Annotated in this window: 59 protein-coding genes, 17 tRNA genes, 1 rRNA gene, 2 pseudogenes and 2 other annotated features (1 of these 81 only partly in view); of the genes and pseudogenes, 10 read left to right on the top strand and 69 right to left on the bottom strand. The window is 41.6% G+C overall.

The features are described 5' to 3' along the window. From ACXYSN_RS00395 to ACXYSN_RS00340, 12 genes are all read right to left on the bottom strand, one after another. Nucleotides 1-93: the 5' portion of a Txe/YoeB family addiction module toxin gene (locus ACXYSN_RS00395; RefSeq protein WP_458635768.1), read on the bottom strand. 162 nt of this gene lie to the left of the window's left edge; only the first 93 of its 255 coding nucleotides appear in the window; its start codon is at nt 91-93; its stop codon lies beyond the left edge, outside the window. Between the two features lie 3 nt (nt 94-96). Beyond that, entirely contained in the window at nt 97-351 is a 255-nt protein-coding gene (locus ACXYSN_RS00390; protein ID WP_458635767.1) for a type II toxin-antitoxin system Phd/YefM family antitoxin, read from the bottom strand. A 133-nt stretch (nt 352-484) separates the two neighbouring features. Then, nucleotides 485-1,582 carry a nucleotidyltransferase gene (locus ACXYSN_RS00385; RefSeq protein ID WP_458635766.1) on the bottom strand — a complete coding sequence of 366 codons (1,098 nt, stop codon included), beginning with the start codon at nt 1,580-1,582 and terminating at the stop codon, nt 485-487. 9 nt (nt 1,583-1,591) lie between these two features. Further along, complete coding sequence (locus ACXYSN_RS00380) at nt 1,592-2,332, bottom strand: class I SAM-dependent DNA methyltransferase (RefSeq protein ID WP_045615564.1); 741 nt, start codon at nt 2,330-2,332, stop codon at nt 1,592-1,594. A 207-nt stretch (nt 2,333-2,539) separates the two neighbouring features. After that, the gene (gene rsfS / locus ACXYSN_RS00375; RefSeq protein ID WP_458635765.1) at nt 2,540-2,893 is read right to left on the bottom strand and encodes a ribosome silencing factor; all 354 of its coding nucleotides are present in this window, start codon (nt 2,891-2,893) and stop codon (nt 2,540-2,542) included. After that, nucleotides 2,894-3,487 (bottom strand): bis(5'-nucleosyl)-tetraphosphatase (symmetrical) YqeK, encoded by a 594-nt coding sequence (gene yqeK, locus ACXYSN_RS00370; RefSeq protein ID WP_414330968.1) that lies wholly within the window; start codon nt 3,485-3,487, stop codon nt 2,894-2,896. Further along, on the bottom strand, nt 3,487-4,116 hold the full coding sequence (locus tag ACXYSN_RS00365; protein WP_458635764.1) for a nicotinate-nucleotide adenylyltransferase: 630 nt from the start codon (nt 4,114-4,116) through the stop codon (nt 3,487-3,489). Before ACXYSN_RS00365 ends, yqeK begins: the two co-directional genes overlap by 1 nt. 48 nt (nt 4,117-4,164) lie before the next feature. Beyond that, a complete protein-coding gene (gene yhbY / locus ACXYSN_RS00360) occupies nt 4,165-4,476 on the bottom strand; it encodes a ribosome assembly RNA-binding protein YhbY (RefSeq protein WP_000060171.1) in 312 nt (103 codons plus the stop codon). Between the two features lie 211 nt (nt 4,477-4,687). Further along, a complete protein-coding gene (gene yqeH / locus ACXYSN_RS00355) occupies nt 4,688-5,794 on the bottom strand; it encodes a ribosome biogenesis GTPase YqeH (protein ID WP_458635763.1) in 1,107 nt (368 codons plus the stop codon). A gap of 2 nt (nt 5,795-5,796) precedes the next feature. Beyond that, nucleotides 5,797-6,324, bottom strand: a complete 528-nt coding sequence (locus ACXYSN_RS00350; protein ID WP_414272052.1) for a YqeG family HAD IIIA-type phosphatase — start codon at nt 6,322-6,324, stop codon at nt 5,797-5,799. 14 nt (nt 6,325-6,338) lie between these two features. Beyond that, nucleotides 6,339-7,247, bottom strand: coding sequence for a magnesium transporter CorA family protein (locus ACXYSN_RS00345; RefSeq protein WP_458635762.1), 909 nt, complete (start codon nt 7,245-7,247; stop codon nt 6,339-6,341). A 51-nt stretch (nt 7,248-7,298) separates the two neighbouring features. Beyond that, nucleotides 7,299-7,865 carry a mechanosensitive ion channel family protein gene (locus tag ACXYSN_RS00340; RefSeq protein WP_458635761.1) on the bottom strand — a complete coding sequence of 189 codons (567 nt, stop codon included), beginning with the start codon at nt 7,863-7,865 and terminating at the stop codon, nt 7,299-7,301. Nucleotides 7,866-8,094: 229 nt separating this feature from the next. Between ACXYSN_RS00340 and ACXYSN_RS00335 the strand changes: the two genes are divergently transcribed. Continuing rightward, the gene (locus tag ACXYSN_RS00335) at nt 8,095-9,063 is read left to right on the top strand and encodes an aromatic acid exporter family protein (RefSeq protein WP_458635760.1); all 969 of its coding nucleotides are present in this window, start codon (nt 8,095-8,097) and stop codon (nt 9,061-9,063) included. 53 nt (nt 9,064-9,116) lie between these two features. Here ACXYSN_RS00335 and ACXYSN_RS00330 read toward each other — a convergent pair whose 3' ends face one another. Beyond that, nucleotides 9,117-9,371, bottom strand: coding sequence for a DUF3165 family protein (locus ACXYSN_RS00330; protein ID WP_004251425.1), 255 nt, complete (start codon nt 9,369-9,371; stop codon nt 9,117-9,119). A gap of 19 nt (nt 9,372-9,390) precedes the next feature. After that, complete coding sequence (gene typA, locus ACXYSN_RS00325; RefSeq protein ID WP_458635759.1) at nt 9,391-11,232, bottom strand: translational GTPase TypA; 1,842 nt, start codon at nt 11,230-11,232, stop codon at nt 9,391-9,393. A 159-nt stretch (nt 11,233-11,391) separates the two neighbouring features. Between typA and ACXYSN_RS00320 the strand changes: the two genes are divergently transcribed. Then, a complete protein-coding gene (locus ACXYSN_RS00320; protein WP_458635758.1) occupies nt 11,392-12,117 on the top strand; it encodes a 16S rRNA pseudouridine(516) synthase in 726 nt (241 codons plus the stop codon). A 185-nt stretch (nt 12,118-12,302) separates the two neighbouring features. Here the strand turns inward: ACXYSN_RS00320 and ACXYSN_RS00315 are convergent, their stop codons facing one another. From ACXYSN_RS00315 to ACXYSN_RS00280, 8 genes are all read right to left on the bottom strand, one after another. After that, a complete protein-coding gene (locus ACXYSN_RS00315; protein ID WP_458635757.1) occupies nt 12,303-12,554 on the bottom strand; it encodes a hypothetical protein in 252 nt (83 codons plus the stop codon). Nucleotides 12,555-12,745: 191 nt separating this feature from the next. Beyond that, nucleotides 12,746-12,973, bottom strand: coding sequence for a DUF4190 domain-containing protein (locus tag ACXYSN_RS00310; RefSeq protein WP_458635756.1), 228 nt, complete (start codon nt 12,971-12,973; stop codon nt 12,746-12,748). Between the two features lie 90 nt (nt 12,974-13,063). Continuing rightward, nucleotides 13,064-13,444: a rhodanese-like domain-containing protein gene (locus ACXYSN_RS00305; RefSeq protein ID WP_006149793.1), complete on the bottom strand. Its 381-nt coding sequence runs from the start codon at nt 13,442-13,444 to the stop codon at nt 13,064-13,066. Nucleotides 13,445-13,449: 5 nt separating this feature from the next. Then, on the bottom strand, nt 13,450-13,674 hold the full coding sequence (locus tag ACXYSN_RS00300; protein WP_458635755.1) for a YqgQ family protein: 225 nt from the start codon (nt 13,672-13,674) through the stop codon (nt 13,450-13,452). Nucleotides 13,675-13,732: 58 nt separating this feature from the next. Continuing rightward, nucleotides 13,733-14,194, bottom strand: a complete 462-nt coding sequence (locus tag ACXYSN_RS00295) for an ECF transporter S component (RefSeq protein WP_458635754.1) — start codon at nt 14,192-14,194, stop codon at nt 13,733-13,735. After that, entirely contained in the window at nt 14,172-14,945 is a 774-nt protein-coding gene (locus ACXYSN_RS00290) for a bifunctional hydroxymethylpyrimidine kinase/phosphomethylpyrimidine kinase (protein WP_458635753.1), read from the bottom strand. Before ACXYSN_RS00290 ends, ACXYSN_RS00295 begins: the two co-directional genes overlap by 23 nt. Then, entirely contained in the window at nt 14,935-15,684 is a 750-nt protein-coding gene (gene truA, locus ACXYSN_RS00285; RefSeq protein WP_458635752.1) for a tRNA pseudouridine(38-40) synthase TruA, read from the bottom strand. The genes ACXYSN_RS00290 and truA overlap by 11 nt, the downstream gene beginning before the upstream one ends. A gap of 86 nt (nt 15,685-15,770) precedes the next feature. Next, entirely contained in the window at nt 15,771-16,226 is a 456-nt protein-coding gene (locus ACXYSN_RS00280) for a GNAT family N-acetyltransferase (protein ID WP_458635751.1), read from the bottom strand. A gap of 70 nt (nt 16,227-16,296) precedes the next feature. Here ACXYSN_RS00280 and ACXYSN_RS00275 point away from each other — a divergent pair, with 70 nt between their 5' ends. After that, the gene (locus ACXYSN_RS00275; RefSeq protein ID WP_458635750.1) at nt 16,297-16,959 is read left to right on the top strand and encodes a prepilin peptidase; all 663 of its coding nucleotides are present in this window, start codon (nt 16,297-16,299) and stop codon (nt 16,957-16,959) included. Here the strand turns inward: ACXYSN_RS00275 and trpA are convergent. The 12 genes from trpA to ACXYSN_RS00215 form a co-directional block, all read right to left on the bottom strand. Further along, on the bottom strand, nt 16,928-17,710 hold the full coding sequence (gene trpA / locus ACXYSN_RS00270) for a tryptophan synthase subunit alpha (protein ID WP_458635749.1): 783 nt from the start codon (nt 17,708-17,710) through the stop codon (nt 16,928-16,930). The two genes, ACXYSN_RS00275 and trpA, sit on opposite strands and share 32 nt — an antisense overlap. Beyond that, nucleotides 17,703-18,926, bottom strand: a complete 1,224-nt coding sequence (gene trpB, locus ACXYSN_RS00265) for a tryptophan synthase subunit beta (RefSeq protein ID WP_458635748.1) — start codon at nt 18,924-18,926, stop codon at nt 17,703-17,705. The genes trpA and trpB (ACXYSN_RS00265) overlap by 8 nt, the downstream gene beginning before the upstream one ends. Then, nucleotides 18,904-19,503 carry a phosphoribosylanthranilate isomerase gene (locus ACXYSN_RS00260; protein WP_458635747.1) on the bottom strand — a complete coding sequence of 200 codons (600 nt, stop codon included), beginning with the start codon at nt 19,501-19,503 and terminating at the stop codon, nt 18,904-18,906. Before ACXYSN_RS00260 ends, trpB (ACXYSN_RS00265) begins: the two co-directional genes overlap by 23 nt. Then, on the bottom strand, nt 19,490-20,257 hold the full coding sequence (gene trpC / locus ACXYSN_RS00255) for an indole-3-glycerol phosphate synthase TrpC (protein ID WP_458635746.1): 768 nt from the start codon (nt 20,255-20,257) through the stop codon (nt 19,490-19,492). Before trpC ends, ACXYSN_RS00260 begins: the two co-directional genes overlap by 14 nt. After that, nucleotides 20,254-21,258 carry an anthranilate phosphoribosyltransferase gene (gene trpD, locus ACXYSN_RS00250; protein WP_458635745.1) on the bottom strand — a complete coding sequence of 335 codons (1,005 nt, stop codon included), beginning with the start codon at nt 21,256-21,258 and terminating at the stop codon, nt 20,254-20,256. Before trpD ends, trpC begins: the two co-directional genes overlap by 4 nt. Nucleotides 21,259-21,268: 10 nt before the next feature. Then, nucleotides 21,269-21,835: an aminodeoxychorismate/anthranilate synthase component II gene (locus tag ACXYSN_RS00245; RefSeq protein WP_458635744.1), complete on the bottom strand. Its 567-nt coding sequence runs from the start codon at nt 21,833-21,835 to the stop codon at nt 21,269-21,271. Continuing rightward, on the bottom strand, nt 21,832-23,193 hold the full coding sequence (gene trpE / locus ACXYSN_RS00240) for an anthranilate synthase component I (RefSeq protein WP_458635743.1): 1,362 nt from the start codon (nt 23,191-23,193) through the stop codon (nt 21,832-21,834). Before trpE ends, ACXYSN_RS00245 begins: the two co-directional genes overlap by 4 nt. Before the next feature lie 71 nt (nt 23,194-23,264). Further along, nucleotides 23,265-23,491: a binding site (T-box leader), on the bottom strand. Then, on the bottom strand, nt 23,488-24,666 hold the full coding sequence (trpB, locus tag ACXYSN_RS00235; RefSeq protein WP_458635742.1) for a tryptophan synthase subunit beta: 1,179 nt from the start codon (nt 24,664-24,666) through the stop codon (nt 23,488-23,490). It overlaps the preceding feature by 4 nt. A gap of 185 nt (nt 24,667-24,851) precedes the next feature. Next, nucleotides 24,852-25,083 (bottom strand) — a binding site (T-box leader). Nucleotides 25,084-25,143: 60 nt separating this feature from the next. Then, nucleotides 25,144-26,370 carry a DegT/DnrJ/EryC1/StrS family aminotransferase gene (locus tag ACXYSN_RS00230; protein ID WP_458635741.1) on the bottom strand — a complete coding sequence of 409 codons (1,227 nt, stop codon included), beginning with the start codon at nt 26,368-26,370 and terminating at the stop codon, nt 25,144-25,146. Between the two features lie 39 nt (nt 26,371-26,409). Then, on the bottom strand, nt 26,410-27,102 hold the full coding sequence (locus ACXYSN_RS00225) for a sugar transferase (protein WP_458635740.1): 693 nt from the start codon (nt 27,100-27,102) through the stop codon (nt 26,410-26,412). A gap of 105 nt (nt 27,103-27,207) precedes the next feature. Continuing rightward, entirely contained in the window at nt 27,208-28,950 is a 1,743-nt protein-coding gene (locus ACXYSN_RS00220; protein WP_458635739.1) for an ABC transporter ATP-binding protein, read from the bottom strand. Beyond that, nucleotides 28,940-30,685, bottom strand: a complete 1,746-nt coding sequence (locus tag ACXYSN_RS00215; RefSeq protein WP_458635738.1) for an ABC transporter ATP-binding protein — start codon at nt 30,683-30,685, stop codon at nt 28,940-28,942. Before ACXYSN_RS00215 ends, ACXYSN_RS00220 begins: the two co-directional genes overlap by 11 nt. 262 nt (nt 30,686-30,947) lie before the next feature. On the opposite strand from ACXYSN_RS00215, the gene ACXYSN_RS00210 reads away from it, so the two are divergent. Continuing rightward, a complete protein-coding gene (locus tag ACXYSN_RS00210) occupies nt 30,948-31,775 on the top strand; it encodes an exodeoxyribonuclease III (RefSeq protein WP_458635737.1) in 828 nt (275 codons plus the stop codon). An 11-nt stretch (nt 31,776-31,786) separates the two neighbouring features. After that, complete coding sequence (locus ACXYSN_RS00205) at nt 31,787-32,173, top strand: bleomycin resistance protein (RefSeq protein ID WP_458635736.1); 387 nt, start codon at nt 31,787-31,789, stop codon at nt 32,171-32,173. 84 nt (nt 32,174-32,257) lie between these two features. On the opposite strand, the gene ACXYSN_RS00200 is transcribed toward ACXYSN_RS00205, so the two are convergent. Further along, entirely contained in the window at nt 32,258-32,884 is a 627-nt protein-coding gene (locus ACXYSN_RS00200; RefSeq protein WP_458635735.1) for a hypothetical protein, read from the bottom strand. A gap of 103 nt (nt 32,885-32,987) precedes the next feature. Between ACXYSN_RS00200 and ACXYSN_RS00195 the strand changes: the two are divergent. Next, a pseudogene (locus ACXYSN_RS00195) lies at nt 32,988-33,080 on the top strand (bleomycin resistance protein); the annotation flags it as partial. 65 nt (nt 33,081-33,145) lie between these two features. Here the strand turns inward: ACXYSN_RS00195 and ACXYSN_RS00190 are convergent. The 4 genes from ACXYSN_RS00190 to ACXYSN_RS00175 all read right to left on the bottom strand — a co-directional run bounded on the left by ACXYSN_RS00190 (nt 33,146) and on the right by ACXYSN_RS00175 (nt 36,949). Next, on the bottom strand, nt 33,146-33,550 hold the full coding sequence (locus ACXYSN_RS00190) for a PaaI family thioesterase (RefSeq protein ID WP_006149914.1): 405 nt from the start codon (nt 33,548-33,550) through the stop codon (nt 33,146-33,148). A 71-nt stretch (nt 33,551-33,621) separates the two neighbouring features. Then, nucleotides 33,622-35,100, bottom strand: a complete 1,479-nt coding sequence (locus ACXYSN_RS00185; protein ID WP_458635734.1) for a UDP-glucose--hexose-1-phosphate uridylyltransferase — start codon at nt 35,098-35,100, stop codon at nt 33,622-33,624. After that, a complete protein-coding gene (locus ACXYSN_RS00180; protein ID WP_458635733.1) occupies nt 35,100-35,759 on the bottom strand; it encodes an HAD family hydrolase in 660 nt (219 codons plus the stop codon). The genes ACXYSN_RS00185 and ACXYSN_RS00180 overlap by 1 nt, the downstream gene beginning before the upstream one ends. Before the next feature lie 11 nt (nt 35,760-35,770). Then, complete coding sequence (locus tag ACXYSN_RS00175) at nt 35,771-36,949, bottom strand: galactokinase (protein ID WP_458635732.1); 1,179 nt, start codon at nt 36,947-36,949, stop codon at nt 35,771-35,773. A gap of 168 nt (nt 36,950-37,117) precedes the next feature. Here ACXYSN_RS00175 and ACXYSN_RS00170 point away from each other — a divergent pair, with 168 nt between their 5' ends. Beyond that, entirely contained in the window at nt 37,118-38,119 is a 1,002-nt protein-coding gene (locus tag ACXYSN_RS00170; protein WP_458635731.1) for a LacI family DNA-binding transcriptional regulator, read from the top strand. 63 nt (nt 38,120-38,182) lie between these two features. On the opposite strand, the gene ACXYSN_RS00165 is transcribed toward ACXYSN_RS00170, so the two are convergent. The 3 genes from ACXYSN_RS00165 to ACXYSN_RS00155 form a co-directional block, all read right to left on the bottom strand. Further along, nucleotides 38,183-39,223, bottom strand: a complete 1,041-nt coding sequence (locus ACXYSN_RS00165; RefSeq protein WP_458635730.1) for a zinc-binding dehydrogenase — start codon at nt 39,221-39,223, stop codon at nt 38,183-38,185. 125 nt (nt 39,224-39,348) lie between these two features. Next, nucleotides 39,349-40,191 carry an aldo/keto reductase gene (locus ACXYSN_RS00160; protein ID WP_458635729.1) on the bottom strand — a complete coding sequence of 281 codons (843 nt, stop codon included), beginning with the start codon at nt 40,189-40,191 and terminating at the stop codon, nt 39,349-39,351. A gap of 151 nt (nt 40,192-40,342) precedes the next feature. Continuing rightward, entirely contained in the window at nt 40,343-41,233 is an 891-nt protein-coding gene (locus ACXYSN_RS00155; RefSeq protein ID WP_458635728.1) for a cation diffusion facilitator family transporter, read from the bottom strand. Nucleotides 41,234-41,365: 132 nt separating this feature from the next. Between ACXYSN_RS00155 and ACXYSN_RS00150 the strand changes: the two genes are divergently transcribed. The 3 genes and pseudogenes from ACXYSN_RS00150 to ACXYSN_RS00140 all read left to right on the top strand — a co-directional run. Then, the gene (locus ACXYSN_RS00150; protein ID WP_458635727.1) at nt 41,366-41,905 is read left to right on the top strand and encodes a TetR/AcrR family transcriptional regulator; all 540 of its coding nucleotides are present in this window, start codon (nt 41,366-41,368) and stop codon (nt 41,903-41,905) included. A gap of 31 nt (nt 41,906-41,936) precedes the next feature. Further along, nucleotides 41,937-42,407: an HXXEE domain-containing protein gene (locus tag ACXYSN_RS00145; protein WP_458635726.1), complete on the top strand. Its 471-nt coding sequence runs from the start codon at nt 41,937-41,939 to the stop codon at nt 42,405-42,407. Between the two features lie 283 nt (nt 42,408-42,690). After that, nucleotides 42,691-43,937: pseudogene (locus ACXYSN_RS00140) on the top strand (ISL3 family transposase); the annotation flags it as partial. A 130-nt stretch (nt 43,938-44,067) separates the two neighbouring features. Here ACXYSN_RS00140 and ACXYSN_RS00135 read toward each other — a convergent pair. From ACXYSN_RS00135 to rrf, 27 genes are all read right to left on the bottom strand, one after another. After that, a complete protein-coding gene (locus ACXYSN_RS00135) occupies nt 44,068-44,868 on the bottom strand; it encodes an energy-coupling factor ABC transporter ATP-binding protein (RefSeq protein WP_006149808.1) in 801 nt (266 codons plus the stop codon). Continuing rightward, nucleotides 44,855-45,691, bottom strand: coding sequence for an ABC transporter ATP-binding protein (locus ACXYSN_RS00130; RefSeq protein ID WP_014633086.1), 837 nt, complete (start codon nt 45,689-45,691; stop codon nt 44,855-44,857). Before ACXYSN_RS00130 ends, ACXYSN_RS00135 begins: the two co-directional genes overlap by 14 nt. Then, nucleotides 45,667-46,458 carry an energy-coupling factor transporter transmembrane component T gene (locus ACXYSN_RS00125; RefSeq protein ID WP_004182467.1) on the bottom strand — a complete coding sequence of 264 codons (792 nt, stop codon included), beginning with the start codon at nt 46,456-46,458 and terminating at the stop codon, nt 45,667-45,669. The genes ACXYSN_RS00130 and ACXYSN_RS00125 overlap by 25 nt, the downstream gene beginning before the upstream one ends. Next, nucleotides 46,458-47,060 (bottom strand): ECF transporter S component, encoded by a 603-nt coding sequence (locus ACXYSN_RS00120; RefSeq protein ID WP_458635725.1) that lies wholly within the window; start codon nt 47,058-47,060, stop codon nt 46,458-46,460. The genes ACXYSN_RS00125 and ACXYSN_RS00120 overlap by 1 nt, the downstream gene beginning before the upstream one ends. Nucleotides 47,061-47,378: 318 nt before the next feature. After that, a complete protein-coding gene (locus ACXYSN_RS00115) occupies nt 47,379-48,899 on the bottom strand; it encodes an ABC transporter permease/substrate-binding protein (protein WP_458635724.1) in 1,521 nt (506 codons plus the stop codon). Beyond that, a complete protein-coding gene (locus ACXYSN_RS00110; protein ID WP_458635723.1) occupies nt 48,892-49,620 on the bottom strand; it encodes an ATP-binding cassette domain-containing protein in 729 nt (242 codons plus the stop codon). The genes ACXYSN_RS00115 and ACXYSN_RS00110 overlap by 8 nt, the downstream gene beginning before the upstream one ends. Next, complete coding sequence (locus ACXYSN_RS00105; protein ID WP_458635722.1) at nt 49,613-50,467, bottom strand: SDR family oxidoreductase; 855 nt, start codon at nt 50,465-50,467, stop codon at nt 49,613-49,615. Before ACXYSN_RS00105 ends, ACXYSN_RS00110 begins: the two co-directional genes overlap by 8 nt. 18 nt (nt 50,468-50,485) lie before the next feature. After that, on the bottom strand, nt 50,486-50,935 hold the full coding sequence (locus tag ACXYSN_RS00100) for a MarR family winged helix-turn-helix transcriptional regulator (protein WP_441347902.1): 450 nt from the start codon (nt 50,933-50,935) through the stop codon (nt 50,486-50,488). Nucleotides 50,936-51,071: 136 nt separating this feature from the next. Then, nucleotides 51,072-52,205 (bottom strand): DUF4767 domain-containing protein, encoded by a 1,134-nt coding sequence (locus ACXYSN_RS00095; RefSeq protein WP_458635721.1) that lies wholly within the window; start codon nt 52,203-52,205, stop codon nt 51,072-51,074. Between the two features lie 535 nt (nt 52,206-52,740). Then, nucleotides 52,741-52,828, bottom strand: a tRNA-Ser gene (locus tag ACXYSN_RS00090). A gap of 6 nt (nt 52,829-52,834) precedes the next feature. Beyond that, a tRNA-Ile gene (locus tag ACXYSN_RS00085) sits at nt 52,835-52,908 on the bottom strand. 33 nt (nt 52,909-52,941) lie between these two features. Then, nucleotides 52,942-53,012 (bottom strand) — tRNA-Gly (locus tag ACXYSN_RS00080). 18 nt (nt 53,013-53,030) lie between these two features. Then, nucleotides 53,031-53,103: transfer RNA gene (locus ACXYSN_RS00075), tRNA-Phe, on the bottom strand. Nucleotides 53,104-53,107: 4 nt separating this feature from the next. After that, nucleotides 53,108-53,181: transfer RNA gene (locus tag ACXYSN_RS00070), tRNA-Met, on the bottom strand. Nucleotides 53,182-53,191: 10 nt separating this feature from the next. Continuing rightward, nucleotides 53,192-53,281 (bottom strand) — tRNA-Ser (locus ACXYSN_RS00065). A 10-nt stretch (nt 53,282-53,291) separates the two neighbouring features. Next, a tRNA-Ile gene (locus ACXYSN_RS00060) sits at nt 53,292-53,365 on the bottom strand. A gap of 13 nt (nt 53,366-53,378) precedes the next feature. After that, nucleotides 53,379-53,452: transfer RNA gene (locus ACXYSN_RS00055), tRNA-Met, on the bottom strand. 5 nt (nt 53,453-53,457) lie between these two features. After that, nucleotides 53,458-53,531: transfer RNA gene (locus ACXYSN_RS00050), tRNA-Pro, on the bottom strand. A gap of 14 nt (nt 53,532-53,545) precedes the next feature. Next, nucleotides 53,546-53,619: transfer RNA gene (locus ACXYSN_RS00045), tRNA-Arg, on the bottom strand. Between the two features lie 11 nt (nt 53,620-53,630). Beyond that, a tRNA-Leu gene (locus tag ACXYSN_RS00040) sits at nt 53,631-53,716 on the bottom strand. Between the two features lie 7 nt (nt 53,717-53,723). Further along, nucleotides 53,724-53,795: transfer RNA gene (locus ACXYSN_RS00035), tRNA-Gly, on the bottom strand. 27 nt (nt 53,796-53,822) lie between these two features. Then, nucleotides 53,823-53,895: transfer RNA gene (locus ACXYSN_RS00030), tRNA-Thr, on the bottom strand. A gap of 12 nt (nt 53,896-53,907) precedes the next feature. Continuing rightward, nucleotides 53,908-53,989 (bottom strand) — tRNA-Leu (locus ACXYSN_RS00025). Between the two features lie 5 nt (nt 53,990-53,994). Continuing rightward, nucleotides 53,995-54,067 (bottom strand) — tRNA-Lys (locus ACXYSN_RS00020). An 18-nt stretch (nt 54,068-54,085) separates the two neighbouring features. Next, a tRNA-Asp gene (locus tag ACXYSN_RS00015) sits at nt 54,086-54,158 on the bottom strand. 2 nt (nt 54,159-54,160) lie between these two features. Then, a tRNA-Val gene (locus ACXYSN_RS00010) sits at nt 54,161-54,233 on the bottom strand. A 4-nt stretch (nt 54,234-54,237) separates the two neighbouring features. Next, a 5S ribosomal RNA gene (gene rrf / locus ACXYSN_RS00005) occupies nt 54,238-54,353 on the bottom strand. Nucleotides 54,354-54,363: the final 10 nt, after the last annotated feature.

The raw sequence follows: 54,363 nt of genomic DNA, 5'->3' as shown, positions 1-54,363 counted from the left end.
AATTAGTTTGTTGATTCTTTTTAACGTTTTCTTGTCCTGAGTTTGCCAGTAGCAATAATCCACCCAGGCATCTTCTGTAAACTTGAGTAGCATTCATCACTCCTCAATCGCATGCACCTGAGTTCGTCCTGCACGAACTTGGGACATCCCTCGCAAGACCTTGTCAGAAAGTTCCTTATTCTGAGCAATTCTCAAGGTTTCCTGAATACTATCCCACTCACTCTTTGAAAGGACGACAATGTCCTCGTCAGGATTTTTATTGACCACCGTCAAAGGTTCAAACTCATCGTTTACCTTCTTCATATAGTCCTTTAAATGATTTCGGAATGTTGAGTAAAGAACTGCTTCCATAACCATACCTCGTTTTACCTCTTTTCCACTATTATACACGAAAAGAAAAAAATTGTCAGGAACTTGTACAAGATTTTTTCTTTTCTATCTAGTTATTCGAAAAAAACTAAAAAAAGTCTACCTCTCAGTAGACTTAGTTTGTTTCGATTCTGATTGGCACTCGACCAAAATTTTGTTCTGCGATACTAGGGTGTCCCAGTTGATAAATTTGGTCTTCCTTTTGAGTCATAGCATCCCAGGGCTCTTTCCCAATTCGGCTAACTAGATGGACTTGGTCTTTCAGAGATTTGAGGTGTTGTCTTCCTTTTTCGGTAAATCCAAGGACATGAATGGCTTCTGGCGGGTCACTTTCTCTAGCCTGCACCAAGATATAGGTCAAGAGGCGTCTGACACGGGCCTTGGTGTACCGTTTGGTCGCCACTAACTCAACCAATTCATCGACAGACTGGGCTGTTTTGATGGCTTCCTTGATGCGTACTGCCATTTCTTGATTGACCTGATAAATAGTAGTTAGGTCAGGATTTGATAAGATTTGGTAGCGAAGCAAAGGATAATAATCTTCCCAGTTTACCTTGCTAGCATTTTCAAAAAGAGCAATCGAAGGCATAAAGCGTTCTAAAAAATTTTGATCATTTTGATGCTGGCGAAGAGCTGCCGCCGAGGCAAAGTCCACATCCTTGTCCACAGAATGGTATCCCGCTCCCTGACGTTGAATTGGATGAAGTTTGATCTTTCGCCCTGCTACCGCCTTGGCATAGGCAAGAGCAAGGACATGATTAGGCGTATCACCTGAAAAATCAAGGTCTGCAAATTCCTTCCACATGGCTTGGGTTTTCTGTGGGTAAGATAGAGAATTAGGTAAGTTTTCCATGAAAAGTTCCATCTCTTGACCACGCTCTGTATATAGGTTAGCAATTTGCTGGTAATTCAGAACTTCTTCTGTCCCAAAGGCTAGGGTATCCATCCCCAAACGAGCCAAGATAGCCACTGCACCTTGACCAAAAAAGTCCGCCGCTTGGACACTGACTAAAAAGGGCAATTCTACAACTAAATCCGCCCCATTCTCTAGTGCCATTTGAGCCCGTGTCCACTTGTCCACAATAGCAGGTTCGCCACGTTGAACAAAATTCCCAGACATGGCAACGATTTTCAGTCCTTCCGCCTGATCCAGCAGGTATTTGTGGCCATTATGAAAAGGATTGAACTCTGCGATAATACCTGTAATGGTCATGGTAATCTCCTACTTCTGTGCGACGAAAAACCAACGGGTACTAGTCTCTGTTGGCTCCTTGTCTTCAAAGTCCGCAAAGAGTTTAAAAGACTTGAAACCAGCCTGCTCAAGCAGAATATCATAGGTTAAGACCTCGTAAGTGCGCTCCTCATGCACTTCATCATGACGACTAAAGGAACCGTCTGCTTCCTTGACAAAGAAAGTCAACTCATGGACGATAGAATGTGGTGCTGCATCCTCATAGGTATCCCAAAGCATGGCAAAATCTTCCGCATTTTCATGATAAGAATAACCTGGGAAAACCTCATCAGTCTGGTAGGTCGAATGTACATCAAAGATAAAGACTCCGTCCTCATTGAGGGCATTATAGACTTCTTTAAAGACATCCCCTACTTCCACCTCGTCCTGCATATAGCAGATAGAGTCCGAATAGCAAGTCACAAAGTCGTATTTACCAGCCTTGGATAAATCCAGCATATTGCCTTCAATAAAATCAATCTTTTGTTTGGCTGAAGCCGCTCTCTTCTCAGCAATTTTCAGCATATCAGCACTCAGGTCTAATCCTGTCACATCAAAACCAGCTTGAGAAAAGCGCACAGACTGAATCCCTGTCCCACAAGCCAATTCCAAGAGTCTCTTTCTCTCCTTAGTCTTAGGCAGATGACGGAGGGAAAAGTCCGTCCATTTGTCATATAAACTATCATCCATGACTGCATCGTAAACAGCCGCAAAAGTTTCATAAGTAGCCATAATTAAGATACAAAGAGCGTTAAAAGCAAGGAGAAAATAGGAAACTTTCTGCTGTATTGTCAGATACAAAGGAAGTTTATCTTTTTCTCGCAGCTTTTAGCTAGTGTTCAATTAAGAGACCAACTAAACACAAGGCCCTATCCTTTCTTTCCATAGAATTTCAATTTAATCAACAAAACTCAGTTGCTGCCAACTGAGTTTACCTGCTTAAGCTAGGGCTGTTGAAAGATCGACAGCACTTGCCTCATGCCATAGTTTTTCTAGGTTATAGTGGGCACGCATTTCTTCTGAGAAGATATGCACAACGACACTGCCAAGGTCTAGCAAGACCCAGCCTCCAGCTGCATCACCTTCGACACGGCTGCCTTTAAAGCCTGCTTCCGCTACTTTTTCACGAATATTGTCAGCGATAGCATCCAACTGACGGCTATTCATTGAGCTAGTGATAACAAAATAGTCTGTCACACTGGTCAATTCTTGTACGTCAAGCGCGAGGATATCCTCCGCGCGTTTCTCATCAGCCGCTTTCACGACTAGTTCTAATAATTCTTTTTCGTCCATTTAGTCCTCTTTCAAATAGTGCACATAGGCGTTATAGGTTTCAAGGGTTTGGGGATAGATGGGAAATCCCTGGTGAGCTAAATGCTCTACTGTGTGAGCTGTCTCGTAGGCCACCGCCTTATTTAGCGATAGTTCAGCAATTTCACGCGCCTCATCCACTCCTGGAAAGGCACGATTGTGCTCGATGTAGTCTGCGACATAGATAACTTTGTCAAGGTCCGTCATCTGAATCGCTCCTACTGTATGGATTTCTATTGCACGCAGAATTTCAGAGTCTTGCAAGTTCAAATCTTCTCGAATCTTGTAAATTCCGACCATACCATGCCAAACATTATTGCCCCAGTTTTTGAGGTCAGGATCTAGCTGATAACGGTCAATCAAGTCTAGAAATTCCTGGTCTGACAACTTTTTAGCATAGTCATGAAGGAGCCCTGCTAGACCTGCTTTCTCGGCATCCACTCCGAATCGCTCTGCTAATTCAATAGCTGCGCGCTCTACACCCAAACAATGGGTCAAACGTTTCTCGGGTAGAAGCTCTGCCATTTTTTTCAATAATTCCTCACGGGAACAGTTGATATAGTCCTGGTATGCCATCAGTAAAGTCCTTCTTTCTCGATATAGTCTAGCACTGGTTTTGGCAAGAGAAAGTTAGGTGTTCGTCCTTGAGCAATAAAATCACGCACCATACTAGATGAAATGTCCATGAGAGGCACATCCACCCAGATGACTGGATAAGAAGTCCCTGTCTTATAGCGTGGGCGCTGAACTCCTACAAACTGAACGAGATCGACCAGTTCGTCAATTCTGTACCATTTAGGCAGATAATCCACCATATCGGCACCGATAATGAAATAGTAATCGGTATCTGGATTCTTCTCTGTCAAAATCTTCATGGTGTCGTAGGTGTAGGAAATCCCCTTACGCTCTAGCTCAATAGTCTCAATAGCTAAACCTTCGATTCCGTCAATTGCCAATTCAAGCATCTTGAGGCGGTGGTGTTCAGGAATGGTTTCTTTTTTGTCTACGTGAGGTGGTTGGTATTCAGGCATGAGCAGAACTTGATCCAATCCCAACTGCTGGCGCACTTGGTCTGCCACGATAAGATGAGCGTTATGAACGGGGTTAAAATTTCCCCCTAAGATTCCAACTTGCTTGCGTTTTTTATCCTTGATTTCTGGCTCTAACTCCACTTTTGTAAAGGGAGTTAATAATTCGATTGCCATAGGCTAATCTCCTTTAGTCATCTGTAAAAACAGTTTGGGAGTATATTTTTAGATTTCTTTAACTTTTTTAGAAATCTTACGATTTTCTTTCTTGCTTGATTGTTTATACAAAATCAAGATACGTCCAATTTTTTGTACTGTATCCACACCGATTTCTTCTTCTAAGATTTCAGCTACTTCGTGGATGTTTTCATCTGTGTTTTGCAAAAGTGTAACCTTGATCAATTCGCGGGCATCAAGTGCCTGACGAACGCTAGTTTTGATTTGGTCGTTGAGTCCATTTTTCCCAATTTGGATGATGGGTTTGAGGGTGTGTGCCTGGCTGTTGAGGAAGGCACGTTGTTTCGATGTTAATGACATATTCTTTCTTCCTTTTTTGATAGTTATTTTAGGTGGTGAGGGACGGTCGGAACTAATTTTCCAAAGATATCATCTTTGAAAAATGGATTTCCTGACCTCACAATTGAGCCTAAGTCTCAATTGTGCCCCTTGCCAATCTATGGATTGGCAATCACACCACGGCAATAACTATCTTTTTATGAGCTCACTTTGTTCGCTCGGTGATTTTATTTTATATAATGGCTTTTCGTGTGACGACGGCGACGCCTTCTGGTGCCCAGACGGCTACTTTGGCAGTTCCTGTTACACGGATCCAGCCTAGTCCTGAGATAACGAGGTCTGTCTTATTCTTGATAGTAAAGACATGTTGGACCAGTTTTGGAAAGTCTTCTTTTTCCTTGCTATTCGGTGGTGTAAGGAGGGTTCCAAGGTGCTTGTCGTAAAAGTCACTAGCTCCTTCAAGCTTGGTACGATGAAGTTTGAGTTCATTATCAAAGAAAGCTGTGAAACCTTGCTTTTCTCCTGTGATGAAGTCAAAGCGTCCTAAACCTCCCAAAAAGAGAGTTTGCTCAGGATTGAGCTGGTAGGTTTTAGGTTTGATTTCCTTTTTAGGACTGACATACTTGAGATTTTTAGCCGTCAAGTAGTGGGCCATCTGATGACGATGGATAATTCCTGGTGTATCATAGATATAAGAACCATCATCAAGTGGGATCTCAATCTTATCTAAGGTTGTCCCTGGGAAACGTGATGTTGTGATGACGTTCTGGTCACCCGTAATTTCCTGGATAATAGCATTGATAAGAGTTGATTTCCCAACATTGGTAACCCCAACTACATAGACGTCACGACCCTTACGATAGTGCTCAATCTTGTCGATTACTTCTCTAATAGCATGCTTATTTTGTGCTGAAGTTAGGACGACATCGACAGGACGAAGACCCTCCTCGTGGGCACGTTCCATAAGCCATTGGCTAATCTTTCCTGGTTTAACAGACTTAGGAAGTATGTCTTTTTTATTTCCAACCAAGAGAACATCATTGCCTGATACAAAACGAGGCAATCCTGGGATAACAGAGCCATTAAAGTCAAAGATATCAATAACATTGACCACCAAGGCATCACTGTCTCCCACCTCGTGCAAGAGTTTTAGGAAATCATCATCCGTCAACTGCACATCTGTGATTTCATTGTAATGACGAAGACGGAAACAACGTTGGCAATAAACTTCACCAGTTTCCAAACCTTTTTCGAGTGCTGACTGAGGAGTAAAGCCTAGACCGGGCTTATCTGTCGTCTGAATGGTTGCTCCACAGCCAATACAGAGAATTTCTTCCATAGTTAGATTCCTTTTTTATATGTGATAGGCCCGTACTTTTCAGTGATTTGTTTCATAACACGGCGCTCACGAGCTCTGTTAATCTGTGTTTTGATAGAGTCATGCTGAACTAAGGGCTTGACCAAAATCGAACGAATCCCAGCACGGTGAGCCGCTCGAATATCCGTCATGAGCTGATCCCCAACCATGACCACTTCGTTTTTCTCATAGTGGAATTCCTTCATGGCACGATCAATCCCGAAAGTAAAGGGCTTCAAAGCCCAATAAACATAGTCAATCCCAAATTTTTCAACCGCACGTTGAACTCGTTTTTTAGAGTTGTTGGACACTACGATAATGCGAATACCAGCATCACGAAGGTCATGTAACCATTGCTTCATCTCTGAAGTCCCATCAGGGTTATTCCAAGCAATCAGAGTGTTGTCCAAATCCACCAAAACAGCTTTGATCCCTTGGTTTTTCAGGCTTTGGACTGTCAAATCATAAACTGCTTCTACAGCAAAGTCTGGCATGTAGTTTTCAATAGCCATTTTGGCTCCTTTTCTTAACTTATTTTTGCAATTTTTTTGAGAAAATGGGATAGAACAAGCCACAAGACAGCACTAGCCAAAGTAATATAAATCCAAGCATGCTTGTCCTCCATAAATGGAAGAGGAACATTCATCCCGAAAAATCCTGTGATAACCGCAAGCACGGCCAATAAAACTGAAATGATGGTCAAGGTTGTCAAGTTATCATTCAGGTTATTGTTTAGGATGTTGTTGTAAGACCCTGACAGTTGTTGAAGAACTTGAGAAATCAAATCTGTCATAGATACCAACTGATGAGCCTCAATCATGGCATCATCAAACTGCTCTTTTTCAATTTCGTCCAAACGACGATAGAGGGCATGCCCTTGGATATGTTCCAATAAGATACGGTTTTGTTTGGCAGCTGCCGTTAGATAAACCATACCTGTCTCCAAGTCGGAAAGAGCAAAGAGATTTTTCTTGGTTGTTCTCTGACGAAGTAAGCTGTTGACTTCATCTTTACTCTTATCCATCTTTTCAATGATTGGATAATAGGCGTTACTAATGATTTCTAGACTAGCAAAAAGAAATTTGTAAATAGAAAGCGACTCATGGCTATCCAGATAATCTAACATCTGATCAATGACATAAGCATTCTTATGGTTGCTGATGGTAATCATTCGTTTATTTTCAACGATAAAGGTCATGGGAATCGCTTCATAGTAATCCTTGTCCTTTTCTAAGTCCAGAACATTGTAGATAAAGGTCACAGTCCCATTCTCACGGTTGTAATCCATATGGGCACGTTCATTTTTATCCAGCGCATATTCGATGGTTTCCTTATCTAATCCGTAGATTTCAGATAAATCTTCAAGATTTTTAATTTTTTCTACATCTAGATTGATCCAAACACAACCATTTCCTAATTGCTCATCTAAAAACATCGTTTCTCCTTTACCAAACTCTTTCTATTGTACCACAAATCAAGTAAAATTTCAGTGCTCTTCTTTCCTTGAAAAATTGCTGACAACCGTGATACTTCTATTGGGAACAAAGTGAAGGACTTCATCCTCACTGCGCAGTTGAGTCGTACGAATACCGACACTCACAACCTTACCAGAGATTGTAATCGGACCATTCGTAAACTCAACTTGATCTCCAACATCTAACTGGCGCTCAAAGAGGATGAAAAAGCCATTGACCACATCTGATAAGAAGCCTTGAGCACCCATCCCGATTGCCACCCCAGCAATCCCAGCACCTGCCAGAAGACTTGATACAGGTAAGCCTAGAGTAGATAAAACAAAGTAGAGTAAAAAGAAATAGAGGGTGTAGTTCAAAATATTTTCAATCAATCTAGAAATTGTCTTTTGGCGCGCCTCATCTTTCTGAGAAAATTTTAAGGATGGTTTAACAACTCTTTTCACAACTTGATGGAGAATTATTTTAACGATATAAAAGACAATAAAAAGAAGGACTAGAGAGACTGATTTTGAAAACAACTCTTCTAGAATACTGCTGATATTTAACTTATCGATATAATTTTGAATAAATGTTGGCATAGTAAGCTCCTTTCCTAACATTATACCATAAAACGATATTTGAACCAGTTTGGTAAATATTCATTCTGCCTATACTATTATTAGATTCACTTGATTTCAAAACATATTTATACTATAATCAAACCACTACATGGAGAACAAATTATTTTCTCAATAACTCTCTTGAAATAGACCTTTCTACCTCACCTACTACTAAAACTTTAAAGCATTTATCTCAAGGAAGTATTCTATGTCTATCACTCAACGTACTTTAAAACTAGTGCTGGCAACCTGCTTTGCCTGTTTTCTAGCCTACTTTTTTGAACTATCTTCAGCTGTTTCAGCTGGAATCATTGCTATTTTGAGTCTCTCTGATACTCGAAGAAGCACGATCAAACTAGCCCGCAATCGTCTTTTTTCAACTCTTTTAGCTCTCTTAGTTGGTGTTATTGCCTTTCAACTAACTGGTTATCATATCTGGAGCTTCGGACTTTATCTTGCTGTATATGTGCCTCTTGCCTATAAATTCGGCTGGGAAATCGGCATAACGCCTAGTAGCGTCCTAGTTAGTCACCTTTTAGTCCAACAATCCACTTCTCCTGAGCTGTTGTTGAACGAAATGCTACTTTTCCTAATCGGTACTGGCTTTGCACTTCTGGTCAATCTCTACATGCCTTCACGTGAAAAAGAAATTCAACATTATCATACTCTTGTTGAAGAAAAACTCAGAGATGTCCTTCTACGCTTAGCTTACTATTTAAAAAGAGGGGATGGTCGAAATCAAGCTCAACTAGTCAACGAACTTGACCAACTATTGGAGGAAGCCCTCAATCTAGTCTATCTGGACCACTCTGACCATCTCTTTCATCAAACAGACTACCATATCCACTACTTTGAGATGCGCCAAAGACAAACCCGCATTTTAAGAAATATGGCCCAGCAGATCAACACCTGCCAGCTAGCAGCAAGCGAAAGCTTGATTGTTGCTCAGCTCTTTTCAAAAACAGCTAACCAACTGAGTCAAACCAATCCAGCCTACAACTTATTGAATGATATTGAGAGCTACCTAGAGGTGTTTCGCAATCGCTCTCTCCCTAAAACTAGAGAAGAGTTTGAGACACGGGCTACGCTTCTACAACTCTTTCGTGAATTAGAACATTTTATCCAGATAAAAGTAGATTTCTACAACCGTTATTCTGACAAAAACAGTAACAAATAAAAACTTCTATCGGCAACTGAGTTGCTGATAGAAGTTTTTTGTTATGAATAGATTTAATTTTCGCGCTTCTTTCGAATTGACATGAGACTGATATCTCTCAAACTAAAGTAAGTAAGAGCCAGCATTCCCAATGTAATAAAGATTTCTGCTGGAAGTTGGAAAATCTGCAGGGCAGACAAGAGCAACAAGATTACGAGGGCAACAAGTCCAAAGACTAATATTACAACATTGACCGTCCCCTTGATACTTTGAGGTGTCGCAAATACATAGAGTAGTAATAAGAGTATCCCTATGATTAAATAGACCATCTTTATCTCTTTCTAGCTCTTATTCAGCTGATTTTTTCTTTTTGTTTGCTTTCTCACGCTCTGCCTTGTTGAGGATTTGCTTACGCAAACGAATCGATTCAGGCGTTACTTCCATGTACTCATCGTCGTTCAAGAACTCAAGTGATTCTTCAAGAGTCAAGATACGAGGAGTTTTGATAACCGCTGTTTGGTCCTTAGTAGCAGAACGAACGTTGGTCATTTGTTTAGCTTTCGTGATGTTTACGGTCAAGTCATTTTCACGAGAGTTTTCACCGATGATCATTCCTTCGTAAACCTCAGTACCTGGGTTGACAAAGATCGTACCGCGTTCTTCGATAGACATAATCGCGTATGTTGTTGCTTTACCAGCATCGATAGAAACAAGGGCCCCACGGTGACGTCCACCGATTTCACCTGGAATCACTGGCAAGTATTGATCGAAAGTGTGGTTCATGATTCCGTAACCACGAGTCATTGACAAGAACTCAGTTGAGTATCCAATCAAACCACGTGCAGGAACAAGGAAGACCAAACGAGTTTGCCCGTTTCCAGTTGAAATCATGTCCAACATTTCACCCTTACGCTCAGAAAGGCTTTGGATAACTGAACCTTGGTATTCTTCAGGTGTATCGATTTGCACGCGTTCAAATGGTTCACACTTAACTCCATCAATTTCTTTGATGATAACTTCTGGTCGAGATACTTGAAGCTCATAACCTTCACGGCGCATGGTTTCAATCAAGATAGACAAGTGCAATTCACCACGTCCTGAAACCGTCCATTTATCTGGTGAATCCGTTGGATCTACACGAAGTGAAACGTCTGTTTGCAACTCAGCTTGCAAACGTTCTTCAACCTTACGAGATGTCACCCATTTCCCTTCACGACCAGCAAAAGGTGAGTTGTTCACCAAGAAGGTCATTTGAAGGGTTGGCTCATCGATGTGAAGAACTGGAAGAGCTTCAACCGCGTCTGTAGGAGTGATGGTTTCACCAACGAAGATATCTTCCATACCTGATACGGCAATCAAATCACCAGCTTTAGCTTCTTGGATTTCACGACGTTCCAAACCAAAGAAACCAAAGAGTTTTGTAACACGGAAGTTTTTGGTTGTTCCGTCAAGTTTAGAAAGGGTAACTTGGTCCCCAACCTTGACACTACCACGGAAGATACGTCCGATACCGATACGTCCTACGAAGTCATTGTAGTCAAGAAGTGACACTTGGAATTGAAGAGGCTCATCAGAGTTATCAACCGGAGCTGGAATGTGGTCGATAATGGTGTCAAAGATTGGCGCCATAGTCTTTTCTTGGTCTGCTGGATCATCTGATAATGAAGATGTTCCGTTGATCGCTGAAGCATAGACTACTGGGAAGTCAAGCTGATCATCATCTGCACCAAGTTCGATGAAAAGTTCCAAAACTTCATCCACTACTTCTGCTGGACGAGCTGATGGCTTATCGATTTTGTTAACTACAACGATAGGTACAAGGTCTTGTTCCAAGGCTTTTTTCAATACGAAACGAGTCTGTGGCATGGTTCCTTCGTAAGCATCTACGACCAAAACAACACCGTCAACCATTTTCATGATACGTTCTACTTCTCCACCGAAGTCCGCGTGTCCTGGTGTATCCATGATGTTGATACGAGTTCCATTGTAGGCAACTGCTGTATTTTTCGCAAGGATAGTAATTCCACGCTCTTTTTCAATATCGTTTGAGTCCATTGCACGCTCAGCCAATTCTGTACGTGCGTCAAGAGTTTCAGATTGTTTCAACAATTCGTCAACGAGGGTTGTTTTCCCGTGGTCGACGTGGGCGATAATCGCGATATTACGGATATCTTCTCTTAATTTTGTCATGATTTCCTCTATTTATTTCAAATTTATTTTCTAACTGAACGATTATACCACAATTTTAAGCAAATGGCATAACTCAAGTAAGTGTAAATGTTTTCAAAGGAAAATTCATTTCTTCTCTTTTCTTTTCAAAAATATCGACTTGTGATAAGATAGGCTGGTATGCGTTTATATAAATTATTAGCCCAGGAAAAAATTAGTCGAAAAACCATGAAACAAGCTCTTCTCAAAAAAGAAATCTTAGTTGATGGACTCCCTGCTACTTCCCTTGCACAGAATGTTGATACAGGGTTGCAAGAGTTGATTTTCAAAGATAGAAAAATCCAAGGATATGAACATACTTACCTCATGCTTCACAAACCAAATGGAGTCGTGACTGCAAGCAAAGACAAAAAACTTCCAACAGTCATGGACTTACTTCCTCAAAATCTTCAGTCAAATCAGCTCTATGCTATTGGTCGGCTGGATCGAGATACGACAGGACTTCTCATCTTGACGGATAATGGACCTTTAGGTTTTCAACTCCTTCATCCTCAATACCATGTCGATAAAACCTATCAAGTCGAGGTGAATGGGTTGCTCACACCAGAACACATTCAGCAATTCAAGGATGGAATAGTCTTTCTTGATGGAACTGTCTGTAAACCAGCTCAGCTTGAAATTCTAGCCTCAAGTCCTAGCCACGGTAGTGCCACCATCACCATATCGGAAGGAAAATTTCACCAGGTCAAGAAAATGTTCCTCTCAGTCGGTGTCAAGGTCACTGCTCTAAAACGAGTTCAGTTTGGGAATTTCACATTAGATCCAGAGCTAGTAGAGGGGCAATACCGTCCCTTGAACCAAGAGGAATTGAAAATCATTAAAAACTACCTAGAGAAAAGTGGATAAAACAAAAAAGAGAGTGGGACAGAAATCGGTAATTCGTTAGAATTCGATTTCGTCGTCCCACCTCCGCACAGTTGAGTAGGGCTGTAAAAGCTGATGAAATCAGCGTAGTAGAGTCCACTCAACCACTGCGTCTTGCTCGACAATCCATAGACAATTGAGAGGCTAGAATTTTTGTCCCAAACTCTTTAATTAATTCTCGAAAGTTGAGTGATTAATACGATACAAAAAAGTGCAGAAATGACAAGCCCTAACACAAGCCCTAAAATAGAGAGAATTTTTTCTGTCTTATAGTCTAGTCCAGACTCTTTTTGATGCGAATGTGCCAAGACCAAACCAAAAATACCAAAAATAATACTTAACACTGGAAATCCAAAGGCAGCTATGATAGATATGATACCTAAAACAAATGAAGTTTTTTTCTTTTCTTCTGTATTCATATTATAAAAACTCCTTAAATTTATTACAGATTCATTATACCATATAAGTTGGCTATATCTATTAGGTAACAAGTATTTCCTCTCTGTAACCATCCCTAATCAAAAGAATTAGAAATGATTAAAAACTACGTGAAGAAAATGGGTAAAATAAAAAAGCTTTAAATATAAAGCTTTTTTTGTTAGAATCCTGATTAGTGCATCATCAAAACGATTCCTGCAATCCAGTTAAGGACTGAAATGACAATCCCTACGATATTGAGAATTTTTTCTGTTTTATAATTTAGTCCAGATTGATTTTGATGTGAATTACTCAAAACAAGACCAATAATACCCAAAATCAAACCAACGATTGGAGATAGCAAACCAAGGACGATAGATAGTATACCTAAAACAAGCGACGCTTTTTTCTTTTCTTGCATAATAAAAACTCCTTAAAATTTATATTACTATTATACCATAAAAAATCTGTTTTCTATATGAAACATATGTAACAAGTTGTTTTCACATTGTTAATTAGATTTCACCTTCCCAGTCCAAGAATCCAATCCATAAGAAAGGATATAGATTTCTGAGAAACCTTGTTTTTTCAAGAAAAGCGCTGCATTTGTGACACGCTGCGCACGTTGGTTCTCATAAAGAAGGACAGGTTTATCCTTGCGAAGAGCTGCAAGACTTGTCTTCAATTGGTTTGAAGGGATATTACGAGCTCCAAGGATATGTTTTCTGTGGAAGTCAGCTGGATCACGCAAGTCAATCAACTGACCTGTACGAATCAAAGACTCAAACTCTGCATTGTCTACGATTTTCGCTGCGCGACGAATGCGAAGATAGTTGTATCCCATCCATGCCAACATCGCCACTACAAGTCCCCATAATACCCAAGTTACCATAATACCTAATCTCCATTTTTCTCTAAATAGTCTAATTCTAGTTTGTGCTCTCGGCGCAGAACAGCTTCCGCTTCTAAATAATCTAGCTTGTCCATCAAGCCTGCATCATAGATTCGAGATAGTTCAATCTTCATCAGTTCAATATCATAGATACGTTTTCCCATATAAACAATAATGCCGAACTGTTTGAGAAATTGTTGCACATCGTAGAGTGTTTTCATAGCTTTCATTTTAGCAAATAATCAGAGTTTTTTCAATAGTTCCCGCAGAGGATTCCCTTTTTCACGATTATCTGAATTTCTTTACACTATGACAAAGAAGAAATCCTAAAGTCATTCCAACGATATTTTGCAAGAGATTTGGGATGATTTCTGGTATGGCTGCCCCCCAACCATTCATCCAAGCCGATGCTAGAGCATATCCAGCTACCATGAAAATAGTCGCCAAGACTAAGCCTAGCCATTGCCATTTCCCTTTAAAACCTGCGAAATAACCTTGCAATCCATGATTAAGTAAGCTAAAAAACATCCACTGAGGATAACCTGAAATGAGGTCAATTAAGAATCCTGCTAAACCTCCGACAATGGCTCCTTCACGACTGCCAAAGTAAAAAGCTGTAAAGAAGACACCGACGTCCAAAAGTGTAAAAATTCCAGTTGGTGTCGGAATTTTAATAAAATAACCTAATACAACCGAACTGGCTGCTAAGATAGATACTAGGGCGATTTTAGTTGTTTTGGTTTGCTTCATATTGTCTCACTCCATATTGATCTGCTTGTGCGATAGCTCGGTAAACAAAGGCTTTGGAACTTTCAATTGCTAGTAAGAGTTCCTCTCCCTTGACTAACTGGCTGGCAATACTTGATGCAAAGGTACATCCAGCACCAGCATTTTGTCCTTGGATGACTGGATTTTCAAGAATAGTGAAATTCTCTCCGTCATAAAAGACATCCACAGCCTTATCCTGACTGAGACGATTTCCACCTTTGATAATCACTGCCGGCGCACCCAAATCATGCAGTTTTTTGGCTGCAACTTTCATATCTTCTAAGGTTTCAATCTTTTGATCTGCAAGCAACTCTGCCTCAGGAAGATTCGGAGTAATCACTGATACATAAGGGAAAAAGCGAATCAACTCTTGACAGAGCTCGCTGACAGCAACGTCGTGCGTTTCCTTACAAACTAATACCGGGTCCAAGACGACAGGAACTCCTGATCGTTCCTTGATGAAATTCAAAGCTTTTTCAGCAACACCGACTGTCGGCAAGAGCCCAATCTTAATCCCTCCAAAGTCTACACTTTTGAGGCTATCCAATTGTTGTTGGAAAATAGTTTCATCAGTTGGAAAGACCTCAAAACCATTTTCTGTCAAAGCAGTCAAGCAGGTCATGGCTACAAATCCATGCAAACCATTCAAAGTATAGGTTGCAAGGTCGGCAGCCAGTCCGCCACCACTATAAATATCATTTCCTGAAAGTGCTAAAATACGATTATTCTTCATAACGAATCTCCTTCAAATACAAACCATTTGGCAATGCAGTTGGGCCTGCAAACTGTCTGTCTTTTTTCTCCAAGATGAGGTCAATCTGTTCAATTGGCATCCGATTGTTACCAATTTTAAGCAGGGTTCCTACCATATTTCGAATCTGCTTATAGAGGAAACCATTGCCAGAGAATGTAAAGGTCAAAAACTGCCCTGTTTCATCAACCCTAAGACTAGCTTCCGTGATAGTTCTTACCTTGTCTTCCACACTAGTCCCTGATGCCGTAAAACCAGTAAAGTCATGCGTTCCTTCCAGTTTTTTTACAGCTTCTTGCATCCGCTCTACATCTAGTGGATATGGATAGTGGGTGGCATAATGACGTCTCATAGGATTTTTAGGACGACCCCTATCCACAATAAACTCATAGGTCTTGCTATGCTTGGCATAACGACAATGAAAATCATCAGCCACTATCTCAATCGAAATGACATCTATATCTTCAGGACTTTGAGTATCGAGAGCGAAGCGAAGCTTTTCCTCATTCATCTGATAGGGGAGGTCAAAGTGGATGACTTGCCCTAGCGCATGAACTCCACTGTCCGTTCGCCCTGCACCATGAATGGTAATGGCTTGCCCTTTATTCAGTTTCGTTAAGGTTTTTTCAATTTCCTCCTGAACACTACGCGCATGAGGTTGCCGCTGAAAACCAGCAAAAGCATAGCCATCATAGGAAATTACAGCTTTATATCTAGTCATGTATCTATTTTATCAAGAAAATTTCTCTGCAACAAGTTTGAGAATTAAAAATTGTAAGGGGACAGTTCCTCGAAGTTATTTATGTTCTATCTGACCTTTTTCATGATGTATTTTCGTATAGGTACTTCAACCATTTGAACGATTTCAAATCCTTCCTTTTGGTAAAGATTGTAAGCTGTTTGATTTGCCTCGTAGACATTTAGAGAAATAGTATCTATGTCTTCATTTTCAAAGGCCAAACTAACAAATTTCCTTAAAGCCTGGCTACCTAACCCCTGCCCCTGTTTCTGAGGATTGATAAAAAATCTCCCGATATGAAGATTCCTGTCTTCTAACCTGATTTTCTGGATGACGCCTACAAACTCTTCTCCAACAAAAATGGAAAAAATCCCTTCCATCTTTTGCAAGGATTGGGTAATCAAGGGATAAGAAATCTTTGGCCCCATCCATTGCTTCTGAAAACTTTCTCCCAAAGCATTAGACCACTGACAAATGAGTTTGGCATTTTCTAACTGAAGTCCTTTTTCAAAGTGAATTTTCATATTTGCTCCTATAACTTCTCCTACATCCAACTATTATACTCTTTCTCTTATTTTTTCCGAATAAATAAGTATGATTCATCTTTACTTTTTTCTTGTTGGAACGATTCTTGCTTCCTTTCTAGGCTTGGTCATTGATCGCTTTCCTGAACAATCCATCGTATTTCCTGCAAGTCACTGTGATTCTTGTCAGACTCCTTTGAGACCTCTGGATTTGATTCCAATTGTTTCTCAAGTAATTGGGCGCTTTCGCTGTCGCTATTGTAAGGTACGATATCCTTTCTGGTATGCTTTCTTTGAGTTAGGCTCGGGACTGCTCTTTCTAGCTTTTTCTTGGAAAATTCTAACCTTGAGTCAAGTCATCCTAATCACTGCCGGTTTAACTTTGGGAATCTATGACTTTCGACATCAAGAATACCCCTTAATCGTCTGGCTAATATTTCACTTAATCCTCATGATTTGCTCTAGTTGGAATCTAATCATGGTTTTCTTCCTAGTTCTTGGAATCATTTCCCATGTTATTGATATTCGCATTGGGGCAGGTGATTTTCTATTTCTGTCTTCTTGTTCACTAGTTTTTACACTTACAGAAATACTGATTTTAATTCAATTCGCTTCCACTACCGGCATACTAGTCTTTCTCCTGCTAAAGAAAAAGGAAAGACTTCCCTTCGTGCCTTTCCTCTTGCTTGCTACTTGTGTGATTATTTTTGGTAAGCCACTGCTTCTCGGATAAAGTCAGCGATTTCTGCTACTTGTCCTTCATGCAGAGCCTTAACAATCTTGGAACCGACGATAACACCGTCTGATACAGCATTGAAGCGTTCTACATCAGCCTGGGTGGATACACCAAATCCTGTCAGTACTGGAATGTCGGCCACTTGATGAAGTTGAGACAAGTGCTTGTCCAAGTCATCTCGGTAATTTCCTGATTTTCCTGTTACCCCATTGATAGCAACGGCATAGACAAATCCTTCTGCCCCTTCAATGAGTTCCTTTTGACGCTCAATTCCTGTCGTCAAGCTGACAAGTGGAATTAAAGCAATGTCTGTATCCGCCAAATATGGCTCTACAAAATTGGCATGTTCATGAGGGAGGTCTGGGATAATCAAGCCCTTGACTGCTGTATCAGCAAGATTTTTAACCAATTTCTCCACACCGTACTGAAAGAGGGGGTTAAAGTAGGTCATGATGACAAGCGGAATTTCTGTTTCAATGGTTTTCAAGGTTTCAACCAAAGCCTGGGTAGAGGTTCCGCGAGCTAGACTGCGCAAGCCGGCTTCTTCGATAACAGGACCATCTGCAACCGGATCCGAGAAGGGAACTCCTACCTCAATGGCAGACACACCTAAATTTTCTAAAAAGTGAATTGTTTCACCGAGACCATCTAATCCTTTTTCGTGATCTCCAGCCATAATATAGGGGACAAAAATTCCCTTTCCGGTTGCCTTGATAGCGTTCAGTTTTTCTGTTAGTGTCTTAGGCATGAGCTTCTCCCTTCTTTGCTGCGTCTGCTTCCAAACGGTCTTTGACTTGAACTACATCCTTGTCCCCTCGACCTGATAGACAGACAATCATAGACTTATCTGGGCCAAGTTCTTTGGCTAATTTCACCGCAAAGGCGATAGCATGACTAGACTCCAAAGCTGGGATAATCCCTTCCACACGAGACAAGAGTTGGAATCCTTCCAAGGCTTCCTCATCTGTCACAGGAACATAGGTCGCGCGTTTGATATCGTGGTAATGAGAATGTTCTGGACCGATACCTGGGTAGTCCAAACCTGCTGAGATAGAGAAGGCTTCTAAGATTTGTCCATGGGCATCTTGGAGAACATCCATGAGAGAACCGTGAAGAACTCCTGGGCGACCCTTGGTCAAGGTAGCTGCGTGATGCTCTGTATCCACACCAAGTCCTGCCGCTTCAGCTCCATACATAGCTACAGATTCATCTTCCACAAATGGATGGAAGAGACCGATAGCATTAGAACCACCACCAACACAGGCTACTAGGGCATCTGGCAAATCTTGCCCTGTCAAGTCACGGTACTGTTGTTTTGCTTCTCGACCGATAACACTTTGGAAATCACGCACAATTTCTGGAAAAGGATGAGGCCCCAAGGCAGAACCAAGGATATAGTGGGTATCATCGATGTTGGCTACCCATGAACGAAGGGCTGCATTGACCGCGTCTTTGAGCACGCGCGAACCATCTATTACAGCTTCCACCTTGGCTCCTAAAAGTTCCATACGGAAGACATTGAGGGCTTGGCGTTTAACATCTTCCTCACCCATATAGATAGTACATTCCATGTTAAAGAGGGCCGCAGCAGTCGCAGTTGCCACACCATGTTGACCGGCACCTGTTTCAGCAATAATTTTCTTTTTGCCCATGCGTTTAGCGAGAAGAACTTGGCCCAAGGCATTGTTAATCTTGTGTGCACCTGTATGGTTGAGGTCTTCACGTTTGAGGTAAATCTTGGCTCCGCCGATATGCTGGGTTAAGTTTTTTGCGTAGTAGAGAGGTGTTTCACGACCTACATACTGGCGCAAAAGTTGGTTTAACTCTTCTTGGAAACTTGGATCTGCCTGACTTTCACGATAAGCCTCTTCCAACTCCAATACTGCTGTCATCAATGTTTCTGGGACAAAACGTCCACCGAATTTCCCGTAAAATCCTTCTTTATTTGGTTCTTGATATGCCATGCTTAACCCTCTCTATAAATCTTCTAATCTTTTCATGATCTTTTTGTCCGTCTGTTTCTACCCCACTTGATACATCTACTGCAAAGGGAGTAAAGTGTTGAATTGCTTCTTCTACATTATTATCATTGAGCCCACCTGCGATGAAGAAAGGCTGATATAGTTCTGTCGTATCCAGTTGCCCCCAATCAAAGGTTTGACCACTTCCAGCGACAGGTGCATCAAAGAGGAGATAATCTGCCTGAGAACTTGGCACGTGACCATTTCCATCGACTTGTACAGCTTGGATACTGGCACAAGGTAAATTCTCAAACAAATCATCCGCCACCTGACCATGAACCTGCACCAAGTCCAAGCCGACCTTGTCAATCGCTTCTAGTAATTCTTCCCGACTTGGTGAAACAAATACCCCAACTTTTTTTACATTTGTAGGAATAATCTTAGCCAGCTCTGCTGCTTGTTCCAAGGTCATCTGTCTTTTGCTAGGAGCAAAGACAAAACCGATGTAGTCGACCCCTGCTGACACAGCTACCTCTACTGCTCCTTTGGTCGATAGTCCACAAATCTTAACCTTTATCAATCTGCAACTCCTTGATTCTCTGTGCGACGTCTTCTGCTTGCATGAGGGCTGTTCCTACCAAAATTCCGTTAAAGTAGGGTGCAACTCGTTTTGCATCTGCTTCTGTAAAAATAGCAGATTCAGAAATGTACAAGCAATCGTCCTTAAAGTATTGGGTTAAGTCTACACTGGTCTGTAAGTCAACTTCAAAGGTAGTCAAATTACGATTATTCACACCAATAATTTGAGCGCCAAGACGGTGGGCAACTTCTAGCTCTGCTAGATTATGAGTTTCCACCAAAACTTCTAGATCTAGCTCTGTCGCATAGTCATACAGTTCCTTGAGGCGTTCTTCTGATAAAGCCGCTACGATGAGCAAGATAACTGTCGCACCTGCATTGCGAGCTCGGATGATTTGCTTTTCATCGATAATAAAATCCTTGTTCAGTGTCGGAATCTCTACCTGACTGGAAATCTCACGAAGGTACTCCAAATGACCTTTGAAGAAAACTTCGTCTGTCAGAACAGAAATCATAACAGCGCCGTTAGCCTCGTAAGTCTGAGCCTGTTGAACGATATCCACATCCAGGTTGATATCACCCATACTTGGACTCGCCTTCTTGACCTCCGCAATAATTTGCAAGCAGTCCTGATGGTTTTTCAAATATTCCGCTAAGCGATAGCTTTCACGCAAGGGCTGAAGTTCCTCTAGCTCCATCTTTTCAACTTCACGCGCCTTCTGCTCTAAGATACGTGACAAAAATTCCTGACTCATTTTTGGTACTCCTGTAATAGTCGAAGTTTTTCAAGGGCCTTACCACTAGCAATTACTTGACGTGCCATTTCAACTCCGTCTTTGATACTATCTACCTTACCATTGGCATAAAAACCAAGGCCAGCATTTAAGACTGTTGTTTCCAAGAATGGACTTGGTTCATTATTAAGAACGCTGACAAGGATGGCTGCATTCTCATGAGCATTTCCCCCACGAATGTCCTCAATGGCAATACGTTCCATTTCCAAATCTTCTGGAGTAAAAGTTGACAAAGTAATTTCTCCATTTTCAAGAAGGGCAATGCTGGTAGTTCCATTCAAACCAGCTTCGTCCAACCCTTCTGGACCAGCTACTACAATAGCGCGTTTGCGACCCATGTTTTTCAAAACCTGAGCAGTACTTTCCAGAAGTTCAGGACGACTAATTCCTAGAAGCTGTGTTTCCAAGACCATTGGGTGAATCAGTGGGCCTGTCAAATTCATGATAGTTGGAATTCCCAATTCCAAGCGTGCTGGCATGATATATTTCATGGCTGGGTGCATGTTTTTGGCAAAGAGAAAGACGATTCCTGTTTGGTCAAATACCTTACCCAATTGTGATGGCTTGAGGTCAATATTGATTCCCAAAGCTTGCAAGACATCTGCTGAACCAGATTTAGAAGAGATAGAACGATTTCCATGTTTGGCCATGTGGATGCCACCACCTGCCAAGACAAAGGCTGCAGTTGTTGAGATGTTAAAGCTAAATGACTTATCTCCACCTGTACCGCAGTTATCCATAGCATCTTGAATGTTGGTTGGAATGTGTTGAGCATGCCCTCTCATAACTTGAGCGAGGGCTGTTCTTTCCTCAGGTGTTTCTCCCTTCATCTTGAGGGCTAAAAGTAGTGAAGCGATTTGCGCTTCTGTCACTCGCCCTGTCACGATGCGTTCGATCACATCTGTCATTTCAACACTTGATAAATCTTCAAAGTTCGCTAATTTTTCAATAATTTCTTTCATTTTGTCTTCCTCACTTTACAACTTTCTCGATAAAATTCTGAATAGAAGATAGGCCATCTGGCGTTCCAATACTTTCTGGATGATACTGCAAGCCATAAATCGGTAAGGTTTTGTGTTGAATCCCCATAATAGCTTGGTCATCTGTCGAACGAGCTGTCACTTCAAACTCTTCTGGCATCTCTTCAATTAAAATACTGTGGTAACGCATGACTGGACGATTGTCCTCGATTCCTTGATAGAGAATGGATGGAGTCTCAAATCGAATCTGGCTTTGTTTACCGTGCATGACTTTTGGAGCCAAGCCCAACTTGCCACCAAAGACTTCTGCGATGGCCTGGTGCCCCAAACAAATCCCTAGAATCGGTTTCTTACCTGCAAAATCACGAATCATTTCTTCCATTTTCCCAGCATCAGCTGGCCAACCTGGACCAGGAGAAAAGACCAGTCCATCTGCCTTTATAGCTTCTTCATAAAGGGTTGGATCATCATTTCTCAAAACCTGAACTTCTGCGAAATTCCCAATGTATTGAGCCAAGTTATAGGTAAATGAATCATAATTATCAATCAATAAAATCATGGTCTTAGTTCTCCCATTCTAGTCATAGATTTAGCTTTATTAATGGTTTCTTGGTATTCGTTTTGAGCGATAGAATCATAAACAATTCCTGCACCAGCCTGTACGTAGGCTGTTTTATTTTTAAGAATCATGGTTCGAATAGCAATGGCAAAGTCCATATCACCAGTTGCTGAAAGGTAGCCGATAGCTCCGGCATAAACGCCTCGCTTCTCTGTTTCCAACTCATATATGCGTTTCATAGCACGAATCTTAGGGGCCCCAGAAACTGTTCCTGCCGGAAGAGTCGCTTTCAAGGCATCCATGGCAGTTAGTTCTGGCAACAAACGTCCTTTTACTACGCTAGTCAAATGCATGACATAGCGGAAAAGTTCCACTTCCATATACTTGGTTACTTGGACACTTGCTGTTTCAGCAATTCTACCGATATCATTGCGTCCTAGGTCCACTAGCATTCGGTGTTCTGCCGTTTCCTTTTCATCAGAAAGTAGATCACTTGCAAGTGCTGCATCTTCCTCATCATTGGTACCTCTAGGTCGCGTCCCTGCAATTGGATTGGTTGTCACGATACCATTCTTGACGGAAACCAAGCTCTCAGGACTGGCACCGATGATTTGATAATCTCCAAAGTCGTAAAAGTAGAGGTAATTAGATGGATTAGTCACGCGGAGATTTCTGTAAAAGTCAAAAGGATTTCCAGTTACCTCTGCGGAGAAACGCTGACTGAGCACGCATTGGAACATATCTCCATTGCGAATCAAGTCGCGAGCTGTTTCTACCATTTCTTCAAATTTCTGATGTGCAATATGTGGACTAAACTGAAGTGGAGAAAGGTCCAAATCTTCAAATTCATTTGGAGCAGGGATTTTCAACTCTTCTAAAACCTGTTGTAAAGCCACTTCTAGTTCTTCATTACTACGTTCACTATAGAGAGCATCCTCTATGATATGAATTTTTTCTTTCTTATGGTCAAAAACTATATAACTCTCATATACGAAGAAATGCATATCTGGCGTCCCAATCGTATCCACAGGGAGCTGGCCAATCTCTTCATAGAGAGAAATCATATCGTAATCAACAAAGCCAATCGCTCCACCACCAAAAGGTAGGTCTGAATGGTGCTGGCTCTTATGAGTCACCTCATAGAGGAAATCCAAGGGATCACGATCAATGACTTGCCCATTTTGATAAAGAACTCCATTCTCAAACTTAATCTCAAAAACTGGATTATAGGCCAAGATAGAAAATCGAGCATTTTCCTTTTCTCTTGGGATACTTTCAAGTATGACCTTGTGTTGTCCCTTTAAACGCATATACGCCAAGATTGGTGATAAAACATCTCCATGAATGATTCGTTCCATTGTAATTTCCTTTTCAGTTCTTCTTAAATCCCGTGTTGATTCTACAAAAAATCCCCACGCAAAATAACTTGCGTGAGGACGAAATTCGCGGTGCCACCTCAATTATAGGATTTCTCCTATCTCTCATTCCTGTCTCAGAACCTTCTTGTAACAGGCTGTGCGATAAAGGGCACTCCCTTGAGAATCATGTTTTCTTCTCTCATTTTCAGATGGACCCAATCTTACAGCTTTCTCTACTTGTTTTCAGCAACCACAAGCTCTCTGTGAGAGAAATCTCTGTATCTTTTCCATCTTTTATTTTTTAGCTTCAAGGTAGTCTGCAATGGCAGCTACGTCCTTGTCTCCACGACCAGAGACATTGATGATGATAATCTCATCTTTACTTAGTTTCGGTGCACGTTTGACTGCTTCAGCAATAGCATGTGAGCTTTCAATTGCAGGGATGATTCCTTCTGTTTTGCTTAATAAAAGCAAGGCTTGGACAGCTTCTTCGTCTGTCGCTGCTACATATTCTACTCGACCAGAGTCTTTAAAGAAGGCATGTTCTGGACCAACCCCTGGATAGTCCAAACCTGCTGAAATAGAGTAGACTGGAGCAAGTTCCCCATCTTCCTTAAAGACTGCATAGGTCTTCATACCATCAACAATTCCGACGCTACCCTTAGTCATAGTTGCTGCGTGTTTGTCGGTATCTAAACCGTGACCAGCAGCTTCTACCCCAACCAATTTGACTTCTTCATCATCTACATACTGTGAAAAGGCACCGATGGCATTAGAACCACCACCTACACAGGCAATGACGTAGTCTGGTAGACGTCCTTCTTTTTCCAAGATTTGACGACGTGATTCTTCACTGATGACTTTTTGGAATTCATGAACAATCGTTGGATAAGGATGAGGTCCCACAGCAGAACCTAAAACGTAGAAGGCTTCAAGGTCATTCATCCATGCTCCAAAGGCTGCGTCAACCGCATCTTTGAGGGTACGAGTACCAGTTTCAACTGCGTGAACAGTTGCTCCCATCATCTCCATGCGGAAGACATTGAGACGTTGACGCTCCACATCTTCTGCCCCCATGTAGACATCACATGCCATACCAAACTTAGCTGCAGCTGCAGCTGTCGCAACACCGTGCTGGCCAGCTCCTGTCTCAGCAATGACACGCTTTTTACCCATGCGTTTTGCTAGAAGGATTTGTCCTAAAACGTTGTTGAGCTTGTGAGAACCAAGATGGTTCAGGTCTTCACGTTTGAGATAAATCTTAGCTCCACCTAAATGATCTGTCAAGCTCTCTGCATAGTAAAGCGGTGTTTCACGACCCGAATAGTCCTTCAAGTAATGACGAAACTCAGCTAAAAACTCTGGATCATCCTTGTATTTTTCAAAAGTCACTTCCAATTCATCTAGTAAAACCTGAATTGGTTCTGGTACAAAACTACCACCAAATTGTCCAAAATATCCTTTAGTTGTCATAAATTTTTCCTCCTTCTGTATGAATCCGGCTTTTTGTTTGCTTTTGGTAGTGAAATGGTCTGGGGGACCATTTCAGCCTTTACTAAAAGAACAAGTGAAACTTGAATATTACTCTCAGTTAACTCCCTAATAAAGGACAAACAAAATAACGGATAGAAAAAGCCCACACACGGAATATATTTCCATGTGAGGGCGTTCGTAACGCGGTACCACCTCAATTGTAAAGAGAATATCCCCTTTACATCTCTGCCTTGTCTAACAACAAGTTGCACTGTAAGGTGTGCCTACCGAATTTTCATTGTTTCAAATTCATTTTTTCAAATCAGCCCAATTTCACTATTTTCAACCACCTGTTCGCAGCAACCACAGGCTCCCTGAAGATCTAAAATAATTACTTTTCTGATTTGTTGAGTTAATTATATGTTATTGCTTTTTCTTTGTCAACCGTTTTCATTCATTTTTTACTAATTTTTTTAATTATTTTTGTGAAGCACCTAGAACTTCTTCGGAAACTCTGACAAAAGTCTCAATGATATAGTCTACTTCTTCATCCGTTAATTTCGTGTGAAGTGGCAGTGTAATTTCGTTTACAAAGAAGGCATAAGCTCGCGGATAATCTGCCATGTCAAAGCCAAGATTCTTATAGGCTGTCAAAAGTGGAAGCGGTTTGTAGTGAACGTTACTTGCGATTCCTGCCTTGGCCAATTCTTGAATAATTTGGTTACGTTGTTCGAGACTTGCTCCTTCTACATGGGTGATGTAGAGGTGACGACAAGATTCAACAGTAACTGTCTCATGAGCCAATGGGTGAATCCGAGTTCCCGCAAATCCATGGTCATAGCGATTCACGATATCCTTACGACGTTGAAGCAAGCCAGGATAACGATCCAATTGTACCAAACCAATTGAAGCCATGATATCCGTCATGTTGCACTTGTAGGCAGGAGTTACGATATCGTATTCCCATGAACCCAGTTGCATCTTGGCAAGCGCATCTTTGGTTTGACCATGAAGGGAAAGGATTTGGAATTCCTTGTACATTTCTTCATCGTCAATCGCTGGATTGGCTTTCCAAGTGGCACTTCCTCCCTCAGCAGTTGTAAAGTTCTTGACAGCGTGGAAAGAGAATGATGTAAAGTCAGCGATTGAACCAGCTGGTTGTCCCTTGTAGGTTGAACCCAAAGCATGGGCGCTATCTGAGACAACAACGATACGGTTAAAGACTTTTTGCCACTTGCTAGTAGCTGTAAATAGGTCACGTTTCTTTTCTACAACTTGGAACAAACGGTCATAGTCACAGATAATCCCTGCAAGTTCAACTGGGATGATAACCTTTGTCTTCTCAGTAATTGCTTGCTCAAGCTTGTCATAGTCCATTTCAAAGGTATCACCTTGGATATCAACCATCACTGGTGTAGCACCTACGTGAGTGATAACGCTACATGATGCTGTATAAGTCATAGCTGGAACGATAACTTCATCACCAGGCCCCACTTCAAGCACGCGCAAGATCAATTCAAGAGCTGCTGTTGCAGAGTTGAGGCAGACTGTCTTAGGCGTTTGAGTATAGACGGACAGACGACGCTCTAGTTCTTTTGTCTTTGGACCTGTTGTGATCCAACCAGAACGAAGGGTATCGGCTACTTCAACAATTTCAGCTTCGGTAATATCAGGTGGTGAAAATGGAATATTATACTTTGTCATTGTTTTACTCCTTTTACTGTATTCACTCTTGTGACTACTTTATTTTAAAACTTCAACTACAGTCTGGAACATGATCTTAATATCCCCGAAGAAATTAAAATCACGTAGGTAGGCTAGATTATAGTGCATCTTTTCTGGAAGGACTCTTTCGACATAGGCCTGGTCGACCGTCATACCTTTTGCAGTCATTTGACTGATAATGGCATCCTCGTCCTTATAGTTAATGCTGGCAAGGGATGTAATCCCTGCTGGCAAGAGCAAGGTAGCCATCATTTCAGGGCTGTACTGCTCAGTATAGCGTGGTACTTCTGGACGAGTTCCCACAAAGGACATTTCGCCTTTGAGGACATTGACCAATTGCGGCAATTCATCCAAACGAACACGCCGAATGAAATTTCCAACTTTTGTGATACGACTGTCATTTGCAGAAGTTACTAGACTTCCTTTTTTATCAGCATCCGTCACCATGGTCCGGAATTTCCAAATCTTGAAATGACGGTTGTACTGGGTTACCCGGACTTGCTTGTAAATGACTGGACCCTTACTATCTAGCTTGATCCAAATGCTTAGAATCAGAAACACGGGTGAGGTCAAGATTAACAAGATCAAGGCTAGAACCAAATCTAGACAACGCTTGAGAATCAGAGAGCCTTTTCTTTTAGAAACAAGCTGGTAGTATGGTTTTACCTCATCTAATTGCATTTCTTGAGGTAGTTCATCCCATTTCAGCATGCACATTCTCCTCTGTTTTTTAATATGTAATCTTTAAACATTCTACATTATACCACAAAATGAAAGAGGCTGTGCAAGAAATCTGTATTTTAAAGGAATTCTTCCCTAGGAAAGAGCTCCTGCTTGTAAACTATACATCTTGTGATAGGTTCCTCCTAAGGCCAAAAGTTCCTCGTGGGTTCCACTCTCGATAATTCGTCCCTTATCAAGGACATAGATACAGTTAGCATCCTGAATGGTAGAAAGACGATGGGCAATGGCAATGGTCGTCCGGCCCTGTCTCATCTTGGCTAGGGAATTTTGGACCAAGGCTTCTGTTTCAGAGTCAATATTGGCTGTCGCTTCATCCAAAATCAGTATTTTCGGTTGACTGGCAACGGTTCTAGCAAAGGCAAGAAGCTGACGTTGACCAGTTGAAAAACTCGAACCACGCTCAGACACAGGGGCATCATAGCCTAATGGAAGATCCCGAATGAAAGAATCTGCATCGACAAACTCTGCTGCAGACTTAACCTCTTCATCGCTGATATCTTGGTACATAGCAATATTAGACTTGATAGTCCCGTGATAGAGGAAGGGGTCCTGTAAGACCAAGCCCATGTTTTTTCTTAGTTCTTGCTGACTATAGTTACGAATATCTACATTATCTATCAAAACCCGTCCTGACTGAAATTCATAAAAGCGCATCAGAACATTAATAATAGAGGACTTACCTGAACCTGTATGTCCGACAAAGGCGATAGCTTCTCCCTTGTTGACTGAAAAGGAAATATCGTCCAAAATTTGATTTACCCCATCATAGGAAAAACACACGTGCTCAAAACGAATATTCCCTTCTCTGATTGCTAACTCACTGTCAGCTTGGACAGGTTCATAATTGCTTTGATCAATCAGTGCAAAAACTCGCCCTGCTGATACCATCGAAGTCTGAAGAATTGAGAAGTTTTGCGTGACCTCTATCAAAGGATCAAAGAGACGATTGATATACTGGATAAAGGCATACATGGTACCTGCTGTCATCCCGATATAGAGGCCTCTATAGCCGAAATAGGCCATGAGAACTGCATAACCTAATAGCTTCAGTAAGCTCATGGCCGGCCGTAAGAAGAGGGAATCCAAGGCTACCGAACGGTTAGCGTAGACTAGGTGTTCCTGGTTTATCTCATCAAACTCTTCTTGCAGGCGCTTTTCTTGATTAAAGGCTTGAATAATACGAATCCCTTCGATGTTTTCTGCAAGTTTACTGTTGATATCTGACAAGAGACTTCTGGTTTTTTCGATAACCTTGACCGATTTTTTACGGTAGAGATTGACCAAAAGGAAAATCAAGGGTAAAAAGAGTAGAACCAAAGCTGTCAGACGATAGTCCAGAACAAGCATGGTATAAAGAGTCGTCACAAAGATAAAGACTGCTGAGATAAAGCTGGATAAGATTCCCGAAAACATATCACTAATAGTCTCAGTATCATTGGTCAATCGCGAGACGATAGAACCTGCAGGTGTTTTATCAAAATAAGACATACCTAGCTTTTCCATATTGGCAAAGGCATCACGTCGAATATCTCTAACAATGCTATAGGACACACGCGCAAAGAGAAGGTTTCCCACATATTGGACAATAGTTTGAAGAATGTAGAGTCCATAGTAGGCCAGCAAAACTGTAACAGCAAGCTGGTTGAGATTATGTAGATACTGGTCGATAAAGTGCGAAGCTACCAAGGGGATGATACTCTTGATAACAGTCGTCGTAAGGAGAAAAGCGAGTGCTAAAAAGGTGAGGAGACCGTAAGGCTTGAGATAGGACAACAAGCGTTTCAATACAGCCCATTGTTCTTGTTTATTGCGCATCTTCTTCTCCTTTCATTTCTAACTGTTGTGACTGATAGGTTTGTGCATACCAACCATCCAAGGCTAGTAAGTCTTCGTGTGTCCCTCGCTCAATGATACGACCATCCTGCATGACCAAAATCAAATCTGCATGGACAACTGCACTGAGTCGATGGGCAGTGATGATGGTCGTTTTATCTTTGCGAGTTTCCTTGAGATTATCGATAATCGCGAACTCTGTCTTGGCATCCACAGCTGACAAGGAATCATCTAAAATCAAGATATCAGGATTTAAAATCATAGCCCGACTCATGGCCAGACGTTGCTTTTGTCCACCAGATAGACTGACACCTTTTTCGCCGATAACCGTATCAAATCCCTGGGGCATAGCTTGAATGTCTTGATAGACTTGAGCCAGCTTAGTTGCTTTCTCTACTTCTGAGAAAGGCAGGTCAGGATTTCCAAAACGAATATTGTCTAGGATAGAGCTGGCAAAGAGAAATTGATCCTGTGGGACGTATCCCATCAAACTACGCAAGTCAGCTAGTCGATAGTCACGAATGTCATGGCCATTTAGATAAATGGCTCCTTGGTCAACATCATACTCACGTAGGAGCAACTTAATCAGAGCTGTTTTTCCTGAACCAGTTTGCCCAACCAAGCCTAGAGTTTGCCCTTTTTCGAGACTAAAATGAATATCTTTCAGCGTCTCCTCATCTTCAAAGGCAAAACGATCAATGGCATAGTCCAAACGCTCATTTTCAATCCCGTCAAGTGGAGATTCTGGGTCTTTGACAGGTGACTCTTGGGACAATAGACTCTCAATCCGTTGATAAGAGACTTTACCTCTCTGAGTGATATTAAAGAGGAACCCAATCGCCATCAAAGGCCAGACCAGCATATCCAAGTAAGAGATAAAAGTGACCAGATTCCCGACAGTTACTTGTCCTGCTTGCACCATAAAGGCACCGACCAAGAGAGTTAAGGCATAAGAAGAACCAACAAAAAGCAGAACCATAGGGTCAAAGAGACTATCGTATTTCATGGTTTGCAGATTCTTTTGGAAGGTCAAATCATTAACTTCCTGAAAAGATGCCAACTCATCGGATTGATAACCAAAGGACTTGGTTACCTTGATACCTGATACAGATTCTTGAACCTTATTATTGAGTTCAGAAAAGGCTGCTTGTGATTCTCCGAAAGCCTTATGGGTCTTTCTCCCCAGACGACTAGTCGCATAGGCCATAAATGGCAAGGGTAGAATGGCAACCAAGGTCATCTGCCAAGAAATACTAAAGAGCATGGTTAGTAAAGTCACCAAGGCTGTGATAGAAGCATCTACCGCAGACATAACACCACCACCGGCTAGACGAGTCAGAGCATTGATATCATTGGTTGCATGAGCCATCAAATCCCCTGTTCGATAATTCTGATAAAAAGAAGGCGACATTTTTGTAAAGTGTTCAAATAGTCTTGAACGCATGATTTGTCCCAGTCGGTAGGAAGTTCCTAGGATATACATGCGCCAAACATAACGCAGATAGTACATCCCGAAAGCAGCAAGCAGGAGATAAAAGAGATGAAGCAGGAGCTCATCCTGTGTTAATCGTCCCGAAGTGATGGCATCAATCACGCGCCCCATAACCATCGGTGGGATGAGGTTGAGCACAGAAACCAAGACCAAAGCTACGATTCCAACTAGGTAACGGCGTTTTTCTAACTTGAAAAACCACCAAAGTTTTTGGATGATGGACATAGTATTCCTTTCTAATAACAAATGGAAACCTGAGGCATGAACCCCAGGTTTTTCTTATTCATAGGTGACGACACTCACTTGAACTTTGTCATACTCAGTGATAAAGATATTCAAAGGAGTAACATTTCATTTATTTTCAATCTTTTACATAAATCATTCTTTATTATATAGGAATGACCTTGATTTTTCAAACTATACGCTGGGGAATTACTTCTTTTTCTGGTATAATATTGTCTATAATCTGAATGAAAAGGTACACACTATGAAACTAATCTCATGGAACATTGATTCCCTCAATGCAGCGTTGACGAGCGACTCTGCGCGTGCGAAATTGTCACAAGACGTTCTCCAAACTTTGGTAGCCGAAGACGCTGATATCATCGCTATCCAAGAAACCAAGCTTTCAGCTAAAGGTCCTACAAAAAAACACCTTGAGGTGTTGGAAGAACTCTTCCCAGGCTACGAAAACACCTGGCGTTCCTCTCAAGAGCCTGCGCGTAAAGGCTATGCTGGAACTATGTTCCTCTATAAAAAAGAACTCACTCCAACTATCAGCTTCCCAGAGATTGGCGCCCCTTCTACTATGGACTTGGAAGGCCGCATCATTACTTTGGAATTTGATAAATTTTTCGTGACTCAGGTCTACACTCCAAATGCTGGGGATGGTCTCAAACGTTTGGAAGAACGTCAAGTCTGGGACGTTAAATATGCGGAATACTTGGCTGAGTTAGACAAGAAAAAATCAGTTCTTGCTACAGGTGACTACAACGTTGCCCACAAGGAAATTGACCTTGCCAACCCAGCAAGCAACCGTCGTTCACCAGGTTTCACAGACGAAGAACGTGAAGGATTTACAAACCTTTTAGCTAAAGGATTTACTGACACCTTCCGCCATGTCCATGGCGATGTTCCAGAACGCTACACTTGGTGGGCACAACGCAGCAAGACTTCAAAAATCAACAACACAGGCTGGAGAATCGACTACTGGCTCACAAGTAACCGTGTAGCAGACAAGGTTACCAAGTCAGACATGATTGACTCAGGCCCACGCCAAGACCATACACCGATTGTATTGGAGATTGAATTGTAAGGAGTTTCTTTATGGACTACAATGCAGTTATTCCCGAGTTTATAGTCTCAAATATAGAACAGTCTCGTTCCTTCTACTGCGATTTACTGGGTTTTACGATCGAATACGAGCGACCAGAAGAAAAATTTCTCTTCCTGTCTCTTGAAGATTGCCAGCTAATGTTAGAGGAGGGAACAAAGGATGAATTAGTTGAACTGACCTACCCCTTTGGTCGTGGAGTCAACATTTCCTTTGGCATAAAGGATGTCCCTCGACTCTATCAGAAAGTAATCGAGTCTAACTATCCTATTCATCGTCCTTTGACCAAAAGAGAATTTCGTGTCGGTGAACAGTATATCTATCCACATGAATTTGCAGTTTTAGACCCAGATGGCTATTTTTTAAGATTTAGTGAATAAGATAATAGAACACTACAGTGGAAAAAGAAACAAAAAAAGAAAGAGACTAATCACATCGATTAGTCTCTTTTAGTCTTTTAGGGATTATTTCCCCGGAGTATTCGGATCTAAGCCCCAAGATTGTTCGAGCATAGGTCTGAAGGTTTTGATATCTTCCTCTGTACCTTCAAGTACGATGACGTATACTTTTTCGCCTTTTTGGAAAATCCAATCAAAAAGATACCCTCCATCTTTTTTGTGTGATTTAAGCACGTAGGCTTTCTCTCTGCCTACCATTGACCATTCACCGTCTATATTTGCCACACCTTCCTCTTCTTTGAGGATATTATAATAATGAGTAGCAATGAATTTTACTCCAAAAGCGTCCTGGTTCGTTAGATGTACGTCACTTTTAGCGAAAGATTGTAGTATGACTTGGGGAATTTCATCTTTTGAATCGTACTCAATTAGCTTTATATTTTTAGTGCGTCGTTTCCAATCTTTTGGAACGTTAACATACCCAACATCATCACGTCCGATACGTTGAGTATCTGCATATGAGACTGCTTTTGCTTCAGAAAAAGAGCTAGCAGTTGTTGTAGGAGCAGTTGTCGTTACTTCTGGTGTTGGTTCTGCTGTAGTTTCGTTTGTTTTCTTGTCTCCATTTCCGCATGCTGCTAGTATAAATGCAGATAGGAGCGTCATAAAGCCTAATAAAATTTTGCTTTTCATAATGCTGAATTTCCTTAAAGTACTTGGATTACAAATATTTTATCATTTTTTAAAGTTTATTTAAATAGGCAACATTTTTTCGCTGAAGAGCACAGGGTATAACAAAAGAAAATTTCGTATTAGCGACCATTATATCTATCCCCATGAATTTGCAGTTTTAGATCCAGATGGCTATTTTTTAAGATTTAGTGAATAAGATAATTGAGCACTAGACGGAAAAAGTAAATATAAAAAAGAGGCATAAGCCTCTTTTTTATATTTCTAAATTCTAATTCTTTTTTCTTCTGAGCGCTCACCTGTTATAAACATGGTAAAGGTTGCTTTGCAGACATTTTTCCCATCTTGGTTGATAAGGTCTACGTCGACGACACAGGTGGTACGTCCTTTATGGACACACTCTCCCTTGATGGTCAATTCATCTCCGAGATATCCTGCTTTTAAGTAATTGATGGAAGACTGTAAGGTTACAACATCTAAATCAAGAGAAATAACGACTAAGCCACTGATTTGGTCACACAGAGTATAAAGATAACCTCCGTGGGCATTGCCATAATAGTTAAGAGAAGAGTTCACGACCTTGGTAGTTACGGTGACACGACCATCTCTCATCTCCTTGATTTCATAATTTTCAAATGCTGATATGGCATCAAAGTGAAAATCCTTCATACATTCCTCCTAGTCTTTCAAACGCTATCATACTACTTTTTATACTAGTATGCAAGAGGAAGGTCCTGACACTATGGCATAAGTCCAACATGATTTACAAAGCGCATAAAGGCTGCCTGTCCTTCTTCTTTTTGCTTGTAAACCCCTGCATCTTCCAATACCCGAGCGAAGATTTTACCAACAGATTCTTGGACGATTTCAAGAGCGTGGTCTTTATCAGTCAATCTAGGATGGGATTCTTTCAACTCATCTGCCCATTCTTGGTGATAATCTGCTACTAAAACATCCTCTCCAACCAGGTAAGCTGCTACTTGCTCCACTTCTTCCTTCAAGCGTGGTGGCAAAATGGCTAAGCCCATAACCTCAATCAAGCCGATATTTTCCTTCTTGATATGTTGGACATCCTTGTGGGGATGATAGATGCCGTCTGGATGCTCTGGAGAGGTTTGATTGTCCCGCAAGACCAAATCCAACTCAAACTGCCCATCTCGTTTACGCGCAATCGGTGTGATGGTGTGATGCGGTGTTCCATTACTTTCCGCCAAGACCTGAACACTTGGATCTGAGTATTGACGCCAAGAAAGTAAGATTTTCTCAGCAAGATTGGTCAATTCCTCTTTAGAATCTGAAGTTAGTCGAATCACAGACATAGGCCACTGAACAATCCCTGCTTTGACAGATTCAAAACCTTCAAAGGTAAAACTTTTCTGTAAAGGAGCCACTTCCATTGGGAATACATGGCGCCCACCTTGGTAATGATCGTGTGTCAGGATAGATCCACCCACGATTGGTAGATCAGCATTAGAACCAGCAAAGTAACCTGGAAACTGCTCTACGATTGCTAACAAACGCTCAAAACTTTGGCGACTGATGGCCATGGGACGATGTTGGCTATCTAGGAAAATACAGTGCTCATTAAAGTACGCATAAGGCGAATACTGGAAGCCCCACTCCTGCCCAGAAATGCCAAAACGGATAATACGATGGTTGCTTCTAGCTGGATGGTTGACACGACCATGGTAGCCTTCATTTTCCATACAGAGTTGACATTGAGGGTAGTTGCTAGACTTGACTAACTTAGCTGCCGCTATCTCTTTTGGATCCTTTTCAGGCTTAGAGAGATTGATGGTAATCTCCAGTTCACCGTAATCAGACGGAACACGATAGGCAATATTCTTTGCGATGGCCTTTAGTTTGATGTAGTCATTTTGCTGACTGAGTTGGTAGAAGTCCGCAATCGCCTGCTCTGGTGACTGGGCATAAGTAGCCCAAAAGTCACGATTGACCTGACTTGGACAAGGGGTTACCAAGTTCATGAGGTCAGCACCGAGAATCTCACGCGCAGCCAGACTATCTTCAATCGTCCCTAATCGAACTGCTTCCTCGACAAGCTGATCTTTAAGATCAATCAAGCCATCTTGGTCAGTCTCAACTTCGAGAACTCCATCTCCCACCAATGCTAAAACACGATTGGTCAGATAGATACGATCCAACTCTTCAAAGGTGCTTTCTGCAATGACTTTGGTAACAAATTTTTCTACTAAGGTCACTAGAAAACCTCCTTCTTACTTTCTAAATAATCTCTAACAGCATCCAAATCCTGAAAAACTTGTTCTGTTTTATTTAAGAAAGACTGTGCTGGTATTTTTAAATCTGGAATACAAATAACTGGAATCCCAGCTCTAGATGCCGCTTCAATCCCTGCTTCGCTATCCTCTAGTACCAAGCAATTCTCTGGTAAAACGTTCAAATCACTACAGGCCTTTAAAAATATATCAGGGTATGGTTTGCTTCGCTTTACATCTTTTGCAAAAACTAGATGGTCAAATAGGGACAGTATACCATTGCTATCCAAGATCATTCTAGCTCGAGATTCAACACTTGATGTTGCTAAAGCGATTGGAATGCCTTCTCTTTGCAAATAGGTAAGCAAATTTTTAGCACCTTTTTTTAAATTTACACCTTTGGCTAAGATTTGAGCTTCCAGTTCATAAACTTTATCCAAGGTTTGGTCAAAATTCCAAGGTAAATCATAGGTGTCCAAAAATCGTTGAACATTCTCCTCTTCCCTATGTCCACTGTATTCTCTAGAATAAGTTTCTTCTGTGAAAGGAATTCCAAAATCTCTAAGCAATTCTTGATAAACTTTTAGAGAAATGATTTCAGTATCGGCTAATAAGCCATCTAAATCAAATATTACAGCTTCCATATCCTTCTCTCCTAGTCTAAAACGCGAGTACCACCTGCAACTTCAGCGATATAGAAGCTTGGAGCATAGCCAACGATTTCTTCATAGTGCTTGCCTACAGCTTCTTTAAAGAACTCAACAGCGTCTTTTTGAACCAAGGCAATGGCACAACCACCAAAACCTGCTCCTGTCATACGCGCACCGAGAACACCTTCTTGTGCCCAAGCAGCATGAACAAGGGTATCTAATTCCAAGCCAGTCACTTCATAGTCATGCTCAAGTGAAACATGAGACGCATTCATCAAACGACCAAATTTTTCCAAATCTCCCGCTTGAAGTGCTGCTTGCGCTTTAAGAGTACGTTGGTTTTCAAGAACGGCGTGGCGAGCACGTTTCAAACGATTTTCGTCTTTGATCAGGTAGCTGTACTCGTCAAAAGCCCACTCATCTAATTCACCCAAGGTTTGGATATCCAAGGCAACTTGAAGTTCTTCCACTGCTTTTTCACACTCAGCACGGCGTTCATTATATTTAGAATCTGCAAGTTCACGGCGTTTGTTGGTATTCATGATAACAACAACATTGTCTTTCAAATCAAGAGGAACCAAGTCATATTCTAGAGTATTTGTATCTAGGTAAATAGCTCGTTGGTCTGCCCCCATACCGATAGCAAATTGGTCCATGATCCCTGAGTTAACACCGATAAAGTTATTTTCTGTTAGTTTTCCGATTTTAACTAAGTCTAGACGGTCTAATTTTAGGTCAAAGAGGTATTCTGCTACGACACCAGTTAAAAGCTCCAAGGATGCTGAAGAAGACAAGCCCGCACCATTTGGGATATTCCCAAAAACATAGAAATCAAACCCTTTATCAATCACATGACCTGCTTCTTGCAAGAAATGAAGGACACCTTTTGGATAGTTGGTCCAGTTGTGCTCTTTCTCAAACTTAAGGTTAGCTAGAGGCACTTCGATGATGCCTTTGTCCTCAAAGTTAGCTGAGTAAAAACGCAATACTTGGTCATCACGCTTGCGTGCGGCCCCATAAGTTCCTAGTGAGATAGCTGCTGGGAAAACATGCCCACCGTTATAGTCAGTGTGTTCCCCAATCAAGTTGATACGGCCTGGTGAGAAGAAGGTTTGATCTGCTTCTTGACCAAAAACCGAAAGAAAGTCCTTGCGAAGTGCATCAGCAGTAAGATGTTGTGTCATATGAATTCTCCTTTGACAATTTGTTAGGTAAAAAAATTTACCTTGTAATCGTTTTCTTCTATTGTACCCAAGGGTTTTGCTTTGGTCAACAATTTTACCGATATTTTACTAAACTATGAGTAAAAAGGAAGAAAAATATGCTATAATAATCTAAAAAGGAGGGGAATTATGGCTACACTCAAAGATATCGCTCAGCTAGCCTCTGTTTCAATCGCAACTGTATCCCGTGTCCTCAATCGCGATCAGAGTCTATCTGTCACAGAAGAAACCCGACATCGTATTTTAACTGTTGCCGAAGAACTAGGCTACACCAAACATCTCAAAACTGGTGAATCTCATAAACTCAAACAAAAGATTGCCATCATCCAGTGGGTCAGCGAACAAGGTGAGTTGGAGGACCTCTACTACTATCAGATTCGACTAGGAATTGAAAACAGAGCCCAAGAGTTAGATTACGAAATCTTGCGTTATTTCAACGATCAACCTTTCACACTTAGCGAAGAAGTCATTGGAATTCTTTGTATTGGAAAATTTAGCCAAGCACAGATTGCTTCATTTGAAGAATATCAAAAACCTCTAGTTTTTCTTGATAGTGACACCATCGCCTTGGGCCATACCTGTGTTATTACGGATTTCTATAATGCAGTTAGACAGGTGGTTGATTACTTTACAGACCACGGGCTTAAGAAGATTGGTATCCTATCCGGTCTTGAAACTACTACTGACCAAGAAGAAGTTATCGCAGACAAGCGTTTAGATTACTTCAAATCTTATACGCAAGAAAAAGGAATTTATAACGAGAAATTCATTTTTCAAGGTCTATTTACTGCCCAATCTGGATACGACTTAATGAAAGAGGCTATCGAGAAATTAGGAGATAAACTTCCACAAGCCTTTTTTGCAGCCAGTGATAGCTTGGCCATTGGTGCCCTTCGCGCCCTTCAAGAAGCCAGCATCAGCATACCGGAGCGCGTCAGTATTATTTCCTTTAATGATACCATTCTAACCAAGCAAGTGTTCCCATCACTTTCTAGTATCACAGTTTACACCGAAGAAATGGGACGCACAGGAATGGATATCCTGAACAGAGAAGTCCTTCACGGCCGTAAAATCCCAAGTCTGACCATGCTAGGAACCAAACTAACTTTAAGAGAAAGTACCTTGCATTAAGCACAATAGCTGAACATAAAAAATCCTAATAGAGATTTCCATACTCTATTAGGATTTTCTTTTTTATTCCATCACAATTATAGACTTAATAGACTTGCGTTCATCCATATCTTTGTAAGCCTGATTAATCTCATCCAAGCTGTAACTATTAGTAAAGACACGTCCTGGATTGATATCACCGTCAAGAACTGCTTTTAACAGAACTTGTTTGTCATAAGTAGTAACTGAGGCTGCTCCACCTGCCACTGAGATATTTTGGGCAAAGGTTGAACCAAGGGCACGGTTATTGTAGTGAGGCACACCGACAAATCCCATGCGCCCGCCATTATGGAGGACTCCAAGGGCCTGCTCAACAGCTGCTTCTGTACCCACACATTCAAGAGCAGCATCCGCTCCGCCTCCAAGGATTTCACGGACCTTGGCAATCCCTTCTTCACCACGCTCAGCTACAACAGCTGTCGCACCTGACTCCAAGGCCATCTGTTGACGGTCTTGGTGGCGACTCATGAGAACGATTTGCGATGCACCACGCATTTTGGCTGCGATAACCGCACATTGACCCACAGCACCATCCCCGATAACGACCACCTTGTCACCTTTTTGCACATTAGCCACACGCGCTGCATGGTAACCTGTTGGCATAACATCTGCTAGACTTAAGAAAGATTTGAGCATAGCCTCTGTATAGTCAGAAGGTTGACCAGGAATTTTGACTAGGGACCAATTGGCATAATGGAAACGAATGTACTCTGCTTGAACACCAGTAGACCAGTTGCTATTACCCAAATGACGATCACAAGTTCCATCAAAACCATCATGACAAGCATCACATTCCCCACAACCATGAGTAAATGGGGCAATGACAAAATCCCCTGGTTTCACTGTCGTGATGGCCTCTCCAATTTCTTCGACAATTCCGATAGCTTCGTGACCACTGTTCAAACGGCCTTCTTTTATTTTAGGATTACGATAAGTCCACAAATCCGAACCGCAGACACAAGTTCTAACGATACGGATAATAACATCATCTGCTTCCTTAATCTGTGGACGCTCCACTTCAACAAGACCAATCTGTCCTGCTTTACTATAAACTGCTGATTTCATAAAAACAATCCTCTCTGTTTCTTACTAATTCTAGTATACACTTTTATAGCCCATTTTGTAAGAGGAAAACTTCTGAAGGAAACTTTTAATCGATTATCCCCCTATTTGATGATGATAAAAATAGACTAGCTTAAAAACGATAGAAATCTTTCAGCTGTTTCTGGTTCTTGGTGATCATGGAAGAGAGTACTTGCTTGGTCCAATCCTTCTATGCTCTTCATCTCATCTTTTGTTAGCTCAAAATCAAAAATATGGAAGTTCTCTTGCATCCGTTCTTTACGAACAGACTTAGGAATGACAACCACTTCACTTTGAAGTAAGAAACGTAGAGCTACTTGGGCTACAGATTTCCCATGTTTTTCTCCAATCTCCTTCAAGAGTGGAGTATTGAAGAAATCATTTTTCCCTTCAGCAAAAGGCCCCCAAGATTCAATCTGACAATTGTATTTCTCCAAATACTTTTTGGTCTCTTTTTGTTGATAGAAAACATGAGTTTCTATCTGGTTGACAGCTGGTTTGATTTCCACAAAATATTGAAGGTCTATAAAGCGATTTGGTGAAAAGTTAGAAACTCCAATGGCACGGACCTGCCCTGCCTTATAGGCTTCTTCCATGGCTCTGTAAGTGCCATAGTAATCACCGAAAGGCTGGTGAACCAACAAAAGATCAATATAATCTGTTTGTAGTTTTTTCAAGGATTCTTCGATAGATGCTTTGGCCTTTTCATAGCCAGCATTCGAAATCCAAACCTTGGTCGTGATGAAAAATTCTTCACGTGGAAGACCTGATTCCAAGATAGCTTCCCCCACACCTGCTTCATTGCCATAGACTTGAGCGGTATCAAAAGAACGATATCCAACCTCGATAGCATCAAGAACTGCTCGCTTTGTTTCATTTACTGGAGTCTGAAAGACTCCAAATCCTAATTGTGGCATTTTGACATTGTTGTTTAAGGTTTTGTAATACATATTTTCCCCTACTTCTTTTATTACTTTTAGTTTACACTCATTTAAAAGATTTGTATACTAGCAAATGAAAATAGCTTTTACAGAAGGAAAAACGACAGCAATTCTTCGTACTTAATGAAGAAAAGGAACATCAAATTTTTCTCCACTTCCTTTAATGCCTATGTCTATCTAAAGATTTCAACTCATCAACACGTCGTTTATGATGAGCATGACTAATCGGACTACTATCCACCTCAATAGTGACATTTTGAAAGCCCCTCTCTTTGAGCAAGTCTCGGATAGATTCTTTACAGACCTCCATATGCTTGACCTGCTCCAGACAAACATGGACAATAGCATTTTTTTCCAAACCATCCATAGTCCAAAGATTAAGCTGATTAACACTGGCCACATACTCCAATTGCTCCAAATCACTCCTGACTTGCTCGATATCTACTCCTTCTGGTACAGCATCTAAGAAAATTTTCAGCGTAGACCAAAAACGTGGAATGGCTTTTGACAAGATAAAGAAGGAAATGACCAGCGACAAGAGAGGATCTAAGATATACCAATCCGTAAATCGGAGAATAATGGCCATCAGGATGACTGCGACCCAACCAAGGGTGTCTTCCAGAAAATGCAGGCTAAGAATAGACTCGTTCTTTGTTTTTCCTTTACGAACCACTAAGCTCGCTAGCACATTTATAGTAACTGCAATGATTCCTAGCCAGAGGATACCCTCATCATTGACAGGTTGGGGATTAAATAGTTTTGTTGTATTTTCCAAAATGACGAAAACTGATCCTGTCATCAAAATCACAGCCGTTATCAAAGCTCCTAGAAGACTAAATCGTTTGTAACCCAAGGTATACTGACTATCCTCTTCACGATTGGAGATTGTTTCTAGAACGGCTGATACCCCAATTGCAACCGCATCTCCTAAGTCATGGACAGAGTCAGCCAGCACAGCACTAGAGCCAAATACTCCACCAGCGATAAACTCGACAATAGCATAACTCAAATTTAAGAAAAAAGACAGCCAAACTGCATGTTTTGTCTTCATAATCCTTAATCCTTTGTTATAATAGATTCATGAACATCATGTTCATTATCATTATCTAACATTCACAACAGAAAGGATAGGGGCAAACCATTTAGGGTGTACGTTACTGAATAGTTTGTTCTAAGTGTCCATATGACAGCACAGGATCGTCGCATTAGGAAGACTCGAAAAGCTATTTATACTGCTTTTTTACAATTACTCAACCAAAAAGACTACGAGACCATCACGGTTCAGGAGATTATTGACCTTGCTGATGTAGGGCGTTCCACCTTTTACAGCCATTATGAGAGCAAGGAGTTACTACTGGATGAGCTCTGCCAAAAGCTCTTTCACCATCTCTTTGAGCGTGATGAACACCTCTCTCCACAAGACTACTTGGCTCATATCTTTCAGCACTTCAAGAAAAATCAAGACCATGTAAGCAGCCTCTTGCTCTCCAAAAACGATTATTTTATCCGGCAACTGCGAAAAGAACTAGAACATGACGTCTATCCCATGTTAGCAGACGAACTGATTCAAGCACACCCCAACATTCCTCACTCCTATCTCAAGCACCTGGTCGTCAGCCACTTCATTGAAACAATCAGCTGGTGGTTGAAAAATGGGAAATCTTATAACGAGCAGAAAGTGGTCCAGTTTTATTTGGAGATACTGAATGCTAGCTCTAAATAAATCTCATGTTATTTAGAAAGGACCAGCTTTAATGACTACCCTACAATTTTATTTCCTATTTCCGAGTTTATTCATGCTTCATGAACTGGAAGAAATCATATGGATGCCATCTTTTGTCAAAAAAATATCATTACAAATTCCATATAAACAAATTTTCAATTTATACACCCCTTTTGCTTTCAATGTCATTGTCATGGAGCAACTTCTACTTCTACTGATAACACTTTATCTTAGTTACCAATTTAACAACTATACCATTTACACAACCATTGTAATCGCTTATATCTATCATGTGTTCGGACATCTTATTCAGACAATTGTCATTCGAAAATATGTGCCTGGATTGTTAACGGGCATTTTAACGAGTTTGTTTGCTCTTTGCAATCTCAAAAATGAATTTCCAATTAAACTTTATGGTTACTCTCTTTTTACCTTATTGGTTATTATTTTAAATCTTGTAGTATCATTTATGATTCTTCATAAAATCAGTCATAAAAAATAGCACTCAGGCAATCATATCTTAGAAAGGAAACATCTATGTCACTTTATCTCATCTTTAGCATCATCACAGTCTTCTTAGCCCTTGCTTTTGTCCTGCTTCATCTTGTTGCAGCGTTATCAGCTATGATAAAAGGCAAAAAAAAACTTAGGAACTGGATTTATTGGCTCTATAATTTCTGTAGTGGGTAAAACCACTTTAGAGATTATAGAGCTTTTTGAATGCAGACAAAAAGTCCCATAAGAACTATAATGAAAAGCGACGAAACTACCATTAGGAAGAACTTATGAGACCTATTAAGAATACCACAGAATTAATCGGAATTAAAGACCAAAATATCAAGATTTCACTTATTTTTGAAACTGACACCCATATCGAGATTCAAGCAAAACTCGATTCCCCTGCACCATTATGTCCTCATTGCCATGGAAAGATGATCAAATATGACTTTCAAAAAACCTCTAAGATCCCTCTTCTCGAACAAGCTGGAACGCCTACACTACTACGTCTGAAGAAACGTCGGTTTCAGTGTAAAAGTTGTAAACGAGTCACGGTAGCTGAGACATCAATCGTTAAGAAAAACTGCCAAATCTCCAATCTAGTCCGACAAAAGGTTGCACAACTCCTAACTGATAAGGTGTCATTAACGGATATTGCCAGAAGACTTCGCGTGTCGACGTCCACTGTCTATCGTAAGCTTGATCAGTTTACTTTCAAGGAACATTATGACAAACTCCCTGCTGTTATGTCCTGGGATGAGTTTGGGTTCAAGAAAGGGGAATTGGCTTTTGTTGCTCAAAACTATGAGACCAACCAACTCATAACCATCCTTGATAATCGCCGCCAAACTACTATACGAAACTACTTTTTGAAGTATCCATTAAAAGCTCGCCAAAAGGTGCAGTTTATCACGATGGATATGTCTGGAGCTTATATCCCACTAGCACGCAGACTCTTCCCAAACGCTAAAAACGTTCTTGATTGTTTCCACATTATCCAGCACCTTGGACGTGCCTTTTTAAAGACTAGAATTGCAATCATGAGCCAGTTCGATAAGAAGTCACTACCCTATCGATCCTTGAAAAATCACTGGCGACTCTTCCAAAAGGACAGCCGTAAACTATCTCTCAACTCTTTTTATTCAAAGACTTTCCGTCAAACATTAAGTCCACATGAAATCATTGAGAAGACACTAGACTTTTCAGAAGAGCTTACCGACTACTATACACTTTATCAGCTCTTGCTTTTTCACTTTCAGGAGAAGAGAGTAGATGAGTTCTTTGAGCTGATAGAGGAAAATAGGAGCAAGGTCAATCACTACTTTCAAACTGTCTTTAGGACTTTTCTTAGACACAAGCAATACATCAAAAAAGCCCTAGAAACGGACTATTCAAACGCAAAACTTGAAGCGACTAACAAGTTGATCAAAGACGTCAAACGGTTGGGGTTCGGTTTTAGAAACTTTATTAACTTTAGGAAGCGTGTTTTCATCACTCTGAACATACATAAAAAGAGGACCTATCCGGTCCTCTCAAGATGTTAGCTTTTCGTCACCCACTACAGTTGACAAAGAACCTATTAAACACAAAAGTCACCCATGTGAGTTCTTGCCAGAAGCTGAAGTTAATCCTTCAACCTGGAAAACCCGCAGAGGTAACTTTTTCTATACATCTCGATTTTTCTGGCAATAATCATTAACCGATAAATATGTCTGTGAATCACCCAGCGACTCCGCTATGTCCATAATCCGCGGTGGTAGTAATCCCACTCGCTGGACAAGTTCGTGATCACTGAACAATTCCCGTGGACTGCCGGCGAAGCCAAACTTCCCGTGTTCCATAACATACACCGACTCAAACTCGGCGGCGACCCAATCCATGTCATGGGTGATGGTCACAACTTGGTGACCCGAATCAGCCAACTGATGGAAAATTGCGGTCAACTTGCGCCGGCTTTCCCAATCAAGCGACATCATCGGCTCATCAAATAAATAAATCGCCGGATCCACTGCCAAAACTGTGGCAACGCTCAACAGCTTACGTTCCGACAATGACAGGTCATATGGACTTTCAGCTGTTTTATCATCCAAGCCAACTCTTTTTAGAGCCGCTAAAGCCCGCCTCGTAATCATGTCGTGGTCATCCATGACCTGCGCGACACTCCACTCCACCTCTCGTTGAACGGTCGGGTTGAAAAGCTGATCGTCAGGATTCTGAAAAGTAATCCCAACCTTCAGTAACTTTTCGACTGGTTTAAGATCATTAAAATTTTCTCCATCGATCTTAATCACACCGGTTTGTGGTGTCAGCAAGCCCGTCAACAATTTGAAGAGCGTTGATTTGCCGGCACCATTTTGGCCGACAATCGCCACCATCGGATCGGCGAAGTGTTTGTCTTCAACATCCAAGCTAAAGGATCGTTCCGGATAAGTGAACGTCAGGTGGTTCAGTTCAATTGTGGGCATAACGAACCTCCTTCAGATCAGCGTCATTCACCGGATACCGGCCATCAGCCAAGTGCCAATCCATTTTTTGAGCAAGTTGCTGGATTGTCGGGGCTGGAATCTGCCAGTCAGCTGCCAAATGATTAAACACCTCACCCGGCCTACCCTGGGCTACCATTTGACCCTCGTGCAGCACCCACACAACGTCGGCGACTTCGCACAAATCGTCAATTTCACTGGTGACAATGAAGACAGTCGTCTCTTTGACTTGGGCCAGCCATTGGAAAAATTGTCGGCGGCCAAGGGGATCCATCTGACTGGTCGGATCATCCATAATCAAAACAGCCGGGTTAGCCGCAATCGCCGTGGCAATTGCCAACCGCTGGCTCTGACCACCGGAAAGGCTCTCGGGACGCAAATTCAACTGTTCAATCAGCCCCATTTGCGTGGCAACTTCTTCAACCCGTTTTTGAATCAGTCCTTCAGCCATTCCCTGATTAATCAAGTCAAAGGCGATTTCATCGGCAACCGTGTCTGCCAACCCGCTTAGTTGGCCAGCTGGATTTTGCAGTACAACTCCATTCATGGCATTATAAACGGGCCAATTGTCGGACACTCGCTGGCCAAACATGTGCCAGTCGCCCTCAATCTCAGCAGACACAATTTTGGGAATGACCCCTGCTAGCACATGGCACAAAGTCGATTTGCCGGAGTGGCTATTCCCGATAATCCCAACCACCTGGCCGGTATGAACCTCCGCGTTAATCTGACGCAGTTGTGGTTGCTCAGTACCCGGATAACGGGTAGTCAAATTTTCAATTACAATCCGTTTATCTTCGTCCAAATCTTCCACCCAATCAATAAAATTGCCAATCCAGTCAGACCAATGTGCAGCGTCCGCGACAGGCGATACACGCGCTGGGAGGTTCTGACAGTCCGGTTGAGATTATCAAAACCTCTCAGTTGGAGAGAAATCGACCGCGTCATCGATTGATCCAAGGTCTTAATCACCAATGGAATTAGAACCGGCAGGACTGACTTTAATTTCTGAATCAACGTTTTTTGCGGATTGGTTCCGCGAACTTTTTGTGCCTGCTGGATTTTCCGCATATTGCGCATCATTTCCGGCAAAATATAACACACCGACATCAGAACGTAGACGGTTTTATAAGACAATCCGGACAGTTCCAAATAGGCCGCGTTTTCTGAAATACTCGTGGTCACCATAAAAAAGCCACTGGTCAAAATAATCACCAATACTCGACAACCCAGAGTGGTGGCGTAAATCAGGCCTTCTTTGTAGAACGACACCCCAAGCACAGAAAACAGCACAGTTTGATTCCGACTGTAAAATAACCCTTGGATGATCAGCATGGTGCAAATCAGAAACAGGCTGAATCCCAGCGCCTTAAAGATGGTAGAGCTCAATTTGGAAAATAACAATAGCAGTGTTGCGACAAGAATTAATCCGGCCTGAAGCAATAAATTCATACTGGCAAAGCTCAACAACGTCATGTCCAAGATGAACAAGAGCTTAGTAATCGGATCGATCACCTGGTACCACTTGAGCTTGACCCGTGGCGCTCCAGAAATCAATGTTTGATCAGTCATCATTTATCATCGCTAAAGAAGTGCACCATCCGCTTCGGCAGCTGACGATAGATGAAGAATGCCAGGTAGGCCACGCAGACTTTATCCAAAATATCCAAGACAAACTCATCGATAAATGAGGCCAGCCACACTGGTACATGATTGGCGACCATTACCGCAAACAATGAGTCACCCCAAGCGATACCGGTCTGACCACCCCAAAAGATGACGTTGAATGGCGTTGAAATGACAGCTGAAACGATGGCAATAATAATAGCAGAAACAAATACTCGTCGCGCTGATGAGAACCACCCATTGGCGTGCAAAACTCCGACAGCAATCCCAATTCCGAGGCTGGTAATCGCATACACGGTTGAAATTGGCGATAAGGTCAGCCCATAGATCACGTTGTTGATGAAACCACTGATGGCACCGACAACCGGCCCAGCCAACATGCTGGCAAGAAAGGTTCCCAAAGACCCCAGCCAAACGGGCAACTTTAACCCCTCCGCCAAGGCTTTGGCAACATAGTTAATCCCCACGGCAGCGGGAATCAAAGTCATGGTGGCAGCACTTAACTTAAATTTCCACATACTGGTACGATGAATCGGTTTTGTTTTCATAATCTTCTCCTTTTGTTTTTAAAGAGCCGTGTCAGGAATGACTTTCGGACGCAACGCTCTATTATATATCTACTGAACTGTCTATACACAAGATTTCCATCCTTAGTCGACATGAGCTAGAAATCCTTATTTATTAAGTAGTTCACAACACATTATACACCTATTTTGTGAATAGTCAAGTGTATTTACAGTAAAATTTTCTCTTCCTTTCCATTTTTAATGACATTCAGTAACTCTAACATCAAAAAAGCCCAGATAAAATTATCTGAGCATTCTTCTATATAGTCGTTTAATGGAGTTGAGTTCAGCATTTTCAAGTTATTTCTTCAACAAACCTTGTTCTTGCAGAAATTCCTTGGCTACTTGTTCTGCTGGCTTGTCTTCGACACCGACTTGATAGTTAAGCTGGCTCATCTGGCTTTCTGTAATCTTACCAGCTAATTTATTAAGCACCGTTTCCAACTCTGGATGTTTCTTGAGAAGAGCTTCTTTCATCAGTGGAGCGCCTTGGTATGGAGGGAAGAGTTGTTTATCATCCTCCAAAACCACTAAATCATAGCGAGCAATTTCAGCATCTGTTGAGTAAGCATCTGTAATTTGAATGTCACCTGACTGGATGGCTTGGTAGCGAAGAGCTGGCTCCATGGTTGCCACATTGAGATTCAATCCATAAACAGACTGCAAGCCCTTGTTTCCATCCTCACGGTCATTAAACTCTAGAGTGAATCCAGCCTTGAGCTGTCCTTCTACTTTTTTCAAGTCTGAAATCGTCTTAAGTCCATATTCTTGCGCAATTTTTTTGGGAACTGCTATAGCATAAGTATTTTGATAAGCCATGGGTTTAAGAAAGGCTAGTTGATCCTGTTTGGCAATGCCGTCACGAGCCACCTCGTAAACCTTTTCTGGGTCATGCCCAATTTGTGGAGATGGTTGGAGGAGACTCTCTGTCACTGTTCCAGAAAATTCTGGATAGATATCGATATCACCCTTTTTCAGCGCTTGATAAAGGAAATCTGTCTTCCCAAAGTTAGGCTTGACCGTCACCGTCATATCAGTATTTTCCTCAATGAGAAGCTTGTACATATTCATGAGAATCTCAGGTTCAGGTCCCAACTTCCCAGCTATCACCAGATTTTCTTTCTCTTTATTTGGAATCATGCTTGGAGCATAACTAGCTCCCAAACCAAGCACCATAACAGCAAAGGCTGCAACAATCGTACGCAACTTTTCCTTTTCCAACCATTTGAGAATAACATTAAAGAGAATGGCCAAAATGGCTGATGAGATTGCGCCGATTAAAATGAGACTAGCATTCCGACGATCAATACCCAAAAGGATAAAGGAGCCTAGTCCTCCAGCTCCCACAAGAGCAGCTAGAGTTGCTGTTCCAATGATCATAACAGTTGCTGTTCGAACCCCCGATACAATGACAGGCATGGCCAGTGGAATTTCAAACTTCTTGAGTCGCTCCCACTTGGTCATTCCAAAAGCAATCCCCGCCTCCTCAAGACTAGGATCAATGCCGTTCAGGGCTGTGATTGTATTTTCTAAAATCGGGAAAATAGCATAAATGACAAGGGCTGTGAGAGCTGGTAAGGTTCCAATTCCCATGAAAGGAATAAAGAGACCCAACAAAGCCATTGAGGGAATGGTCTGGAAGATACCCGCAACTTGTAGCACCCAGTTCGCCGCTTTTTTGTGGCTATTTAGATAAACCGCCAGTGGAATCGTCAGAAAAATAGCAACCAATAAGGTCAAAAGAGATAATTGTAAGTGTTCCCCAAGAGCAGTTACCCATTCCCCAAAACGCTCTTGAAATGTTGAAATCAAATTAGACATGAAGGCTACCTCCAAACAAGTTTGCTACAAAGTCTGTCGCAGGCGCTTGTAAAATTGTTTCAGGGTCTGCCACCTGGCGAATTTCTCCATCCTGCAAAACTGCAATTCGATCCCCTAATTTTAAGGCCTCATCCGTATCATGTGTTACGAAGATGGTGGTCATACCGAATTCTTTATGTAAATCTTTGGTAAGAGCCTGCAACTGCTTGCGAGAGATGGCATCCAAGGCTGAAAAAGGTTCGTCCATCAATAGAATTTTTGGTTCCCCAATGATAGCTCGCACAATGCCAATCCGCTGTTGCTCCCCACCAGATAATTCACTAGACATGCGATTTGCATACTCTGAAGCAGGGAGACCAACCTTGTTCAAGAGTTCTTCTGTTTTAGAAGTGATTTGCTCCTTGCTCCAGCCCTTCATCTCAGGAATGAGAGCTATATTTTCAGCAACGGTCAAGTTAGGAAATAGGGCAATGGCTTGTAGGACATAACCGGTACTGAGACGTAACTCCCGTTCATCATAGTCCTTAATGCGTTTCCCATCCATATAGATATTGCCATCTGTCGGTTCCAAAAGACGGTTAATCATCTTAATCATAGTGGTCTTTCCAGATCCTGAAGGACCCACTAGCACCATGAATTCTCCATTTTCAATGCGAAGATTGACATCTTTTAAAATATCCTTTTCTGTATAGCGCAAGGCTACATGTTTGTATTCAATCATTTTTTTCCTCAATAAGTTTTCTATCTCTAAGAATATCCAAAAGGCTGCTTGCTGGATGCCTTAGAACTTTTTCGATATCTGTAGAAACCCCAGCTTGTTCACCAGCTTTAATCGCTGTATAGGTGCTGACCCAGGCATCGTACTCCCATGTTTGTGCTGGCCATTTTTTCCGTGACTCATAGGCTTCTTCTACTGATTCATCCACATACGCGATGGTCTTACCGGTCTCCTTTGAGAGAAGCGCTACGATTTTTTCCATGGAAAGATCCTCTGGCCCTGTCAGATTCAAGCTTTGATTTTCCCACTCCTTAGGATTTAAAAGAATTTCTGCTGCAACCCTAGATGTGTCCTTACGGGCAACAGCTGATACCAGGCCATTGCCGGCCGGACCACGAATTTCTCCATTTTCAAGCGCAAGATCAATCAAGAAGTCCAAGTAAAAATTATCTCTCAAAAAAGTGTATGTGAACCCTAACTCCTTGATATAGGCTTCCGTCTGGGCATGATCTCGAGACAAAGTGAAAGTTGCCTTCTCATCTGCCCCATAAAAGGAGGTATAAACAATATGCTGCACCCCTGCTAGTTTTGCAGCATCTAAAAACTCCTTGTGCTCCTTTACACGCTCTGGATTTTCCCGAGCAGAGACCATCAACAAAGTATCGATACCCTTTAAGGCCTCGACCACCTCTGGAGTATTGGCATACACTATTTTACGGATTTCTGCAGACGCGTAGACTTTTGCACGCTCTGGGCTTCTTGCTAGATGGACTGAAGCGATTCCTTTTTTATCGACAAAATCAGCCACATAGGAGCCTAATTTTCCTGTTACACCTGTAATTCCGATCATAACTGTTACTTCCTTTCCCTAGATTTCATTTTCTTTAGCTTTTAGATTTGCGATTATACGCGCTTGATAAGCTTCAAATTCTCGGATTTCTTGATCTGAAAAGCCTTGGTAGAAAATCTCTCCCAGTTCTTTACTGACACGGTCTCCAATTTCTTTTTGCGCCCAACCGAGGTCTGTCAAAGAGATATATTTTTTCCTTTTATCCTGCGTGCAAGGTTGAATCGTAACCAAGCCTTGTTCTTCCAATTTCTTAACCATACTGGTCAATGTATTATTGGCTAGACCCGTCGCAAGAGCGATATCTGTCGCAGTAGCGCATCCCAACTCTTGCTTCCACAAAATCGTTAGAATTTTCCCTTGCTCACTTCTGTATTGAGCATCTGGTTCCTTGCTCAAGAGTTTTTGAAAGATACGCCCATTTAACAATCGAATCTGTAGAGCTTGATAGCCTCCTAACATCTTGTCCATTTTGTCTCCTTTTTGTTCTATATCGAACCTTTTGAATTATTGTAACACCCTGAATTACATCTGTCAACTATTTCGATATCGAAATATTAACTTTTAAAAAAAAAAAGAGTTTAGCCAAGGCTAAACTCTTTTTTCATTACTCTTCTTCAACCAAGCGTTTGAACTCTGCTTGTATTTCTGTATTTTCGGTGGGTTTCAAGTACATAATCCCACCATTAGTTGTTGGAGAATGAAAAACAATCGCTTCTCCTGTGTTAGTAATCGCAAAGTAATAGCTATGAACATCTGGAAATTTATCCCAGTTACTATAGCGCTCTACGATGCGATACTTAGTAGTTCCTAAACCATTATCCGAGTATTCCGCATTTATTTTTTCACTCGGCCCATCACCAAAGGTATAGAGATTATCAGCACCGACATCTCCACCAGCAATTCCTTTTTTGTAATTAGGTTGACCAAGTCTTTCTCCCCAGCCTTTAATAAAAGCTTCTAATTTAGCAGATTTATTGGCATTCCAAGGAGCTTTTTGCTTTTCTCCCGAAATGGTCGTACTAGTAGAGTTTTCAAATTTCTGCCAATCAAAACCTCTTAGATCAATTTGATCAGATTCAGTTTTTCCAAAATTAGATCCAATATAATTAGATTCTATTTGAAATTCTTTTTCCTGAAGTTTACTAGCCCCCTTTTGCTTTTCATTTAACTTATAAAGAGTTCCATAACCTTTACCAGTTCCTGACGACCAACTTAATTCAAGAATCTCCCCACCTTGATAAATAATTGCCGCATTCCTAGATCCACCATGTCCTGCAGCAAAACCTTCTGCTAAAAGCACAGGCTTACCTTCTTGTAAAGAGTACACTCCAGTTAAAAAGTATTTCCCACTTAAATTAAGATCTGCTATAAGTAACTCCTCGACGCCATCATCATTTAAATCAACAAAGGAATAACGCATATCATCTGAACGATTCATGGCATTTTCAAGAGACCAACTATTGATAGGACGTTCAGTAGCTTTTAAACTTTGATAAAGATTTGAAATTGCAGTTGGATCTTGAGAAGTAGAAAATATCTTTTGGTAATCATCAAAAACTGACTTGTACAAACCTTTATAATCTTTCTTAGACTCCCCAGACTTTATCTCGTTACTAGTAATTGAAGTAGATAAACTAATATCTTTACTAGAAAGCTCAGAATTTTGATTACTACAACCAACTGTAAAAAAACAAAATATAAGAATAAACAGACTTCCTACTATACTTCTATTACCCATAAAAATCTCCTCATAAAATTAATGGTGACCATAGCTTTGCTTACATTATATCAAATATTTGAGAGTTGCGGTAAGATAACGAAATCTTATATATACAAATACTAAGTAAATATGTTCAATAATTCTTATATTCGATACACCTTCAATAAATATTATATAGCTAAATATATTGTAGAGAAATCCTATAGGACGTATAACAAAAAAGATTAAACCATTATTTAAAGCTAACCAATAATAGAGTTAAATTATTATAAAAGCTTACAGAAAATTAAAGAAAAGACCATTAACGCATTGAAAGAATAAAATATAAATGAAAGATAAAAGCTAGGAAAAAGCCACGAAATCATTAAAAGATACTTTTATACTCCGTGACTTTAATAAAATTAAACCTAGAATCTCCCTAAATTTGAAAACAAAAAGAGCGAACCATTTTGTTTCGCTCCAGATAGTAAGAATTCATCACTCAACCACAGTCGTCAAAGAAGGAAAATTTGATAATTAAAGACACAAAAAAAGAGCCAACAAGCTCTAATTACGGAGAATAAGGGATTCGAACCCTTGCGCCGGTTACCCGACCTAACGATTTAGCAAACCGTCCTCTTCAGCCTCTTGAGTAATTCTCCTATTAATGGGCACGAGTGGACTCGAACCACCGACCTCACGCTTATCAGGCGTGCGCTCTAACCACCTGAGCTACGCGCCCAAGTCAAAAACTTGGTACTTGAACAAAGTTCAAAGCGGGTGACGAGAATCGAACTCGCGACAACAGCTTGGAAGGCTGTAGTTTTACCACTAAACTACACCCGCATGATACTTAATAAAAAATGGCGCGAGACGGAATCGAACCGCCGACACATGGAGCTTCAATCCATTGCTCTACCAACTGAGCTACCGAGCCAATATTGCGGGAGCAGGATTTGAACCTACGACCTTCGGGTTATGAGCCCGACGAGCTACCGAGCTGCTCCATCCCGCGTTAATAATAAAGGAGGATGTGGGATTCGAACCCACGCACGCTTTTACACGCCTGACGGTTTTCAAGACCGTTCCCTTCAGCCGGACTTGGGTAATCCTCCATCATTTCAATGGACCTTGTAGGACTTGAACCTACGACCACTCGGTTATGAGCCGAGAGCTCTAACCAGCTGAGCTAAAGGTCCAACAAGATCATTATAGCGGCGAAGGGGATCGAACCCCCGACCTCCCGGGTATGAACCGGACGCTCTAGCCAGCTGAGCTACACCGCCATCAATCGGGAAGACAGGATTCGAACCTGCGACACCTTGGTCCCAAACCAAGTACTCTACCAAGCTGAGCTACTTCCCGAATTAAATTGTTAATGCACCCTAGAGGAGTCGAACCTCTAACCGCCTGATTCGTAGTCAGGTACTCTATCCAGTTGAGCTAAGGGTGCTCATCATTATATGCCGAGGACCGGAATCGAACCGGTACGATCGTTACCAATCGCAGGATTTTAAGTCCTGTGCGTCTGCCAGTTCCGCCACCCCGGCCTCTCTAAGCGAACGACGGGATTCGAACCCGCGACCCCCACCTTGGCAAGGTGGTGTTCTACCACTGAACTACGTTCGCATCGACTCTGCTTTAACCTAAAAAAAATGCCGGCTACATGACTTGAACACGCGACCCTCTGATTACAAATCAGATGCTCTACCAACTGAGCTAAGCCGGCTGATTTCTATTATGCGGGTTAAGGGACTTGAACCCCCACGCCGTTAAGCGCCAGATCCTAAATCTGGTGCGTCTGCCAATTCCGCCAAACCCGCAAATATGACCCGTACTGGGCTCGAACCAGTGACCCATTGATTAAAAGTCAATTGCTCTACCAACTGAGCTAACGAGTCAAATAACTTTCGTTATTACGGTCCCGACGGGAATCGAACCCGCGATCTTCGCCGTGACAGGGCGACGTGATAACCGCTACACTACGGGACCTATGGGAGTTAACGGGATCGAACCGCTGACCCTCTGCTTGTAAGGCAGATGCTCTCCCAGCTGAGCTAAACTCCCTAGAGCTAAGCGACTTCCATATCTCACAGGGGGCAACCCCCAACTACTTCCGGCGTTCTAGGGCTTAACTTCTGTGTTCGGCATGGGTACAGGTGTATCTCCTAGGCTATCGTCACTTAACTCTGAGTAA

The sequence above is a fragment of the Streptococcus sp. V869 genome (assembly GCF_054353515.1).
This window is presented reverse-complemented; position numbering and strand designations above follow the sequence as displayed.

Bases quoted from the DNA above. Each gene is read 5' to 3' on its own strand.
- ACXYSN_RS00390 (WP_458635767.1), bottom strand. From the start codon at position 351: ATGGAAGCAGTTCTTTACTCAACATTCCGAAATCATTTAAAGGACTAT.
- ACXYSN_RS00385 (WP_458635766.1), bottom strand. From the start codon at position 1,582: ATGACCATTACAGGTATTATCGCAGAGTTCAATCCTTTTCATAATGGC.
- ACXYSN_RS00380 (WP_045615564.1), bottom strand. From the start codon at position 2,332: ATGGCTACTTATGAAACTTTTGCGGCTGTTTACGATGCAGTCATGGAT.
- rsfS (WP_458635765.1), bottom strand. From the start codon at position 2,893: ATGGACGAAAAAGAATTATTAGAACTAGTCGTGAAAGCGGCTGATGAG.
- yqeK (WP_414330968.1), bottom strand. From the start codon at position 3,487: ATGGCATACCAGGACTATATCAACTGTTCCCGTGAGGAATTATTGAAA.
- ACXYSN_RS00365 (WP_458635764.1), bottom strand. From the start codon at position 4,116: ATGGCAATCGAATTATTAACTCCCTTTACAAAAGTGGAGTTAGAGCCA.
- yhbY (WP_000060171.1), bottom strand. From the start codon at position 4,476: ATGTCATTAACATCGAAACAACGTGCCTTCCTCAACAGCCAGGCACAC.
- yqeH (WP_458635763.1), bottom strand. From the start codon at position 5,794: ATGGAAGAAATTCTCTGTATTGGCTGTGGAGCAACCATTCAGACGACA.
- ACXYSN_RS00350 (WP_414272052.1), bottom strand. From the start codon at position 6,324: ATGGCTATTGAAAACTACATGCCAGACTTTGCTGTAGAAGCAGTTTAT.
- ACXYSN_RS00345 (WP_458635762.1), bottom strand. From the start codon at position 7,247: ATGTTTTTAGATGAGCAATTAGGAAATGGTTGTGTTTGGATCAATCTA.
- ACXYSN_RS00340 (WP_458635761.1), bottom strand. From the start codon at position 7,865: ATGCCAACATTTATTCAAAATTATATCGATAAGTTAAATATCAGCAGT.
- ACXYSN_RS00335 (WP_458635760.1), top strand. From the start codon at position 8,095: ATGTCTATCACTCAACGTACTTTAAAACTAGTGCTGGCAACCTGCTTT.
- ACXYSN_RS00330 (WP_004251425.1), bottom strand. From the start codon at position 9,371: ATGGTCTATTTAATCATAGGGATACTCTTATTACTACTCTATGTATTT.
- typA (WP_458635759.1), bottom strand. From the start codon at position 11,232: ATGACAAAATTAAGAGAAGATATCCGTAATATCGCGATTATCGCCCAC.
- ACXYSN_RS00320 (WP_458635758.1), top strand. From the start codon at position 11,392: ATGCGTTTATATAAATTATTAGCCCAGGAAAAAATTAGTCGAAAAACC.
- ACXYSN_RS00315 (WP_458635757.1), bottom strand. From the start codon at position 12,554: ATGAATACAGAAGAAAAGAAAAAAACTTCATTTGTTTTAGGTATCATA.
- ACXYSN_RS00310 (WP_458635756.1), bottom strand. From the start codon at position 12,973: ATGCAAGAAAAGAAAAAAGCGTCGCTTGTTTTAGGTATACTATCTATC.
- ACXYSN_RS00305 (WP_006149793.1), bottom strand. From the start codon at position 13,444: ATGGTAACTTGGGTATTATGGGGACTTGTAGTGGCGATGTTGGCATGG.
- ACXYSN_RS00300 (WP_458635755.1), bottom strand. From the start codon at position 13,674: ATGAAAGCTATGAAAACACTCTACGATGTGCAACAATTTCTCAAACAG.
- ACXYSN_RS00295 (WP_458635754.1), bottom strand. From the start codon at position 14,194: ATGAAGCAAACCAAAACAACTAAAATCGCCCTAGTATCTATCTTAGCA.
- ACXYSN_RS00290 (WP_458635753.1), bottom strand. From the start codon at position 14,945: ATGAAGAATAATCGTATTTTAGCACTTTCAGGAAATGATATTTATAGT.
- truA (WP_458635752.1), bottom strand. From the start codon at position 15,684: ATGACTAGATATAAAGCTGTAATTTCCTATGATGGCTATGCTTTTGCT.
- ACXYSN_RS00280 (WP_458635751.1), bottom strand. From the start codon at position 16,226: ATGAAAATTCACTTTGAAAAAGGACTTCAGTTAGAAAATGCCAAACTC.
- ACXYSN_RS00275 (WP_458635750.1), top strand. From the start codon at position 16,297: ATGATTCATCTTTACTTTTTTCTTGTTGGAACGATTCTTGCTTCCTTT.
- trpA (WP_458635749.1), bottom strand. From the start codon at position 17,710: ATGCCTAAGACACTAACAGAAAAACTGAACGCTATCAAGGCAACCGGA.
- trpB (WP_458635748.1), bottom strand. From the start codon at position 18,926: ATGGCATATCAAGAACCAAATAAAGAAGGATTTTACGGGAAATTCGGT.
- trpC (WP_458635746.1), bottom strand. From the start codon at position 20,257: ATGAGTCAGGAATTTTTGTCACGTATCTTAGAGCAGAAGGCGCGTGAA.
- trpD (WP_458635745.1), bottom strand. From the start codon at position 21,258: ATGAAAGAAATTATTGAAAAATTAGCGAACTTTGAAGATTTATCAAGT.
- ACXYSN_RS00245 (WP_458635744.1), bottom strand. From the start codon at position 21,835: ATGATTTTATTGATTGATAATTATGATTCATTTACCTATAACTTGGCT.
- trpE (WP_458635743.1), bottom strand. From the start codon at position 23,193: ATGGAACGAATCATTCATGGAGATGTTTTATCACCAATCTTGGCGTAT.
- trpB (WP_458635742.1), bottom strand. From the start codon at position 24,666: ATGACAACTAAAGGATATTTTGGACAATTTGGTGGTAGTTTTGTACCA.
- ACXYSN_RS00230 (WP_458635741.1), bottom strand. From the start codon at position 26,370: ATGACAAAGTATAATATTCCATTTTCACCACCTGATATTACCGAAGCT.
- ACXYSN_RS00225 (WP_458635740.1), bottom strand. From the start codon at position 27,102: ATGCTGAAATGGGATGAACTACCTCAAGAAATGCAATTAGATGAGGTA.
- ACXYSN_RS00220 (WP_458635739.1), bottom strand. From the start codon at position 28,950: ATGCGCAATAAACAAGAACAATGGGCTGTATTGAAACGCTTGTTGTCC.
- ACXYSN_RS00215 (WP_458635738.1), bottom strand. From the start codon at position 30,685: ATGTCCATCATCCAAAAACTTTGGTGGTTTTTCAAGTTAGAAAAACGC.
- ACXYSN_RS00210 (WP_458635737.1), top strand. From the start codon at position 30,948: ATGAAACTAATCTCATGGAACATTGATTCCCTCAATGCAGCGTTGACG.
- ACXYSN_RS00205 (WP_458635736.1), top strand. From the start codon at position 31,787: ATGGACTACAATGCAGTTATTCCCGAGTTTATAGTCTCAAATATAGAA.
- ACXYSN_RS00200 (WP_458635735.1), bottom strand. From the start codon at position 32,884: ATGAAAAGCAAAATTTTATTAGGCTTTATGACGCTCCTATCTGCATTT.
- ACXYSN_RS00190 (WP_006149914.1), bottom strand. From the start codon at position 33,550: ATGAAGGATTTTCACTTTGATGCCATATCAGCATTTGAAAATTATGAA.
- ACXYSN_RS00180 (WP_458635733.1), bottom strand. From the start codon at position 35,759: ATGGAAGCTGTAATATTTGATTTAGATGGCTTATTAGCCGATACTGAA.
- ACXYSN_RS00175 (WP_458635732.1), bottom strand. From the start codon at position 36,949: ATGACACAACATCTTACTGCTGATGCACTTCGCAAGGACTTTCTTTCG.
- ACXYSN_RS00170 (WP_458635731.1), top strand. From the start codon at position 37,118: ATGGCTACACTCAAAGATATCGCTCAGCTAGCCTCTGTTTCAATCGCA.
- ACXYSN_RS00165 (WP_458635730.1), bottom strand. From the start codon at position 39,223: ATGAAATCAGCAGTTTATAGTAAAGCAGGACAGATTGGTCTTGTTGAA.
- ACXYSN_RS00160 (WP_458635729.1), bottom strand. From the start codon at position 40,191: ATGTATTACAAAACCTTAAACAACAATGTCAAAATGCCACAATTAGGA.
- ACXYSN_RS00155 (WP_458635728.1), bottom strand. From the start codon at position 41,233: ATGAAGACAAAACATGCAGTTTGGCTGTCTTTTTTCTTAAATTTGAGT.
- ACXYSN_RS00150 (WP_458635727.1), top strand. From the start codon at position 41,366: ATGACAGCACAGGATCGTCGCATTAGGAAGACTCGAAAAGCTATTTAT.
- ACXYSN_RS00145 (WP_458635726.1), top strand. From the start codon at position 41,937: ATGACTACCCTACAATTTTATTTCCTATTTCCGAGTTTATTCATGCTT.
- ACXYSN_RS00135 (WP_006149808.1), bottom strand. From the start codon at position 44,868: ATGCCCACAATTGAACTGAACCACCTGACGTTCACTTATCCGGAACGA.
- ACXYSN_RS00125 (WP_004182467.1), bottom strand. From the start codon at position 46,458: ATGACTGATCAAACATTGATTTCTGGAGCGCCACGGGTCAAGCTCAAG.
- ACXYSN_RS00120 (WP_458635725.1), bottom strand. From the start codon at position 47,060: ATGAAAACAAAACCGATTCATCGTACCAGTATGTGGAAATTTAAGTTA.
- ACXYSN_RS00115 (WP_458635724.1), bottom strand. From the start codon at position 48,899: ATGTCTAATTTGATTTCAACATTTCAAGAGCGTTTTGGGGAATGGGTA.
- ACXYSN_RS00110 (WP_458635723.1), bottom strand. From the start codon at position 49,620: ATGATTGAATACAAACATGTAGCCTTGCGCTATACAGAAAAGGATATT.
- ACXYSN_RS00105 (WP_458635722.1), bottom strand. From the start codon at position 50,467: ATGATCGGAATTACAGGTGTAACAGGAAAATTAGGCTCCTATGTGGCT.
- ACXYSN_RS00100 (WP_441347902.1), bottom strand. From the start codon at position 50,935: ATGGACAAGATGTTAGGAGGCTATCAAGCTCTACAGATTCGATTGTTA.
- ACXYSN_RS00095 (WP_458635721.1), bottom strand. From the start codon at position 52,205: ATGGGTAATAGAAGTATAGTAGGAAGTCTGTTTATTCTTATATTTTGT.